We start from the raw sequence: 55,830 nt of genomic DNA on the forward strand, positions 1-55,830 counted from the left end.
CGACACCGACCGTGAGACGCGCAACGAACTCGCCATGCTGCTGGCCGCCTTCGACACGGACGACCCCGACGAACTCGTCCGCCGCGGCGTCCACCTCCTCTTCCAGTCCGCCGTCGAGACCGGCAACCTCGACTTCCACCTCCGCAGCGAGTACGACGTCACCTACGACGAGTACCTCTCGGGCATGACCTTCGAGGAGATGGCCGGCGGCGCCGACCTGCCCCAGACCGGCACCGGCGACCCCGACGACCGCCGCTATCAATTCTAAGGGCCCCATCTTTTTCCGCCTCGGGTGTCCTCGGGCCTTCGGCCCTGCGGGCACCTCTCGGCGCAAAAACATGGGTGAAAAAGGCCGGAGCCTCGCTCTGCTCGGCTCCGGTGAACCGCGCTCGCTTCGCTCGCGCGGATGCTCAGTACAGTCCACAAACTGAACAATCGCGGTGGCGCGCGCCGTCGAGCGTCTCGTCGCGAGACGGCGTCGCGCGAGGGATGACTGAGCGAGCGGAGCGAGCGAAGGAATCGGTTGGGGAGGCGTGAGGCTGGTTGCTGAGCGGTCCTTGGTGGACTGAAAGGGCGAGGCGGGCTCGCGTTTATGTAGTCGCCTGAGCGGGCACTATCCGACCGAAGGGAGGATATCCCGCTCAGCGGCCGCGAGCGCGCCGAGGGCTTTCGTCGCTTGCTTTCTCTTGCGGTCTGTTTAGGCCGACTTCTCTTCACGAAATTGGAATCTGCAACCTCTGCTCGAGAAGCACGGATACTGAACGGAATTCATCGGATCGTAATGGGGTGTCATCCCGCCCTACTCCGTCAAGAGGCGTCCCCGATAGCGTCGGTCAGCAGGTCCACGCCCAGCCCGATCTCCCGCTCGGTCACGTCCATCGGCGGGAGGATGCGGAGCGTCTTGTGACCGCAACCGAGCGTCAGGAGCCCGCGCTGGAGCGCCGCCGCCTGCACGTCGTCGCGTCGCTCCTTCGAATCGAACTCGACGGCGAGCAGGAGGCCCTTGCCGCGCACGTCGACGACGGAGTCGAGGTCGGCGTCGCGCATCGATTCCTGAAACTGCCGACCGCGGACGACGGCGTTGTCCATCAGGTCGTAGTCGTCGATCACGTCGAGGGTGAGCGCGCCCTGCAGGGCGGAGACGATGTCGCCGGCGCCCCACGTCGAGGAGAGCCGACTCGTCTGCTCGGGGAACACCTCCTCGCGGGAGATGGTCGCGCCGACGCGCAGGCCCTTCGCGCTCGCGATCACGTCCGGTTCGATGGGGTAGTGGTCCGAGGCCCAGAACTCGCCGGAGCGACCGACGCCGGACTGTATCTCGTCGGCGACGAGCGTCAGGTCGTGCTCGTCGCACAGGTCGGCGATCTCCTCGACGAACGCGTCGCTGGGGAAGCGATACCCGCCCTCGCCCTGCACGGGTTCGATGATCAGGTACGCCACGTCGTCGGGGTTCACGGCGCCGCGCTGGGGATGCAGGAGTTTCCGCAACTGCGAGGTGCCGCCGGCGAAGAAGCCACAGGAGCAGGTGTCGGGGTCGCAGGTCCGGTCGTCGCAGAAGGGCACGTCGTGGACCTTCGGGATCTCGGGGAACTCCCGGCGGTAGACGGACTTCGAGCGGTTGAGCGAGAGCGCGCCGAGCGTCCGGCCGTGGAAGGCGCCCTGGAAGGTGATCCCGTAGTCGCCGCCGGTGTGGTCGTAGGAGATCTTGATGGCGTTCTCGACGGCCTCGGCGCCGCTGTTCGAGAGGAACACGGTGTCCATGTCGTAGTGGGCGCTCCGGTCGGTGAGGCGGTCCATCAGGTCGGCGGGGGTCGGGAACGGGTGGTCGCCGAGGTCGCCGCTGGCGACGTAGAAGTCCTGCCCGGCCATCTTCGTCGGGTCGACGAGGTCGAACCCCTCCATGCGCTCCAGCAGTTTGGGGTTGTTGTAGCCCAGCGGCGAGGCGGCGACGTGGCTGGTGAAGTCCATGAGGACGTTGCCGTCGACGTCGGTGCAGAACGGACCCTCGGCCGGTTCCGTGTAGTCCCAGACGAAGTCGTAGACGTAGGTGCTCGGGGCGGCCGACTCGTGGTGGTACTCGACCCACTCGCGCGCTCGCTCTCCGGGGAGCGACGACACGTCGGGTTCCGCCGTGTCCCTGTCCATGCCGATAGTGAGGGCCAGTCGCCAGTTAAGTCATGTGACCGTCTGCCGGCGGTCACCGGTGGGTAGCGGCGGCTCTGTCGACGCTACATCGTCACGACCGCGGTCACCACGCCGGCGGCGACGAGCAGGACGGTGCTGACCGTCGCCGTCTTGACCGCGAACTCGCGGTCCGGGCCGGCGAACGTCAGACCGGCCTTGACGACGATGCTCGACGCCGTCGCGAGCAGGATGGCGAGGACGGCCGCCTCTCCCGAGAGCCCGCCGCCGCGATAGAGGATCACCGCCGACGTGGTCGCGCCGGCACTGGACACCAGTCCCGTGAGCGCGGCGGTGACGTAGAACCCGAGGCGGCCGAACTGCGCGGCGGCGAGCCCGCCGGCGACGACCACGATCAGGAAGAGACCGCCGAAGCCGAGGACGTTCCGCATGGAGAACGGGCTCTCCAGGTCCATGTCGAGGTTCTCGGTCCAGTCGGCCGTGTACGCGGCGATCGCGACGCTCCCGAGGATCACTGCGCCCAGCGGGACGACCGCACCCAGCAGGAGTCCGGTCTCGAACGTGAACAGGAGGGCGATGACGAGGTTGCGTGCGGCCATCGCGGCGTCGGCGAGGAGGATGGCGGCGACGGCGTAGGAGCTCACGGCCGGACGCTGCTTGACGTGGTCCAGCATGGCGCCGACGACCGCCGTCGAGGACGCCAGTCCACCGAAGAATCCCGTGACGGCGATGCCGCGGCTCCCGTAGGTCTGGACGATGGCGTAGTTGACGATACCGATCCCCGCGACGGTGACGACCATCAGCCAGATGACGCGCGGTTCCACCGCGACGACCAGGTTCCCGGCGCCGACGTCGAAACTCCCGGCGGGGAGGAGCGGGTAGATGACGAACGCGAGGATGGCGAACTCGGCTGCCGACCGGAGTTCGGTGCGGGTCATCCCCCAGGCGAACGAGTGGAGTTCGCGCTTGAGGACGAGCAAGAGCGCGGAGAAGACGGTGACGGTCACCGCTTCCAGCACGAGCCCGGAGGCGACGAGCGTCCCGACCCCGTAGGCCATCAGCATCGACATCGAGGTGGTCAGCGACAGCCCCTCCTCCTCTTCCTCCTCGGCGAGGAGCCCTCTGACGGCCAGCAGGGCGCCCTGCACGATGACGAGCACGCCGCCGAGGACGACGAGGGGGGCCGACCCGAGCACGGTGAACGCCGCGCCGAGGATGCTGATGAGCGAGAACGTCCGCACGCCCGCGGACTTGTGTGACCACTCGCGTTCCAGTCCGAGGAACAGCCCCAGAACGCCCGCGAGCGTTATCTGAAGCACCTCGGTGTCCAGCGGGATCGACGCGAACTGCGCGACGCTCGACACTCTTCGAGATTACCGCTTCAGACGTAAAAACAGTCTCCCGCTATCCCGTGATTCGACTGGCCATTTTATACGGCCGCCGACACATAGGCGGGACGATGGTGGAGTTCGAGTTCGATCCGAACTGGGGCCGAATCGGCTGGGCGTCGCTCGGGGCGGTGCTCGGGCTCGCCCTGCTGTGGGTGTTCCACTCGTTCGTCGGGACGTTCGTGTTCGCGCTGTTCATCTACTACTCGACGCGCCGGGTCCACGGACACATCCGCGACCGGGTCGGCCAGCGGTCCGTCTCGGCGGCGCTCGCGCTGTTCGCGCTCGCGCTCCCGGCCGTCCTGCTCCTGCTGTACGCGACGGCCATCGGCATCCAGGAACTCCAGGAGTTCGCCGGCACGACGGACCTGAACGAGTACATCGAGATCGCGGGGCCGTACCTGAACGTCTCCGAGGCCGTCGAGAACCCCCGCGGCGTCTTCGAGGGCGCTGGCGGCGTGAGCCTCGTCCAGTCGGCGCTGACCCGTGGAACGAGCTATCTCGGGTTCATCGCCACCGGACTGCTCCACCTGTTCATCATGTTCGCGGTCGCGTTCTACCTGCTGCGCGACGACCACAAACTCGCCGCCTGGGTCTCGAACTACGACGACGGGGGGAGCGTGTTCGAGGAGTTCGGCCGCGAGGTCGACGACAGCCTCGAACTGATCTTCGCCGGCAACATCCTCAACGCGATCGTCACCGCGACGGTCGGCGCGATCACCTACAGCGTCCTGAACGTCTTCGCACCCCCAGAGGTGGCGATCCCCTACGCCGCACTCGTCGGGCTTCTCACGGGTATCGCGAGCCTGATCCCGGTCGTCGGCATGAAACTCGTGTACGTCCCGGTGACGTTCTACCTCGCCGCGACGGCGTTCTCGGAGGGGACCGGCTGGGGATTCGTCGTCGCCTTCGCCGTGATCTCGTTCGTCATCGTCGACGCGATCCCCGACCTCATGGTCCGCCCCTACGTGACCGGGGGCTCGCTCCACACCGGGAGCGTCATGTTCGCGTACATCCTCGGTCCGCTGCTGTTCGGCTGGTACGGTCTGTTCCTCGGGCCCATCATCCTCGTCTTCGTCACCCACTTCGCGAAAGTCGTCGTCCCGGAACTGCTCGGTGAGGACGCCGAGACCACCGACGGACCGGACGGGGACCGTCCGTCAGCGAGCGACGAGTCGGAGACTGTCGAGTCGACGACGCGGAGCGAACCGGGCGAGGTGCCCGGAGAAAGTGAGGACAGCGTGACCGAAGGCGGGGCAACCAGCACCGACACCCGGCCGGCAGACGCGGCGGGCGAGGACGCCGACGGAACGCCGTCCGACGACTCCGGACCGGCCTAGAGGTCGACGTACTGTTCTTCCCACTCGCGACGCGCCTCGATCTCGCGGCGCCCGCGACGGGTGAGACTGTAGAAGTTGGTCCGACGGTCGCGTTGCCCCTTCTCGACGAGCCCCTTGTCGACGAGCGTGTCGAGGTTGGGGTAGAGCCGACCGTGGTGGATCTCCTTCTCGTAGTACTCCTCGAGTTCTTCCTTGATAGCGAGTCCGTGTGGTTCCTCCTTTCCCGCGATGACGTACAGCAGGTCACGCTGGAATCCTGTCAGGTCGTACATCGGTAATATCCACCTGAAAGTTACTGTCGGATATGCATAAATATATCGACTGATGATCTCTCTGGGGCCCACAATATCGGGGTTACTCGGCTGTTACTCCGTAACTAATAGGTAATTCGACTGATGTGAAATCGGTAGCTGTCGTATTCGTTGATTTTCAGGTATCACACTCGAAACGTTCTCTCGCGGGGACACGCCGGCGACTCGACGCTGATCGGCGACACTTATCCTCCCAGGGGCCCTACACCCGGTATGCCCGAAAAAGTGCTCTTCGAGGACGAGCGTCAGTTGCCCCGCACCGACGTCGCGGCGTACCTCAGGACCATCGCCGAGCGACTGGAGACCGGAGACTCGCTCACGCTCGAGTCCGGGTCCGACTCCTTCACCGTCGAAGTCCCGAACGACGTGGAGTTCGAGGTCAAAGTCGAGCGCGAAGGCCCGGCCGACGGCGACGGCGAGCTCGGGCTCGAACTCGAACTCGAGTGGGACGAGAACGCCGACGACGGCTCGCTCTCGATCCAGTAACGCCGCCACCGCTCCTCCAGTGCTGTGTTCGACGGGCAGCGACGTCTCTCACGGTGGTAAGCATGGACTACTCTGATCGAACGGAGAACGGCGTCGCTCGTCGGTCGGTCACGAAAGGAATGGAAAGCGAACGCGTGGGTGAAAATCCCACGCGAACGCTTGCCGCCCTGAATTGGTCCCCGCTGACGCTTCGGCCCTCCAAGCGAAGCGTCGCCTGTATCTCTTGCCGGGAATAACTTAAAAGTACCGACCCAGGTGCGAAATCGGCGTCTCTCGACCACGGTGGCGGCGACCGGCCGCCAGTCGAGGGGCTCCCGTGAGCCGTTCAGTGAGGGGCCGACCGGGCGCATTTTAGTCGCTCGGGTGTAACTCGGAGATATGAAGATCCGCGGCGAGCGCGAGTGCCAGGCGTGTGGAACCCGCTGGTCGTACTACGAGACGGGGAGCGTGGTCTGTCCGGACTGCGGGAGTCTGCGGAGCGTCGGACTCGACGACCCGACCGAACACACGGCGAACCCCGCGAACCTCGACCTGACTGAGATACGCGCGCTGGTCGACGACGAACCCGTCGCGGACGTGGCCGAGGCGGCCGCCGAGCGCTGTCGGGAGTTCGTCCGCAAGAGCGGGTTCGTCAGCGGGGGCGCCCTCCAGGTGCTCGACGACACCTATCTCGCAGCCATCGAACTCCGGTACGCGGGCGAGGAGGTCGCGCGCTCGATGCGAGTCAGCGACGACGAGGAGTACTACGTCCTCGAACTCCTGCGCGGCGCCGACCGGGGCGAGCGCCCCCAGGCCGACGACGTGCCCGAGTCGCTGCGGTCTGCCCGCGGGCTCGCGTACGCGGAGGCCGTCGACGCCTACCGCGCGGACGTGCGCCGCTACCTCGACGACAACCCCGACGAGACCGCCCGCTCGCTCCTCGCGACGCTCCGCGATCACCAGAAGCGCATCGAAGCGCTCGACGGCGACGTCTCCGCGCGGACCGCCGGGGAACTCGTCTACGTCGCCCGCGCCATCGGTCGCGCGCTGATCGACGACGACGAGACCGCCCTGGCCGAGGCCCAGCGCCGACTCGACGACTTCGAGGTCGCTCTGTAGAACGGCTCCGCGCCGGCCGGTCTCGACTACTCCGACAGCGCGCTCTCGACGCCGGACTGCAGCGCGGCGGCGTTGACGGTGTTGTACAGCAACATCGCGCGGGTCATCGGCCCGACGCCGCCGGGGACGGGCGTGATGGCCGACGCCTTCGCCTCGACGCTGTCGAAGTCCACGTCGCCGACCAGTTCGTAGCCCTTCTCGTTGTCCGCGTCGACCTGGTTGATGCCCACGTCGACGACGACCGCCCCCTCGCCGACCATCGAGGCGTCGATCATCTCGGGGACGCCGGCGGCCGCGACGAGGATGTCAGCGCTCCGGGTCTTCTCGGCGAGGTTCTCGGTCCGGGAGTGACACACCGTCGTCGTCGCGTTGCCGCCGTCGGCCTTCTGGATCAGGAGGTTTGCCATCGGCTTGCCGACGAGGCGCGAGCGGCCGACGACGACCGCGTCCTTGCCCTCGGTCTCGACGTCGGTGGCGGCGAGCAGGCGCTGGATGCCGTGGGGGGTACAGGGCTTGTACCGGGCGTCGCCGGCGACGAGGCGGCCGATGTTCTCCGGGTGGAGCCCGTCCACGTCCTTCTCGGGGTCGATGCTCCGCAGCACCCGGCGGTCGTCGACCTGGTCCGGGACTGGCATCTGCACGAGGATGCCGTTCACGTCGTCGTCCGCGTTCAACTCGTCGATAGTGTCGTAGAGCTCCTCGGCGGGCGCGTCGGAGTCCAGTTCGACGTCGACTGTGTCGATGCCGACCTCCTCGCAGTCGTTCTGTTTCATCGAGACGTACGTCTCGCTGGCCGGGTCGTCGCTCATCAGCACCGTCGCCAGCGTCGGCGTGACGCCCTCGGTCTCGAGGTCGTCCACCGCGTCGCTGACTTCGTTCCGTACGTCCTCGGCCACCGCGTTGCCGTCGATGATCTCGGTCATACTCGAACGGGCGAGCGGCGGGCGTATCAACCTCCCGGAAACAGGGGCGCGACAGTCGACACAGTCGACACAGTCGAGCGGCCGGCGGCCGCTCGACCCACCGCCGACGGTCGCTCAGGGGAGATATCGCCCGTCGCAGTCGTCACACACCTCTATGTCGTACTCGTCGCGGAGCGGTCCGATCGAATCGCAGAGTTCGCACTCGCCGTACAGCGTGTCGAGGTAGTTCGAGGGCTGTCGTGGGGCGTCGCTCGGTCGATGCCGAAACGACGCGCTGTCCGTTGTGGATCGGGAGCCAGTCACCGTGGCTGAACGGAAGTCCTGCACACTGAAGTGGGTTTTCGCCGGTACCGAGGGAACCGGTGAATTCCGGGTTTCAGCCGCTCACACAGCGTCGTTCGGCAGCTCGGTCGCTCGCCGGACTCGAAGCGGGAGGCCGCGAACGGGCGACGAGGAATAACAGCACACTTGCCCCCGGAGGGCGAGACCCGAGTATGCAGATCAACGACCGCCACCGGACGACAGAGGGCCGGGAGCGGGTGACGCTCGTCCCAGAGAGTCTGGACGACATGTGGCACCTCACCTACATCATCGAGCCCGGTGACCTGGTGTCGGGGGACACGACGCGGCGGATCCAGCGCAACGACGACGACATGCGCGACACCGGCGGCGAGCGCGAGCACATGTGGGTCGAGATCGAGGTCGAGGACGTGGAGTTCGCGAAGTTCGCCAACCGCCTCAGGGTCGGCGGCACCATCGTCGACTGCTCCCGCGAGGACCAGCTCGACTTCCACCACACGATCAACGTCGAGTCCTTCGAGGAACTCGAGGTCGAGAAGGTGTGGAAACCGGACCAGGAGGACCGACTCGAGGAAGCCGTCGAGGCCACGGAGAACCCCGACGTCGCCATCGCCACCGTCGAGGAGGGCGAGGCCCACGTCCACACCGTCGCCCAGTACGGCACGGAGGAACGGGCGAGTCTCACGGGGTCGAGCGGCAAGGAGCAGTCCACGCTCACCGGTTCGATGGGGAGAAGCGGCGGCGGGAGTTCGCGCGAGGATCTGTTCGAGGAACTCGCCGAGGTGCTCGCCCGGATGGAGGTCGACGCCGTCATCCTGGCGGGACCGGGCTTCACGAAACAGCAGGCGCTCGACTACATCGAGGAGAACGAACCGGAACTGGCCGACCTGATCACGACGGTCGACACGGCCGGCGTCGGCGACCGCGGCGTCCACGAGGTGCTCAAACGCGGCGCCGTCGACGAGGTGCAGACCCAGACCCGCATCTCGGCCGAGGCGGACCTCGTCGACGAGTTGACCGAGCGCATCGCGAAGGGGTCGGAAGTCGCGTACGGTCCCGACCAGGTCGCCGAGGCCGCCGAATACGGCGCGATCGAGACGCTGATGGTCCTCGACGAGCGACTGCGCGAAGAGCGCGGCGACGAGGGCGAGTGGGAGATCGACGTCGACGACATCATCGAGACGACCGAACAGAAAGGCGGCGAGGTGACGGTGTTCTCCGGCGAGTTCGACCCCGGCCAGCAGTTGCGCAACCTCGGCGGCATCGCCGCGTTGCTCCGGTATCGCATCGATTGAGGAGGGCGACCCGGTCGCGGCCGATCGACCACGTCGCACCTCTCAGGGTTGATAACGGCGGCGAAAGGGTTTACGTGGTTCTTCATGAACGATTGGTAACTACACGCGCTCATGGGATTCGAACAACGCCAGGACTTCGCGCGGCAGGTCGCGGACCTCAACAAGTACGGACAGGCGTTGAACCAGTGTGAGACGGTCGACGAGGTGGTGTCGCTCACGCTGGAAGCGATCACGATCCTGTTCGAACTGACGGACGTGACCGTGATCGAGGTCCGCGAGTCGGACCTCTACGTCGTCGGCAGCACGAACCCGGAACTCTCCGCGGGTGCGACGCCGAGCGACGCGGCACGGCGCGCACACGAGACGGGCGAGTCCGTCACCGTGACCGGCGACGACGCGGGGATCGACGCCGACTCGGAGACGACGGCGACGCTGGCCGTCCCGGAGGGCATCGTCGACGAGACGGTCTGCGTGATCGTCGTCCGGTCGAGTTCGGCCGCAGAGTTCGGAGACGAGGTCGTCAAGCCGATGGAGATCCTCGCGACCCACGCCGCGACGGCGATCAGCAACATCCGCTCGCGCGAGCGACTCGAACGCGCTCGACAGGACCTGGAGACGCGCAAGGAGCTGATCGAGATGTACGACCGCCTCCTGCGCCACGACATCGGCAACGACCTGCAGGTCATCGCCGGGTTCGCAGACGCCGTCGAACAGGAGATCGAGGACGAGGAAGCCAGCGAGTACGTCGCCAAGATACAGCGCGCCTCGCGCAACTCCGCCGACCTCGTCGAACGAGTCGGCGACCTCGTCTCGACGCTCGAACGGCAGCGCGAACCGGAACCGCGGGAGCTGTCGCCCCTCCTCGAACGCACCGTCGCGGACGCGACCGACCAGTACGAGGCCCTCTCCGTCGAGTTCGACGCCGCCGAGTTCGACCATCGCGTCTACGCCGGCGACCTCCTCGACTCCGTGTTCACGAACGTCCTCACGAACGCCGCGGTCCACAACGACGGCGAGGTGACCGTCCGTCTGTACGCCGACACCGCCTCGCCCGACCGCCTCGTCGTCGGGATAGCAGACGACGGCTCCGGCGTCGCGCCCGACTTCCGGGAGGAGATCTTCGAGATGGGCGCCAAGGGCGACGACAGCGACGGCACCGGCTTCGGACTCGGGTTCGTCCGCGCGCTCACGGAGTCCTACGGCGGGAGCGTCGCAGTCGGCGAGAGCGACGCCGGCGGCGCGGACTTCCACGTTACGCTCGAACGGGTCTGACTCGCTGGAACCGACGTTTATGCCGCGGGCGACCCACGATCCGATAGAGGACCCATGGACCACGTCACCGGCGACTGGGCGCGCGAGCGGACGGAACAGTTCCTCGACGAACAGACCATCCCCGTCAGGCTCGCGACGCACACGCCGGGGGGCGGTCTCTGGATGCTCTCGCTGTGGTACCGCTACCGCGACGGCCGACTGGAGTGTGCCACCAGCGCGAGCGCGAAAGTCGTCGACTACCTCCGAGACGACCCCGAGATCGCCTTCGAGATATCGACCAACGACGTGCCCTATCGCGGCGTCCGCGGGTCGGGCACCGCCACCGTCGAACCCGACGAGGAGAAGGCGGTCCTGCGCGCCCTCGTCGAGCGCTACCTCGACGACACCGACTCCGGGCTGGCGAAAGCGCTCCTCTCGCCCGACCGCGACGAGGTCCGGATCGGTATCGACGTCGAGCGGGCCTACACCTGGGACTTCTCCGACCGGATGTGAGTCGGCGACCGGAGGGTCGGCCATCGGAGCGTCTGCCATCGGAGCGTCGACCATCGGAGAGTCGTCGCCGAACGGACAGCCCACGAGCGCGTCGTCGGTACCGTGATACACGTCTGACTGTCCGAACCCCTGCCGCCGCTCACGCGACGTAGCGCGTCCGGAGGTACGTGTAGAGGTCGTCGACGAGACCGGGGCCGTCGGTCCAGAACCCGTGATACGAGCCGGGGGTTCGCTCCGCGGCGAGGAGGGCGCATTTGTACAGCTCCCCGTCGGCCCCGCCGTCGAAGACGAAAAACCAGTACTGACCGATTTCGGCGCTCTCCGGCGAGACGACTCCTATCGAGTCGTCGAGGTCGAGGTCGGCGGTGTCGCGGTCGGGGTCGGCAGCGTCGTCGAGAAACACCGTGATCGACAGGTCGGTCTCCCGGGCCAGTCGGTTGTAGAGCGGCGTCTGTGCGGCGAGTGCTTCGGCGCGCTGGAAGCCGACGTACACGGTTCCGGTTCCGACTCGCCAGGCGCGCTCCTCGAACTCGCGGACGATCGCGACCAGCTGGCGTCGCTCGAACGACGTGAACACGGTCCTGTCGAGCACGTCCAGGATCTCGCCGAGGTCGACCTCGGAGTCGGCCAGTACCTGGGGCGGGTGGGTCTCGGGCGAGAGTATCTGTTCGAGCTGGTCGGTACCGAGCGCGCCCAGAAACGTGCCCTCGGCGTCCCGGACGACGACGAAATCGTCGCCCTCCCGGTCAGAGAACTGTCGCCGTGTGACGTCGACGTTCCGCGTCGAGAACTGCGATTCGAGGGCCGTGGCGACGGCGGCGTCGTCGGTGTGGACTTCGAGCGTCTTCCGGCGGGCCTCGACGCTGTCGACGAAGTCGGAGAGCGTCTCCATCTCTGGGCTCGTGTCTCAGTCCACCTGTTCCAGCAGTGCGGAGACGGCAGGTGAAATCGTGGTATCCGTGACGGTGCAGTCGTCGGGGTCGTAGTCGACGAGTCCACAGGCGGCGAGTAGCGGGAGCGTCTTGTGGTGGAGTACGGCCCGGTTCGAATCGCGCTCGCTCGGCCCGACGACCGACCCCGTCGCTGCCGCCTCGGAGCCAGCCACGACGTCCGCGAGTCGCGACAGCGGAGCGGTCGAGTCTTCCGAGAGGTGCCGGAGGACCACACGAGCACGCGGGTCCGCGAGCGCCCGGATCCGCGCCTCGGAGAGGCGGTCCAGCGTCTCGGCCTCGATCCGGCCCGTGTCGGTCACGGCGGATTGTGGATCATCGACCATGTACGATCCTGGTCTGCCCGGCTTAAGTACCTGACCGGCCACCAGCTAGTTCTGCGGGTTCCGACAGTGGCCTGCGGTCGCCCGGTCGATACTACCCGGATTCGCGGAATCGGCGCGGTAAAACTGGATCCTCTGTGAAACGCTCACAGGGTAGACCGGATCCGGGACCCTCGTGACCGAATCACTCGATATCGAGGGAGAGTCCGTCCGACGCGAACCGAACGTCCCCGTCGTACCGGTCGCCGATCGACTCCAGCATCCCCTCGTGTTCGCCGTCCGTGTGGGGGTAGAGGTGGGTCAGGTACACTCGGCCGACCTCGCCGTCGGCGGCCGCGAGCACGCGTCCCAGTTCGCCGGGCGTCGGGTGGTTGTCGACGTCGACGGAGTCCGGGAAGGAGCAGTCGTGAGCCAGGACGGCGGCGCCGTCGGCGAACTCGACCAGTTCGGGGAACGCCTCGGTGTCGCCGCTGAACACGAACGAGGGCGCGTCGCCGTCGGTCCCGTCGACCCCCGACTCCGCGAAGCGGTAGGCCAGACAGTACATCGAGTGTCGGACCTCGAGCGCAGAGACGTCGAAGCCCGCGAGCGAGAACGACTCCGCGCCGACCTCCCTGAAGGAGAGGTCTACGCGGTCCTGCATGTAGTCGTGCACCGCCAGCAGGTCCGTGACTAGCTCCTCCGTTCCCTCCGGGCCGGCGATGGTCAGTTCGATCGCGCCCGAGAGCCAGCGAGCCTTCAGGAGCGGCATCAGGTCCGAGACGTGGTCGAGGTGGTGGTGGGTCAGGAGGACGGCGTCGAGCCCCTCGTAGCCGACGTTCGTCCGCTGGAGGCCGTGGAGGACGCCGCTGCCGCAGTCGACGAGGAGGTCTTCGTCGGCCGACTCCAGCAGGATACCGGTCTGGAACCGCTCGCCGGTCGGCATCGCGCTCCCGGTGCCGAGGAATGTGACGCGCATATCACCTCCTTCGATCCCCGGAGGAAAAGGCTTCTTCGCCGCTGGCGACAGGAGTCCCCTACTTCCCGCCGTCACGGACCTCGTCCAGCGTCGACCGGATCTCCTCGCGCTCGTCGGGGTCGGGGAGTTCGAGCGGCGGACGGAGTTCGGGGTCGTCGAGCAGCCCCAGATGGGCGAGCATCACTTTCGTCGTCCCGGCGAACCCGTAGTTCGAGCCACAGCGGAACAGCGGGTCGATGCTGTGGCGCTGGCTGTCGCGAGCGCGGTCGTGGTCGCCCTCTCGGACTGCCTCGACCGCGTCGTTCAGCGCACCGGGGATCACGTGCGACAGCGAGTTGACGCCGGCGTCCATGCCCATGTAGAGACCGGGGACGAGCTGTCCGTCGAAGCCTTGCAACATCTCGAACTCGTCGGGGACGCGGTCGAGAACTTCGGTCACGTGGGTCATGTCGCCGCTGGTGTCCTTGAGTCCGACGACGGCGTCGCGGTCGGCGAGCGCTTCGACCGTCTCCGGGGCGATCTCCTCGTCGACGACCGAGGGGATGTTGTAGAGGTAGATCGGGATCGGACTGTCCGCGACGACGCGCTCGAAGAACGCCTGGTTGCTCGACGGGTCGGACGGGGCGACGTAGTACGGCGAGACGGTCAGCGCGGCGTCGGCGCCGGCGTCGGCCACGTCGGCGATCCGGTCGCGCACGGTCTCGACGGCGGTGCCCGCGGCGCCGGCCACGACGGGCGCGTCCGCCGGTGCGGCGTCGACCGTGGTCTCGACCACCGCCCGGCGTTCGTCCTGTGTCAGACTGGCGAATTCGCCGGTGGTTCCACAGGGGACGAAGCCGTCCACGCCGCGTTCGGCGAGGTGTACGACGACGGTGGCGAGGGCGTCGTGGTCCACGGCGCCGTCGTCGAAGGGCGTTACCAGCGGACAGAGGACTCGCGTCGAGTTCGAGAGCACGCGTTCGGTTGGGTCGCCAGCCACTTGGACCTGTCCGCGCGACAAGATATTTGCCGCCGAGCGGCGGACGTGAACACGTGGGATCTCGCATCGATCCCGGCTCTCCGAAGTCGTCGGTCTGCTGTTCCCGACGGTCGCGCTGGGCTCCGTCGTCGTGCTCGGCGTCCTGCTGGTTCTGAACGACAACGCGTTCGAGCGGTGAACTGCGCCCTCTCGCAACCGTTTTCTGACAACGGGTCGAACCGTGTCGTATGCCAGGGCGTGCAACCGATTCCCCGCTCGGTCGCGTATTCGGCGCCGCGGGCGCCGCGATCGCCGTCGCCCTCCTGATCCTCGACCGGACGACCGATCTCGCAGTCCCGTACGGCTACGACGGGGACGCGTTCGTCCTCGGTGCGGTCGTCGCGCTGATCGCCGTCGTCGCCGTCGGCTGGCGGTACCGCGATCGCCTGACCGGCTGAGGGTCGTCCGGCGACGCCCGACCCGGTAGGCGACCCGTGACCCGGCCGACCACTTTCACCCCACGGTCCAAACCCACTTGACGGCGCGGCCCTAACCGAACGGCAAGACCGAATGGGAGGACGCGAGTTGCTCGACGCGGCAGACGTGGGGGTCGATTCCGCCGCGGTCGATATCGACGACGGTGACGTGCTCTACCTGTTAGAGCCACCGGTCCGCGAGTGGTGGGTCGAGGAGTTCGGCGCGTTCGTCTCCGAGAACGGCGGCTTCTTCACGCCGCCGCAGAAGGAGGCCGTCCCGCTCATCCACGAGGGCGAGAACGCGCTGATCGCGGCGCCGACTGGCTCTGGGAAGACGCTGGCGAGCTTTACGTCCATCATCAACGAACTCTTCCGCCGCGACCGCGCCGACGGGCTGGAGAACTCCGTCTACTGCCTGTACGTCTCCCCACTGAAGTCGCTCGCCAACGACATCCACCGCAACCTGGAGGTGCCGCTGGACGGCATCACGGAGAAACTGGACGAACGGGGCGAGGACGTGTCGATCCGTCACGCCATCCGCCACGGTGACACGAGCGACGCCGACCGGCAGAAGATGCTGAAAGAGACGCCCCACATCCTCAACACCACGCCGGAGACGCTGGCTATCCTCCTCAACTCGCCGAAGTTCCGCGAGAAGCTCCGCACGGTGGAGTACGTCGTCGTCGACGAGATCCACAGCCTCGCCGAGAACAAGCGCGGGACGCACCTCTCGGTGTCGCTGGAGCGACTGGAGTCGCTGGCTCACGGGTCACCGACCCGGATCGGCTGTTCGGCGACGGTCGAACCGCTCGACGCGATGGCCGAGTTCCTGGTGGGCCAGGAAGCGCCGGGCGGCGCCCCCCGCGACTACGAGATAGTCGACGCCCGCTTCGCCCGCGAGTTCGACATGGAGCTCACGTGTCCGACCGACGACCTCGTGAACACGCCGCCGGACGTGGTTAACGACCGCTTCTATCGCGACCTGCACGACCTGATACAGGACCACACGAACACACTCGTCTTCACGAACACCCGGTCGGGCGCCGAACGCGTCCTCCACAATCTCCGGGAGCGAAACGAGGAGTACGACGAGGGCAACTCCGGCTGTCACCACGGCAGTCTCTCGAAGGACCGTCGCCAGGCGATCGAGCGACAGCTCAAATCTGGCGACCTCGACGTGGTGACCACCTCGACGAGCCTGGAACTGGGCATCGACATGCCCCACATCGACCTGGTGGTGCAGGTCGGCTCGCCCAAGTCCGTCGCCGCGCTGCTCCAGCGAGTGGGCCGCGCGGGCCACCAGCTCGGCGAGACTGTCACCGGTCGGGTCGTCGCGCTCGACCGCGACGAACTCGTCGAGTGCGCGGTGATGCTCAAGAAGGCCCAGGAGGGGTTCGTCGACCGCGTGTTCGTCCCGGAGAACGCGCAGGACGTGGCCGCCCAGCACGTCTACGGGATGGCCATCGCCGAGATCCGACCGGAGGCCGAGATACGCGGGATCCTCGAACGCGCCTACCCGTATCGGAACTACGCCGACGAGGAGTGGGAGTCACTGATGCGGTATCTCACCGCCGACTACGACGGGATGGAGGACAAGAACGTGTACGCGAAGGTGTGGCGCGACACGAACGACGCCCCCGACGGCGAGCACCACTACGAGGAGTACCCCGTCGGCGAGCACCTGATGGGCAAGCGCGGCCGGCTCGCGCGCGTCATCTACATGACCAACATCGGGACGATCCCCGACTCGTTCACCTGCGACGTGTACACCCGCACGGGCGACGACTGGGCCGGCCAACTGGACGAGTCGTACCTCGACACCCTCGAATCGGGTGACGTGTTCGTGCTCGGCGGCGACCGCTTCGAGTACCGCTACCGGCGCGGGTCGAAGGTGTACGTCGATCCGACGAACTCGCGCCCGACCGTCCCGTCGTGGTTCTCCGAGCGCCTGCCGCTGTCCTACGACCTGGGTCGGGAGATCCTGACCTTCCAGCGGGAGCTCCTCGACAGACTCGACCGCGGCGGCGCCGGCGCTGTCCGCCACTGGCTCCGGGAGTACCCGCTCGACGAGAACAGCGTCAGGGCCGTGGCGCGGATGTTCGAGGAGCAGGTGAAGTATTCGGGCTTCGAGAGCGTCAGCACCGACGAGCGACTCGTCGTCGAGGAGGAACTCGACCGCGAGGAGTACGAACGGCGCTACTACGTCCACTCGAACTACGGGCGGCGGTTCAACGACGGCTTCTCCCGCCTACTGGCCTACCGGATCGCGCAGGCGGCCAACGCGAACGTGCAGGTCGCCGTCGCCGACAACGGCTTCTCCCTCTCGATGCCGCTGAACCGGAAAGTGGACGTGACGGGCATCGTCGACGACCTCGGGCCGGCGGACGTGCGCCCGGACCTGCGGGCGAGCCTCGACGGCACGGACCTGCTCCAGCGGTACTTCCGGATCAACGCGACGCGGGCGCTGATGATCCTCAAACGCTACAAGGGCTACGAGAAGTCCGCGAGCGAGCAGCAGGTCAACTCCGAGATGCTGCTCGGCTTCGCGGAGGACCTGGATGGGTTCGCCGTCATCGAGGAGACGTACCGCGAGATACTCGAAGACAAACTCAACGTCGACGCCATCGAGGACGTGCTCGGTGCGATACGGGACGGCGCCGTCGCGGTCGAACACTACCGCGTCGACTCGCCGTCGCCGCGCGCGTTCGGTCTCGCGACGCTGATGGCGTCGGACGTGGTGCTCGCGGAGGACGAGAGCGAGGTACTCCAGCGCTTCCACGAGCGCGTCGTCGCCGAGATAGAGGGATCGTCCGGGGTCGGCAGCGAGTCCGACTAGCACTGGGCGGGCGAGGGGCCGCGCCGACCGCGTCCGTCTCACATCGAGGTGACGGTGACCTCGATCACGTCGGCGGTGTCGGGGTAGGAGTGCATGTCGTCGACGTCGTTGATGCGGCGGATCGTCGCCATCTCCTCCGGGCCGGTGTCGGGGCCGTCCTGTCTGGGGGCCTGGTCCGCGCCGACGCCGGGCTCCTGGTTCTCCTCGGTGCCGGCGTCCCAGAGGACGAGTTCGTCGGTCACGTCGCCGTCGACGGGCTCGCCGTCCTCGTACAGCGAGACGCCGCTGGGTTCGGGCGCGTAGAACAGGTCGTTGGACTGGACGAACATCGTGGCGAGCGTCAGACTGTGGTCGTGTCCGGCCTCGACTTCGAACGAGTAGCTCTCGCCGGGCGTCAGCGGGGCGGCCTCGCTCCCACCGTCCGGCGTCGCGACGGCACCGGCGGTGTCCACGCCGTCCGCCATCTCGACCTCGGACGCGAACGCGTCGGGCGACCCGTCCTCGGCGAGTGATTCGAGGCCGTCGCTGGCGCCCCCTCCCGCAGCGAACGCCGTCACGTCGTCCGTGTGGACGGCGTAGGCCGTCGGCGAGAGCGGCACCGCCAGGTCGTCGCCCTCCGAGGTGGTGAGCGTCCCGGGCTCGGAGACGTTGGTGACCGTCACCTCGAAGGTGTGCACGGACGTCATCCCGTCGTCGGTCTCGTCCATGCCGTCGTCCATCGAGTCCGTCTCCTCTCCCGTTCCGTCGTCCATCCCGCCGTCCGTCTCGTCCATGCCGTCACCGCCCATGTCGTCGGTTTCGTCCATCCCGTCGGCCATCGAATCGGTCTCGGACATACCGTCGTCCGTATCGCCGCTCATCGCGTCCGTCTCGGTCGTCCCGTCGTTCATGCCCGCGTCGTCCATCTCGTCGGTCTCTTCGCCCCCGCCGTCTCCGCCGTCGTTCAGACAGCCAGCGACGGCTGCGACGGCGATGCTGGCGGCGGTCCCGCGGAGAAAGGCGCGTCGGTCTCTGTCGTCTGTCATGGTGACGTCCGAGGCGGCGCCCGGAGCCCTGTTAAGCGATTTTCGAACTCCCCTCCGAGGGCCGGCAAACTCCGTTCGAACCGCGTTCGAGGTCCGTTCGAACTCCGTTCAAAATTCGACCTCACCCCGCCCCGCTCAGACCAGTAACGTGTCGAGCGCGTCGGGGACGACGAGCACCTCGCTCCCCGGTTCGACGGCCTCCGCGACCGATTCTCGGGCGTGCATCAGACACTCCTCGACCACCTCGGGGTGCTCGCTGTTCGTGACGAACACGTCGTGGTCGCGGAGGACGCGGGCGACGACGAACGCCCGCTGGGCGCCGGGGTCGTACCCCTCGCGCATCGCCTCGTAGAGCGCGTCGGCGCTCTCGGCCGTCGAGAGCCACTCGTAGAAGCGCTGCTCGCCGGTTCCGTCACCGGCACCCTCCGGGAGCGCCGCCGGAATCACGATTCGACCGCCGTCCCGGAGCGGGTTGTGCGCGCCGAGCGCGACGTAGGTCGCCGCCCGCGTCGTCTGGTAGAGGTTGGCGTCCTTCGGCGCGCCGACGCCCGCGACGACCGCGTCGTAGCCGTCTTCGACCGGTGTCGCGAGGGCGTCCCGGGCGGTGTCGGCGAGGTCGCGAACCACCGCCCGGGGGTCGCCCGCCGCCGCGCCGAGGATGCCGCTGGGCCCGTGGGTGACGTTGAGCGAGTACTCGACGCCGACGAGGTCGCCCGCCTCGTCGAGGAACTCGCGGAACGGGTTGTCGTCGACCCGCCCGAGGCGGACGCCCTCCCGGCCCAGCAGCGCCGGGCCGTGGGAGTAGCCGATCTGCGACTCGCCGCCCGCGCCGATAACGACCGTCTTCGCGCCCCCGGAGAAGCCGGCGTACTGGTGAGGCTCGACCATCCCCGTCGCGAGGACGGTGTCCACCTTCGCGAGCGTCTCGTTGATCTCGATCGGCGTTCCCTCGACCGTCCCGACCTCGACGGTCGCGTCGGGATCGTGATTCACGGCCAGATCCGCGTGTTCGCCGAGCGCGCGCTCTATCTCGTCGTCGCTCATCGGCCGGTGGAGGCCGAGGCCGAGGATCACGGTCACCTGTTCGCGGACGACGCCTGCCGACCGCAGTTCGTCGAGCAGCACGTCGAGCAACACGTCGTCGGGCGTCGCGCGGGTCACGTCGGTGACGACGATTCCGACGGTGTCGTCGGGGTCGACGCGGCGGGCGAGTCGCGGGCCGTGCGGGTCGGCGACGGCCGCTTTGGCCGCGGCGCGCACGTCGACTGGCTCGCCGCCCGGCGGTCGACAGACGGTCACCTCGCACTCCGGGAGCGAGACGGAGACGGTCCCGTCGCCCAGCGGGAGGTCGACTGACATGGAACGGGATTGGGCGCGCCGGCCCGAGAGCCTACCGGTCGCCGGCGTTCGACGGCTGTCGACGAGGGGACGGACGGTCAGTCGGACGCGCTCACGCTGTCGAACTCGGGGACTCGGCCGACCAGCGACGGGAGCGCGATGATCCCGAACGCGAGCGCGACGTTCACCACGGCGGCGGCGAGCAGCACGGTCTCGACCGCTTCGGCGGCTATCAGCGCGACGCCGACGAACGCGACGCCGGCGACGTTGACGATGGTCCGCTCCACTCGCGACCGGAACCGGTCCGAACTCGAATGCCAGAGCGCCGCGGCGAAGCCGCCCAGACTCCCGCCCAGCGCGAGCGCGGCGTCCCCCGTGTCGGTCGTCACGAGCACCGCGGGGACCGAGAGGACCACCGCGAGTCCGAAGACGACCGCCGGCCCCCGTTCCAGTGCGACGGCGAGCACGCCCAGCATCACGAGTCCGACGGCGTACCCCGCGAGGATGTCCCCGAGGTAGTGAACGCCGAGGACGACCCGCGAGAGGCCGATGGCCGCGACCAGCGCGCCCACGCCGACGACGGCTCTGGCGTCGCGGACCCGGTCGAACGCGATCAACGCGCCGCCGTAGACGGTCGTCGCCGCGATGGCGTGCCCGCTCGGGAACCCGACGGGACTGGGCTCGACCGGGTAGCGCTGGACGGCGGCCGGCGGCCGCGGCAGGTCGAACCAGTACTTCAGGGCGAGCGTCACCGCTACCGCGACGAACGCCACGCTGATGACCGCGAGCAACTCGCGCCGCCGTCGGTGGTCGTTCCAGTAGGCCAGCGACAACCCGATCATCAGGAACTTCGCGCTCCCGAGCGCGGTTATCACCCAGAACACCGGGACCAGCTCGGCCGGGACGACCTCCCGGAACACCTCGCTCGCCTCGACCAGCCGGATCATATCGTAGCACCACCGCTGCATCGGCTTATATTTTCGCACACCACTACGAGGCGAAGCCCGACGAACCTAGTCATAAACGCTCGCCACGGAGTGAAAGTGAAACGGTCCACAACTAGATATAAATCTCCGCCACACGGTGAAAGTGGAGCGACGACTCACTAGTGAAAAGTGATAGCCACGGGGTGAAAGTGGAACGACGCGGACGACGGCCGCTACCGTCGCGTCGGGCGATTCGCCTCAGCGGGCCCATTCGACCATGCGGCCGTAGGTGTCGTCGGTGGCCAGCGCCTCGGCGTCGCCGACGAGGACGAGGGCCTTCTTCGCCCGCGTCAGGGCGACGTTGACGCGGCGGTAGTCCTCGAAGATGGGGCTGTCGAGCGACCCGGTCGCGACGAAGGAGATGACGATGACCTCCTTGCTGGAGCCCTGGAATCGGTCGACGGTGTCGACGGTCACGCCCTCGGGGACGTGCTTGCCGATCTCGGCGACCTGTGCCCTGAACGGGGCGATGACGCCGATGTCGGCGGCGTCGACGCCCGCGTCGCGGTAGGCCTGCACGGTCTCGGCGACCGTGGCCGCCTCCGTCGGATTCGTGTTCCCGTCGGCGTGGCCGTCCGGGTCGACGAACGAGACCCTGTCGCGGAGGTGGTCCGGCAGGACGTCCACGTCGACGTCCGGGAGCTGTCGGAGGTGCTGCCCGGCCACCTCGCCCGTTGCGGGTCTGAGCTGGCCGTCGTAGAACTCGCGGGAGGCGAACGCCTGGATGTGCTGGGCCATGCGGTACTGGCGGTCGAGCATCACCGACGCGTCGGGATAGCGCTCGATGAGTCGCTGGAACAGCGACCGCGAGAGCGCCGCCCCCGGTTCCGGCGTGTCGTCGGGACCGCCGCCCGTGTCGGGCTCCGGCTCGTCGGCCTGGACGACCGGCGGGAGTTGCTGGTGGTCGCCGACGAGGACGAACCGCTCGGCGAGGTTCGTCGCCGCGAGCGTCCCGGGCTCGGTCAGCTGCCCCGCCTCGTCGACCACTGCCACGTCGAAGTCCTGTTCGCGCATGATGCGCGAGCCGCAGGTGGCCGTGGTGGCCGCGACGACCTGTGCGTCACGCAGTTCCGCGACTCGCTCGTCCGGGTCGCCGGCGCGTTCGAGCCGATACGGTCGCATGTCCTCGCGGACGCCGCTCTCGGTGCCGACGCGGACGAACTCCTCGAAGCCCTGGTCGACCAGCGCCTCGAGCGCGTTGTCGACCGCGCGGTTGGTGAACGCCGAGAGCAGGACGCGCTCGCCGCGCTCGACGAGCGCTTGCACGACGTGTGCCAATGTATACGTCTTCCCGGTGCCCGGCGGGCCGTGGATCAGCGCGCAGTCCTCACAGCCGACCGACAGCGTCACGGCCTCGTTCTGGGCGTCGTTGTTCGGGACGAACGTCTCCTCGACGGCTTCGAACTCGGGCTCTCGGCGGCCGAACAGCACGTCCTTCTCCGCTTGCGACTGCGTGAGGATGGCGTCGTGGAGCGCCGTGAGCATCCGGTCGGTCGATATCTCCGAGGGGTAGACGTCGACGCGGCGCAGTTCGACCGGTTCGTCCGCGGTGACGACGACCTCCTCGCCGAGCCGTTCGACGCGGGCGAGTTCCGCCTCGCCGCGGATCGGGTCGCCGTCGCTCGCGAGCACCAGGTCGCCCTCGCGGATCTTCGAGACGGCGCCGGTCCCGCGTGCGCGCATCTCCCAGTCGCCGTCGTCGAGTTCGCGCTGTCCCGTGGGTTCGAGGCCGACGAGAGCGCGGTCGTCGTCGGCCCGTTCCTCGGGCGTCTGCTCCCAGAGCTTCGCGTACTCGCGGTGCACGGCGCGGCGCTCGCGCTCGATGGACTGGTACACTCGGTCGAAGTACTCGCGCTCCTCGTCGGGGACCGGCGACCCGACCACGCCGGCCTTGGACTCTTGGCCCAGTCTGCCGGAGACGGCCATGCACGTGTCCTGCTCGAAGCAGTACTCGCACTTCGCGTCGGCCTCGTAGCCGGTCGGCACGCTCGCGTCGTACTCCATCGCGGCGAGCGCGTTGCGCGTCCGCAGGACGAACTTCAGGAACCCGGACCCGATGGAGAACTCCTTGGCCGGGGAGAGGTCGCCGCTCTCCTCGGTGCGCTCGACGGCCGCGTTCTTGGTGTAGAGGAGGGTCCCGGTGTCCGGTGGCTCGCCCCGGCGCTCGCCGAGGATGAGCGCGTAGCAGGTCGCCTGCACCTTGTCGTGGAACCGCGGTTCGCGCCTGGTGTTCTTCCCCGTCTTCAGTTCGACGGGCATCCCGCGCCGGACGGCGTCGGCCCGCCCCTTCAGCCCGTACGTCTCGCTGACGAGCGTCATCTCCGAGCGCCACTCGTCTTCGTCGGTGAGGGTCCCCTGCTGGAGCCACCCCTCGATGGCCGAGGCGTTCTGTCGCACTTCCTCGCGGACCTCGTCGGCGCTCCGACCGAGCATGCCGAGTTCGAGGCCGGCCTCTTCGACCCGTTCGTCGATGGACTCCTCGAGATCGCGGCCCCGGAGGAGGTCGCCGAACACCTCGTGGACGATGGTCCCCTTGACGACCGGGTAGGCGTTGGGCACGCCGCCGATCTTGTTGAGGTAGTACATCCGCGGGCACTGCACCCACGAGCGCACGTCCGTCACGTCGACGAGGAAGTCCGGTTCGACGACGACCATCGAGTCGCCGGTCGTCGAGAACTGCGTCTCGCCGCGGTACTCCCGCTCTTCGGGCTCGGTCACGGCGAGTTCCATCCCGGGCTCGAGATACGTCGCCGTCTCCGTCCACTTCCCCCAGAGGGTGACGGTGGTCGGTTCGCCCCCGCCCCGGTCGGGCCGGAGGCTGACCTCGACGAGTTCGCTCTCGCCGTACTCCGTCGAGACGGTCTTCGGCTCGCTCACGTCGACGGCGACGCCGCGCAGTGTCACGCTCAGTGTTCGGGCGTGGGGCGGGAAAAACGCTGTCGATCGTCAGGGGACCGTCACGCGCTCCCGACACGGCCGGTCCGGTCGGCCCGGTCCGTGGTCGGTCAGCCCCAGCTCGCGGGGTCGTCCGGGTCGAGTTCGGTCTCCCGTGTCGTGACGCCGCTCCGGCCGCCGCTCCCGCCCGGGTCCGGCGCCTCTGGGGAGACGGCGGGCACGTCGACCGCCGAGAGCGCGTCGGAGACGATGGCTTCCGGGTCGACGCCTTCCACGGTCGCCTCGGTCGTGAGCACGAGTCGGTGCGCCATCGTCGCGCGAGCGAGCCGTTTCACGTCGTCCGGCGTCGCGTAGTCGCGGCCGGCGACGACCGCGCCCGCCCGGACCGCCTCGAAGACCCGCTGGACCCCCCGCGGCGACACGCCGATGTCGGCCCGGTCGTCCTCGCGGGTCTCCCGCGCGATGTCGATGATGTAGCGTCGGACCTTGTCGTCGACGCGCACCTCCTCGGCGAGATTCTGCAGGGACAGCACCGTCATCGGCCCGACGACGGGGTCGACGCTCGGTGCGAGCGACCGCCGCTCCGCCCGGCGGTCGAGCAGCCCCATCTCGCCGTCGACGTCCGGGTACCCCATCGACGTCTTCACGCTGAACCTGTCGCGCTGGGCTTCGGGGAGCCGGAACGTCCCCTCCTGTTCGACGGGGTTCTGCGTCGCGATCACGACGAACGGTTCCGGCAGGTCGTGGGTCGTCCCGTCGACGCTGACCTGCCGTTCCTCCATCGCCTCCAGCAACGCGGCCTGGGTCTTCGGCGGTGCCCGGTTGATCTCGTCGGCGAGGACGACGTTCGTGAAGACGGGTCCCTCCGCGAACTCGAACTCGCGCTCGTGTTCGTTGTAGACGTTCGACCCGGTCACGTCGGCGGGGAGCAGGTCGGGGGTGAACTGCACGCGCGTGAAGCCGAGGCCCAGCGACTCGGCGAGGACGCGCGCGAGCACCGTCTTGCCGGTCCCGGGCACGTCCTCGACGAGCACGTGTCCGCGGGCTATGACGGCCGCGAGCGTCTCGAACAGCACCGGTCGCTCGACGACGACGGCCTCCTCGACGCACTCGACCACGTCGAGACACACCTCCGTCGCCTCCTCGACGGTCAACTCTCCCGTATCGGCCATGCGCGGTTCGTGTAACGCCATCAATATGAATCTGTACGTTCGCGAGGAGGTCCGCGACACCGACACGCCTACCCGCGGATCAGCGCACCGAGCAGGAGCGCGCCGATAACGGCGGCGGTCATCGCGGCGGTGTGGCCGATCCCGCTGGTCGTCGCTCTGGCAGCCAGAAGCGCCGTCGCGCCGAGCACGGTGACGACACCGATCCCGACGGCGAAGACGGCGTGGGTCAGTTCGATCCGCCTCGTCTCGGGGCGATGGCCCAGTTCGGCGGTCACACCCAGTCCGAACGAGCCGACGTCCCAGACGGCGAGCGCGCCCGCCACGCAGCCGAACACGAGCGGCGCCGGGAGGCCGACCGAGTCGGCGCCGATACCCGTGACGACGAGGCCGGCGGCCGCGAGGGCCGGACCGCCCGCCCCTTCGGGTACCAGCCCCGCGCGGAGGGCCACGAGCGCAGCCCCGAACACGACGAAGACGACCAGCGGAGCCACCAGCACGCCCCCGACCACGAGTACCGAGTCGAACAGCGCTGACTCGTTCGCCTCCGGGACGACGGCGAGGCAGAGGACGGCGACGTATCCGCCGCCTGCGATCCCGGCCGCCGCGGTGCGAGTCCTGGTCTCGTCGAACTGTCGAGTCGTCTGTCTGACCCCGGCGGCGACGACTGTCACGAGGAGCGCCAGCCCACCGACTGCCAGCAGGGCGCCGAGTACGGACGCCGACGAGAGCGCGTCGACGGCGGCGACTACACCGGGGACCTGCCGGAGGGACAGCGAGGGAGTCGCGAGGACCGCCAGCGAGAGGACCGCGGTCCCGGCGGCGACCGCCGCCGACAGGCTGAGGGCGCGTTTCGCGCGTCCGAGGCGGGCTCGTACCGGTCTCCGGCGGTCGCGCGGGGTCAGCTGTACCACCGGCAGCGCAGGGAGCACCAGCCTGACGACGCCGAGAACGACGGCGAAGGCGGCAAGCAGGCCGACTGCAGTGGCCGACGGCGTCTGTGCGTCGAGGACGAGGGTGGCGAGCGTCCAGCACAGGTACAGCGCTCCGACGACGACCCCGCCGCCCAGCGCCCAGACGAGCCCGAACACGTAGGAGAGCACTCCCTGTGCGAGCGCAGACTCGACGACGGCGGCGTCGGCGACGTCCGCCCAGGCGCTCGCAATTCCGAGGAAGGCGAGCGCGAACCCGGCGGCCAGCGGACTCCTGTCGCCGGGGACCGTCGCCACGAGCACGCCGAGGAGGACCGCCCCGGGGAGGAAACAGAGGTGACCTACGACCTTCTGGCCGAGCCCATCGCGGTCGAGCATGGCGACACCCGCCGCCGTCGTGCCGACGACGAGCGCGATCCCGCCGAGAACGCTCGCTCTGCCGGTGAGAACGGCGGTCGCGAGCGCCAACCCGACGACCGTCACCGCGGCGACGCCGAGGGACGTCTCCCGGGCCCGCCCCTCGTCGCCGACGGCCGACGGTCTGTCGAGCCGAGGGCCGAACGGCATCAGCGACCACCTCCGCTGGGACTCGCTCTGGCCGACTGGCGCGCCTCGATCTCGAGGGCGTACTCCAGCGCGAGCGCGAGCGCCGTCCCGCGGCGCCAGTCGATCGTGTGCGCACCGGACGACTGACACCGGACGAGCCGCGTCCGCCGACGAACTGCCTCTAGCTGTCCGCCGACCGTCGTCCCGGTGACCACGTCGGGGGAGAGGACGACCCGCGCTCGCTCCAGGGCCCCCCACGACGTGACCGCGTCGACCGGTTCGTCGTCGAGCAGGGGTGAGACGAGGACGAGTTGCGAGTTGGCGCCGGCCACCTCGGCCACCTTCCGGAACTGGAGGGCCGGGTCGACGTCGCTCGGCACGTCCACGTCGACGGCGTGTTCGATCCGGGCTTTCAGTCGGGAGCGGTGGTTCGACCCGGCCCGCGGCGGGATCCAGTCGAGTCCGGCCGGGCCGGTCGTGTCCCGGCCGATCACGGCCAGTCCCACGTCGTGACCGATCCGCATCAGCGCCGTCGCGGTCCGAACGGCGGCGTACGCCGAGCGCTCGACCGCGGTGGGCCGGCCGGGACCGGCGGCAACCCGACACCGCTCGCGGACGTCGAGGACGACTACGACCGACGCAGAGACCCAGCGCTCGTAGTTGACGGTCGCGAGTTCGCCCCGCTGGGCGTAGCCGCGCCAGTCGATCCTGTCCGCGGCGTCACCGTGTCGGTACTCCCGCGTGGAGTGAAACTGCACGCCGCGACCGGGCCGGTCGCTCGTGAGCTGTCCGACGAAGTCGTCGCCGTGGTCGCCCAGCGGCGGCGCCCCGGAGTCGAGGCGACAGGCCAACCGGTCGTCCCCGTCGGTCGCGAGGTCCATCGTCGCGACCATCCCCGCGCCGCTCGGGCGAAGACGGGCACGCGGCTGTTCGAAGTCGTAGTCGCCGCGGCGGGCGACCACGGTGTACTCGATCGCACAGGTCTCGCCGGGGTCGAGCGCCACGCCGGCGCGCGGCGACCCGTCGACGACCTGTAGCTCGTCGGGGACGCTATCGACGATCCGGAGGTCCGTCAGCGTCCGGTCGCCCTCGTTGGTCGCGGCGAGCGAGACCGTCACCGGTTGCCCGGGGGCGACCGGCGTCGGGTCGACGGTCCGACGCACCGAGAGCGCCGACGGCGAATCGACCGTCGAGAGCATACCGTGCGTGACGTAGACGAGCGGGATGGCCGCGGCCAGCAACAGCGTCGCGCTCCGGTTCCAGAGACCCGCCACAGCGAGCACGGCCGTCGCCGCGACGGCCCCGCGCCACCGCGCCCGTCGTCTACGCATCCGCCCACACCCCGTCGAAGAGGTCGTCCTCGGAGTCCTCGCCGTCGCTGTCGTCCCCGCCGTCGGCGGATTCGTCGCCGGTTCGGCCCGTGGTGCCGGTGTACCCCTCGCCGTCGCGGCCGGGGGCGGGCGCGGCGCTGGCGGGCTGGAGCGTCCCGTCGACCGTCCGCTGGAGACTGCCGATCGCCGGTTCGAGCGTCGGGGCAGTCCGGGGCGCCCGCTGGCCGGGGACCGGCGGCAGTCGCTCGTCGGCCATCGCTTCGATGGCGGCGACGGTTCGAGCGGTCTCTCTGCGGACGGTTCGTTCGGGGAACAGCCAGGTGGGGACCCGTTCGCGCACCGACGAGCGCGGTCGCTGGACGCGCTCGTCGACGACCGCCGCGGCGACGGGGTCGTCGGTCCACGACCCGTTCGCGAGCGCGTCTTCCACCGCGTCGGGCTCCGTCCCGCTCGCGACGAGCACCCGTTCGACGACCGCCGCGAGCGCCGGTCGGACGACGATGAACCCGTCTTCGACGGTCTCCGCCCCGCGTGCTCGGTCGCAGGCCTCGTCGAGGAGCGCCGCGAGTTCGTCGCCAGTCACGTCGGCCGGTTCGGTCGTCTCCTCCGGCCGCCCCGCGACGAGCGCGCCCTCCTCCGTCCACGGCGGCGGTTCGACCGTCTCCCGGTCCGGTGCCGGTCCGTAGAGCTTCGCGAGCGCGAGGGCGACGCCGGCGAGCGCGACGAGAACCGCGCCCTCGCCCGCCCCGGTGGCGGTCACGGGCGTCAGCACGACTGCGAGCGCGAGCGCCGCGCCGATGGCGAGGACGCCGAACGTGATCACGAGCACCAGGAGGACCGGATTCACGGCTTCCCACCCCACTCCCGCTCGATCGTGTCGAACGCGTCCCGCGCCTCGTCGGCCCGCTCGGTCGACGCGCGGCCGCCGTACTCGACTTCCCTGAACGCCTCGGTCAGGACGCGCACCGGCCGCTCGGGGTAGCCGCGTTCGATCGCCGTCTCGGACACCTCCGCCGGCGTCGACTGGCGCCAGCTGTTCGGCCGGACCCAGCGTGCGAACCGCCGCCAGACTGCCCGGATCGTGCGTTCTTTCGGCCCCTCGTCCTCGCTGTTGGACCGCTCTTCGGCGGGTTCGCTCCTGTTTCGGGACACCGTCCGCCCGCTCGCGCTCCCGCTCGATTCGCTCGACTCGCTCGCGACGGCGATCCACTGCATCCAGACGTAGCCGCCGCCGGCTAGCACGACGAGCGAGACGACGAACCCGAGCGCGCCGTAGCGGTCGGTGACCCAGCCGACTGCGGCGAACACTGCGACGATCGCCGCGCCCCGACGGAGCGAGAGTCCCTCGACGATGGCGGACACTGTCCGGCTCACACGTTCCCGGAGTCGATCCCACGACCGGCCGAGGAACCCCCGCATCCGGCCCGGGACCGCTGCGACCCTCGCGACCAGCCATCGGGCGGGGACGGCGAGCCAGTCGAGCACGGTGACACACAGGTCGGCGACTCGCAGCGGCGTCCGTCCGAGGGACGCGGTGAGTGCGCGGAGGCGTTCGGCGAGCGAGGCGCCCTCTTCCCCCACTGCGTCACGGTTCCGAACGGCGCCCGCGACGAGGACGACCGCTCCGACTTCGGCCGCGCCGACTCGTTCGCCGACGACGAGACCGCAGAAGACGGCGGCGAGGGCGATCCACCACGTCGCCACGCGCCGCCCCGCCCCCCGACCGCGAGCGCGTGTCGCAGCGGCGACGGCGACGACACCGACGACGAGCAGGAGCGCCCCGACCGCTATCGTCTGTGCGTACGCGGTCCACAGCGGGACGGTCGCCGTCCGCCCGTCGGTCTGGACCGTGACGGTGCCGCGGGGGTCGGCCGGGAGCGCCATCCCGACGCGTCCCCGTTCGTCGGTCGAACCCAGACGTACCCCGTCGAGGGAGACGCTGGCGTTCGAGACCCGCTGGTCGCCGACGGACGCGGTGACGACCGCGGGTTCGCCCGGGAACGGCAGTCCCTCCTGCGGGACCACCTCCGTCTGGAGGCGCCACACCTCGATGGTGGTCGCGCCGGCGAACTCTCCGCGCTCGACGGTGATCGTCAGTCGCTCCCGGTCGATATCGCTCGGTATCGTGAGTTCGTACTGCCCACCGGACGTGGTCCGCCCGACGCGCTCGTCGTCGACGCTGACCGTCGCCCGGCGCATCTCGACGCCGTCGACCGCAGCGGTGACCGTCACAGTCTCGCCGGGTCTGGGCTCGCCGTCGACGGCGACTTCGACCGACCCGCGGACCTCGTAGGACGCGGTCTCGTTGTCGTCGGCTCCGTTCTGTGCGGACCGTTCGGACGAGAGTTCACCGCGATCGACGCTGAAGCGACCGATATCGGCGTCCAGCGACGAGACGAGCGGGTCCGGTTCGACGGACTCGCCGGGACGGGTCTCGCCGTCGTCGGACCGCAGTCGAACGAACCGGCAGTCGGCATCGGGGACCCGGACGGTCACGTCCATCTCGCGAGTGTACGGCGCGCGTCCCGAGACCCGACCGTCCTCGTCGGTCCGACCGACGGAGCGGTCTCCGAACCAGACGGGCACGTCGGGAACGGGTTCGAGGTCGTTCCAGACCCGGACTCGCACGGTCGCCCCCGGGACCGCCCTGTCCTCGAGGACGACGATACACCCCAGTTCGTCCGGTTCCGGCGCGTCCAGAACCGGAACTCCGTCGCCCTCGTCGTCTCCCTCCCGGTCGCCGCTCTCGTCGCTCTCGTCGCTTTCGCCGCCGTTCCCGTCGCCCTCCTCGCCCGCCGTTTCGCTCTCGTCGCCTCCGTCGTCGCGTCCGTCTTCGTCACTCCCGTCGTCGCTGACGTCGGTCTCGCCCCCGGTGTTCTCGTCCCCGGCACCGGAGTCGACGCTGTCACCGCTTCCGCCGCCACTTCCCACTGCGACGTCGCCGGCGTTCTGGACGCCGTCACCGACCCCACCACCGGGACCGCCCCCTGCGCCGTCGGACGTCGCGGGCGCGACGAACGCGGCGACGACCAGTCCGAGGAGGCAGAGCGCGACGAGCGCCATCTGGCTCCGGTTCGCAGCAGGCGCTCTCTCTGCTCCCGCCCCCGTTCCGTCTGTCTCTGGCACTGTGTTCCCCCTCGTGCGACCCCGGCATCGGTTCGGACACCGGGCAGTTGTCATCCTGTCACGCGCCATGGACTATCAAATGATGGGTTCGGACTCCGTCCCCACGGCAGAGAGCGAGCGGAACGAGACCCGATCGGTCGGGGAGGAGCGGCCGACGGGGCGCGGGATCCGCCGGAACCGATGGGTTCATTCCCCGCCCCGACCAAGCCGCGACCGACATGCGCGTCCGCGACTGGGAAGACATCCTGGAAGACGTCGTGGAGAGCGACGCCGACCCCGGCGGCTGGCGCGCGGTCGGCGGCGACCGCGCGAACGGTATCGGGGAGGACCTCTACTTCGGACACCCCGGAGTCGGGGTGTTCCAGGTCAAGACGTACGCGAAGAACCCCTACGAGGTCCAGGGGGTCGGCGCCGAGGTAGCCCGGAAGATCGACGACGACCTCGACCCGCTGTTCCCCGAAGAGCCGGGCGACGGCGGGATGTTCGGCGTCCAGCAGCCGATGGAGGACGAGGAGGAGGCCGAGGACGCGGCCTCGCGTCTCGAAGGCGTCGTGCAGGCCCACGCCGACGCGCCGACGACGCCCGACGCCCTCTTCGAGGACGTGATGGACGCCCTCGAATCCCCGGCCTACGGTCCGATGGAGTACGACCAGTACGGCCGGCCCGAGTCCGTCGAGGACCTGGCGGACACGTTCGAGGAGGCCGAGGAACTGCTCGACTCCGAACTGGACGACCTCGTGGACGAGACCGTCGACCGGGGCTTCCAGTGACGGGCGCTACCGACCGGGTCCGGGAGTACTACGGCGCCCTCCGGGCCGGCGAGCCGCTCGCCCCCTTCTTCGCACCGGTCGACGACCTCGTCAAGTTCGGGGTATCCGAGCGGCTCGTCGGCTACGAGGCGGTCGCCGACGGCCTCCGCGACCAGACGGAGACGACCACCGACTGGGCCGTGGAGAGCCACGACCTGCGAGTCACCGAGCGCGAGCGACACGCCTGGTTCTCCGACCGCGTCTCGCTCTCGTGGACCGACACCGACCGGCGGATCCGCTTCGAGTTCGAGACGCGCTGGAGCGGGACGCTGGAACTGCGCGACGAGGACGAAGTGGCGGACCCCGAGTCCGACGACGGCGCAGGCACGTGGCAGTTCGTCGGCATGCACGTCAGCGCAGCGAGGGAGATCTGATGCCCGGGGGTGGGCGTCGGTGGTAGATCCGATCTCCGCGGCCGAGCGCTCGACGTTCAACCGCCGGCTCAAAGCCGGTGTGACCGGGCTGGTCGGCGCGTCGGCGGGGCTGATCGCGCTCCAGATCGACGCGACGCTCCCCCAGACCGCCGGAGCGGTCGCGCTGGGGCTCGTGATCGGCTATCTGATGGCCCGGTTCGTCGTCCCGTCCGGGCCGTCGCCCGCCGACCGCCAGCGCGCCCGGAGAGCCCGAGAGAACCCCTTCGAGGACGACGAGGACGGGACGGACGGTGGAACCGACCGTCCGGGCGACGACGGCAACGGCGACGACGACAGTGACCGCACGCGCTCGCGTTCGAGCGACCGGGGCCGTCGCTGACGGATCGAGGCCGATCGAAAATCGTTCTCCGACTACTCGCCGACGCGAGCGAGCCACAGCGCGGGGTCTTCGAGTTCGGCGTCGCTGGGGAGGTTGTTCGGGTCGTCCCAGACGACCGACGCGCCCTCGATGCCGCGCTCGTCGGCGACGGCGTCGAAGAACGCTTTCCCGCGCTCGTACTGGCGGCGCTTCATCCCGAGGCCGAGCAGTCGGCGGATCACGCGGGCGACGGGGCCGCGACCGCGGCGACGTGCCTCTACCTTCTCGCGGAGGTCGGCGTACTCGTCGTCGAACGCGCGGTCCATGATCAGTTCGGCGTACCCCTCGACGGCGGTCATCGTCGTGTCGAGTTCCTTGAGCGCGTCGCGGTCCAGGTGACCGTCGCCGAGCGCCTCGACCGCGCCTTCCATCGTGGTCTCGAGGTGGTCCGAGAGCCACGGGGCCGCGCCGAACTCCGCGGCGTGTGCGATCTCGTGGAAGGCGATCCAGCGACGGAAGCGCTCGAAGTCGACGTCGAGGTCGTTTGCGACCTTCTCGATGTTCGGGTGGACGAAGTAGAGGGCGTGGTCGTCGCCCTCCGCGAGGAGGAGCGGGTCGTACTGGCCGAGGACGTTGTTCCCGAGGAACGCGAGCGCGACGCTCATCGTCCCGGTGTTGACGACGCGGCTGGCGCCGGGGAACATCGTCACCTGCTCCTCGAGCGGGCGCATGACGCGCCGGAAGGTGGCGACGTTGGCGTCGATCCAGTGGTGGCGGTTCTGGATCTCGACCGCTTCCGGGAGGTCGAACTCGATAGCGGCGACCGAGCGGACGCGGTCCCGGGCGTCGCGCACGTCGTCGGCGTAGCCGGTCTGCTCGGCCTCCGTGAGCGCGATCGACCCCGGGTCTGTCGAAGCCTTCGCGGCGTCGGCCACGGCGGTCCAGTCGACCGGCCCGTCGCCCGAGGCCGTCGTGACCGCCCGGACGCTCTCGTAAAGTCCCATACCGGAGTCAAGTGACCCGGCGGGAAATGCCTTCTCCCCACCGTTGAGCGGGCCGGGGAGCGGGCCGCGAGCGGCCCGTCACTCCCCCGATCACTCCTCGACGACCGGTTCGCCCGAGCCGCCGAGGATCCGCCGCAGGACGACGGTGAGCAGGATGAGGCCCACGAACGCGAAGACGATACCGAACGGTCCGGGCCGGCCGCTGTCGGTCGCATCCGCCTCGTCGCTCTCGTCGCCGCCGAAGGAGAATGCGCTGGTGGCCTCGTCGGCCGGTCCTCCCTCGCCGCTGTTCGGGGCGTTGGCGGTGAACTGTGCGTCGTCCAGGTGCACCTCGAAAATCGTAAGATCGACCATATGTCCTCTTCGGCGACAGGCCGGAAAGGGGTTTCGGCGGGACCCGTGACCCCTTCGCGAGATCGGAACCGGCGCTGTCCGCCGACACCCTGCCCATTCTTCCCCGTGGGAGGCGACGGCGACGGTATGGCACCGGAGATCACGAAGATAGAGAGCATCGAGTTCGCCTACGAGATCCCGGACGTGGGCACCGACCACCACGGGTTCAACCTCGTCTACGAACCCGGGAGCGTGACCGAGCGGAAACTGTTCGCGGTCACCGTGCACACCGACGAGGGGATCACCGGCGAGTACGTCGGCGGGAACTCCCCCGGCGCCGCCCAGATCAACACCTTCGCCGACTACCTCGTCGGGAAGAACCCGCTGGAGCGGGAGAAACACTGGTCGGAGATCAAACGCGCCCTCCGCAAGTACGATCGCATGGGCATCGGTCCGATCGACATCGCGCTCTGGGACTTCGCGGGCAAGTACTACGACGCGCCGATCCACGAACTGCTCGGCACGTACCGCGAGCGCATCCCCGCGTACGCGTCGACCTACCACGGCGACGAGAACGGCGGGCTCGAAACGCCCGAGGACTTCGCCGACTTCGCCGAGGAGTGCCTGGAGATGGGGTACGACGCGTTCAAGATCCACGGCTGGGGCGGGAGCGACGGCTCCCGCGACCTCGACCGCGAGGTCGACGCGGTACACGCCGTCGGCGAGCGCGTCGGCGACGAGATGGACCTGATGCACGACCCCGCCTGCGAACTGGAGACGCTCGCCGACGCGCTCAAACTCGGCCGCGCGCTCGACGAGGAGGGGTTCTACTGGTACGAGGACCCCTACCGCGACGGCGGCATCTCCCAGCACGCCCACCGGAAGCTCCGCCAGCAGCTCGACACGCCCATCCTCCAGACCGAGCACGTCCGCGGGCTCGAACCGTTCACGGACTTCATCGACGCCGAGTCGACGGACTTCGTTCGCGCCGACCCCGAGTACGACGGCGGGATCACCGGCGCGATGAAGCGCGCCCGCGTCGCCGAGGGCCACGGTCTCGACGTGGAGTTCCACGCGCCCGGCCCCGCACAGCGCCACTGCATCGCCGCGACCCGCAACAGCAACTACTACGAACTCGCGCTGGTCCACCCCGACTGCCCGAACACCCAGCCGCCGGTGTACGAGGGCGACTACTCGGACATGATCGACACCATCGACGACGACGGCACCGTCGGCTTGCCGGAGGGGCCGGGCCTCGGCGTCGACTACGACTGGGACTTCATCGAGGCGAACGCGACCGGAAGCGTCCACACGTACGAGTAGCGCCCTCAGAACCCGGTGTCTTCGTCCCGCGGCCGCGTTATCTCGACCGGGAACGAGCACTCGGCGGTCCGGTCGAACATCGCGACGGAGACGTTCACCCGCTCGGGCAGGCTGTGGCGGAGCGCCCGGCTTGTGGGACCGGTCAGCGGGGCGTCGCGGACCACGATCCGGTCGAAGCCGCCCGTCCATCTGACGCCGCTGTCGCCGGTCGTGAACCGTCGGTCGAGCGACGATTTCAGCCGGTCCGTGGCGGCGTCTTTCCCGTACCAGCAGGCGAACTCGTCGAACGGCTCGAACACCTGTTCGCTCCCGCTCGCCGACGTCCAGAACCGGACGGTGTCGTTCTCCGGGAAGTAGTGAGCGGGACCGAACTCCTCCGGGTCCGGTTCGTGGTCGACGTGGACGGTGTCGCCGACCGACTGGACCGTCGTCGGCCAGAAGCCGATCAGGACGAACACGACGACGAGTATCGGGACCGCGACGACGAGCAGCCTGCCGGTCCTCCCGAGCACGCGCCGCTGTTCCGACGGAATCGACAAAATGCTTTGGCCGCGGCTACGAGTGGCTTCGAGCGGGCGCTCGGGACGCGCTGACCTGCCGGCCGTCGGGGAACCTCCAAGACCCCCCCGCTTCATGCGGTAGGTATGGCGACATATCGCGCGGGCATCATCGGTGCCGGTGGCATCGCCGGCCTGGGTATCCTCGGGATGCACGACGAGGAGGACATCGGACGGAAGAAGTTCACTGCGAGCCACGCCGGCGGGTACGAGGCGACCGACGAGATCGAACTCGTCGCCGTCGCGGACGTGGACGAGGAGAAACTCGACCGTTTCGGCGAGGCGTGGGACCTCCCGCCGGACCGCAGATACGTGGGTCACGAGGCCATGCTGGAGTCCGAGGACCTCGACGCGGTGTCGGTGTGTACGCCCTCGTATCTCCACCACGGCCACGTCGTCGACGCCGCTCGCTCCGCGGCCGACCCGGACGTGATCTGGTGCGAGAAGCCCATCGCCGCGTCGGTGACCGACGCCGAGGAGATGGTCGCGGTGTGCGACGAGACGGACACCGAGCTTCTGGTGAACCACTCCTTCCGGTTCACCGAGAAACAGCGACGGCTCCGCGAACTCGTCCGCGACGAGGGAATCCTCGGCGACGTCCACTCGATCAGCACCCAGTTCCGCATGGAGCTACTGCGCAACTCGACGCACCTGCTGGACATGCTCGTCGACTTCCTCGACGCCCGTGCGGAGCGGGTGTCCGGGTACATCACCGGCGAGAACGAGGCCGTGGATTCGCTCGATGCGGGCGAGCACGTGGACGACGCGGGCGGTGGCGGGTTCGTCGTCATGGACGACGGGACGTTCGTGACCGTCGACTGCACCGTCCCGCGGGCGGACTCCTCGATGACGCTCCAGTTCGTCGGGAACGAGGGCAAACTCTACCTCAACAACGACGACGGCGAGTGGCGCTACTGGCGCCTCGAAGACGGTGACCACGTCGAAGAGGACCTCGCCGAGTACGGTATCGAGGGCGCCTGGACGTGGGAGGACGACTACGAGCGCGCGTTCCCGAACGCCGCCCGGCACATCGAAGCTCTCCTGGACGGCACAGCCGAGAACCGCTCGACCGGTCGCGAAGCGACGCGCTCGCTGGAGATCATCGTCGGGTTCTACGTCTCGCACTACACCGGCGGACAGGTGTCCGTCCCGTTCGACCGCCCCCTCAGAGACGTCGAGATCACCTCCTGGTGAGGTGCGAGGAGGATGCTGATCGACACGCACACGCACGCGTGGGGCGCCGACACGGCGGAACTCCCGTGGACCGAGTCGCTCCTCCCGCCTGGTTGGGACGGGCCGTACACCCACGAGGCCCTCGTGGCGGACATGGACCGAGTCGGCGTCGACGAGGCGGTCGTCGTGTCGACGCCGCTGTACGGCCGCGGGCCGCGCGCGAACGAGTATACGATGCGGAGCATCGAGGCCCACCCCGACCGGCTCTACGGCGTCGGCCACACGCACTACTTCGCGCCGGGCGAGGGGCGAACGCCCGCCGATCCGGAGGCGCTCCGGGAGCGAGTCCGGCAGGTCGTCGGCCACGAGCGGATGCTCGGCGTCCGGTTCTACGCGGCGCTCGCGTACGACGAGACGCCGACCGAACTCGACCGAACCGGCGACTGGATCACCGACGACGCGCTCTCTCCGGTGTTCGAGGAACTCGCCGCACGGGACGCCTGCCTGTACGTCTTTCCGAAGGCCGAACAGCTCGGATACGTCGCCGACGTGGCCGACGAGTACCCGGATCTATCGGTCGTCGTCGACCACGCGGGCTATCCCGACGCGCGGACCGACCCCGAGGAAGCGCCGTGGACGGCGTTCGAGGCGGTCGCCGACCGTTCGAACACCTACGTCAAGGTGAGTTCGCTTCCGCGGTCGGCCGCCGAAGCGGGGTCGAACGGCGGCCACTCCGGGGGCTCGCCCGGCGGGGAGTTCCCGTATCCGAACCTCCACGGGTACGTCCGGGCGCTCCTGGAGTGGTTCGGGCCGGAGCGGCTCCTGCTCGGATCGGACTACCCGTGGATGGACGAGTGGGCCGACTACGAGTCGTGTCTGCGGTGGGTCGACCACGTCGACTGGCTGTCGTCGCGGGACGCGGCGTGGCTCAGGTACCGGGCGTTCGATCGACTGCACGGCGTCTCGCGGTAGCCTGGTTCAGGAACCTCCCGATCAGCGAATGTGTCCTGTACGCGCCGAACGGAGTGGACCTCACCTACGTTCTCAGGTTCGTAACCTGCATCGCGTCTTCGAGGGCGTCCGTCTGGAAGTCGGCGTCCGCTACGACGAGTTCGTCGCCCGTAGATCGGGCGGTTGCGGCGACGAGCAAGTCCACTGTTGCCAACCGTTCGCCATCGTCTATCAGTTCGTCCTGTAACCTCGCCGCCTCGATCGCGATAGATTCGTTGAGTTCGATAGCCTGGACTCCCGCAAAATCCTGACGGACACCGCCGATGTCGGTGTTATCACTCCCCAGTCGACCATTGAGTACCTCGAACACGCATACTGTGGAGGTAAGCCACGGCTCCCGCCCCTCGATATACTCGCGAACGGTGCTATCGTCCCGGAGATACTGGATAATCGTCGACGTGTCGAGGAACGTCATTCGTCGGGCCGCTCCCTGCCGTCACGGAGCCGCTCCATCGCCTCTTCTGCCTCCTCGTCTGTCCATACACCGGGCGTCATGGGTTTCTCCTCGCTCGTGATTCGTCTGAGAAACTCGTCCCATGTCTCGTCGTCGCGTTTCAGACCATCGAGGCGGTCCTTCGTCTCCGAATCCACCGGGATCGAGGTTCGACTCATATGAATTTATGATGAATTCATCGCGGAAAAGGGTTTGCCGGGCGAGCATCGGATCCTTACCGCGGCTGATCCGATCGATCCTTCGACGCCGACACGAACGCTGTCTGTGTCGATTCGGCACCCGCACGTTTCAAGGCGATTCGGGAGTAGGTGGCCCCATGGACGACACGCGCCGCGAATTTCTGGACGACCTGCTCTCGACCGCGAGCCCCTCGGGCTACGAGGTGCCGGGTCAGCGGATCTGGATCGACTACGTCGAAGCGTTCGCCGACGACGTACAGACCGACGAGTACGGCAACGCCGTCGCCGTCCACGAGGGGAGCGACGACTGCGACGTATCGGTCGCGTTCGCGGGCCACGGCGACGAGATCGGATTCATCGTCCGCGATGTCACCGACGACGGCTTCCTCTCGATCGGGCGGGTCGGCGGCTCCGACAAGACCGTCGTGCCGGGACAGCACGTGACGGTTCACACCGACGACGGTCCGATCGACGGCGTCGTCGGACAGACGGCGATCCACATCCGGGATTCCGACGACGACGAGGCGCCGGACATCGCCAGACAGCACGTCGACATCGGCGTCGAGGAGGGCGAAACGGCCGAGGAACTCGTCGAGGTGGGCGACCCCGTGACCTTCACCCAGCGGGTGCGAGAGCTCGAAGACGGGCGCCTGACCGCGCGGGGGATGGACAACCGCGTGGGGATCTGGGCGGCGGCAGAGGGGCTGCGTCGGGCCGTCGAGGCCGGCGCCGACGCGACGGTGTACGCCGTCAGCACCGTCCAGGAGGAGGTCGGACTGCAGGGCGCCCGGATGGTCGGGTTCGACCTGGACCCCGACGCCGTGGTCGCCTGCGACGTGACTCACGCGACGGACTCGCCGGGCGTGCCGGGGGAGAAATCCACCGGCGTCGAACTCGGCGAGGGGCCGGTCGTGGCGCGGGGGAGCGCGAACCACCCGGCGCTCGTGGCGGCGGTCCGTGACGTGGCCGCCGAGGCGGACCTGGACGTACAGCTACAGGCGACCGGGAGCCGGACGGGGACGGACGCAGACGCGTTCTACACGGCGCGAGGCGGGACGCCGACGCTCAGTCTCGGGCTCCCCAACCGGTACATGCACACGCCGGTCGAGGTGATCGACGCGGCGGACCTGGACGAGATGGCGGACCTGCTGGGCGCGCTGGGCGAGCGCGCCGAGGCGTTCGCGCCGTTCGGTGTAGACCTCTGAGTGCGGGCGGAGTCGCGGGACCGGACCGCCGTCCGGGGCGGACACGCCGATTGGGCAAGCGGTACGTTTATGCACACGACGACAGGCAGTCTGGGTATGAGTGGACGACCGCTGGACGTGCTGGAGGCGTCGCTCGGCGAGGAGGTCACGGTCCGACTCAAGGGCGGCGAGGAGTACGTCGGCGACCTCTCGGGCTACGACCAGCACATGAATCTGGTCCTCGAAGGCGACCAAGACACAACGATTATACGCGGCGACAACGTCGTCTCGATCAACCCATGACTGGCGCAGGAACCCCGAGTCAGGGGAAGAAAAACACCACGACACACGTCAAGTGTCGCCGGTGTGGCGAGAAGTCGTACCACGCAAAGAACAAAGTCTGTGCATCCTGCGGGTTCGGTAAGTCGGCCAAGCGACGAGATTACGCCTGGCAGGACAAAGCGGGCGAGTAGTAAATGCACGAGAAGTGCGGCGTTGTCGGCATCTCCACCGCGGGCCGTGACGTCGCCCGCCCTCTCTACTATTCGCTCTACGCTCTCCAGCACCGCGGCCAGGAGTCCGCTGGTATCGTCACCCACGACGGGTTCCAGCAGTACGAACACGTCGAGATGGGCCTCGTCGGCGACGCCTTCGACGAGGACGATCTGGACTCGCTGAACGGGTCGAACGGTATCGGTCACGTCCGGTACCCGACCTCCGGCAGCGTCAACAACTGCTGTGCCCAGCCGTTCTCCGTCTCGTTCAAGAGCGGGTCGCTCGGACTCGCCCACAACGGCAACCTCATCAACACCGACGAGCTCCGCGAGGAGCTCGCGGCGCTGGGTCACGCGTTCACCTCCGACGGCGACACGGAGGTCATCGCTCACGACCTGGCGCGCAACCTCCTCGAGGAGGACCTCGTCAGGGCGGTCAAGCGAACGATGAGCCGCATCCACGGCTCGTACTCGCTGACGATCACCCACGACGAGACCGTGCTGGGCGTGCGGGACCCGCAGGGCAACCGACCGCTCTGTATCGGCGAACTCGAGGACGGCTACGTGCTCGCCTCCGAGAGCGCCGCCATCGACACGCTCGACGGCGAACTCGTCCGGGACGTCAAACCCGGCGAACTCGTCGTCCTCCACGACGACGGGAGCGGGTTCGACACGTACCAGCTCGTCGAGACGGAACAGACCGCACACTGCTTCTTCGAGCACGTCTACTTCGCGCGACCGGACTCGGTCATCGACGACGAACTCGTCTACGAGGTGCGTCGCGACCTCGGCCGCGCGCTCTGGGAGGAGTCCGGTATCGAGACCGACGTGGTCATGCCCGTCCCCGACTCGGGCCGGTCGTTCGCCTCCGGGTACGCCGACGCGGCGCCCGAGGGCGTCGAGTTCGCGGAGGGACTGATGAAGAACCGGTACGTCGGGCGGACGTTCATCATGCCCACGCAGGACGAGCGCGAACGCGCCGTCCGGCTGAAGCTCAACCCGATCAAGAGCACCGTCGAGGGCAAGACCGTGACCGTCATCGACGACTCCATCGTCCGCGGGACGACCTCCTCGCAGCTCGTGGAACTACTCTACGAGGCCGGCGCCGAGGAGGTCCACGTCCGGATCGGCGCGCCGCCGATCGTCGCGCCCTGTTACATGGGCATCGACATGGCGAGCCGTGAGGAGCTCATCGCGGCGGACCGGTCGGTCGAGGAGATCCGGGAGGAGATCCAGGCCGACTCGCTCTCCTACCTCTCGATCGAGGCCATCGCGGAGTCGCTCCACAAGAGCGAGACGGACCTCTGTCTGGGCTGTGTGACCGGCGAGTACCCCTACGACATCGAAGGGGAACAGACCGACCGCGACGTCCAGCGGCCCGTCGTCGGCCACTCCTCGGCCGACGACTGATTCGGCCCCTTCGCTCTTCGTTCGAACTGCTCCCTAGAAGTAGCTGAGCACGTCGATCCCGACGTCGAAGTGGTCGAGTACGACGTACCCCACGTAGATACCGACGATGCCGAGCACGCCGGCCGCGTTCGGCGGCGCTGGGATCGGGACGTTCAGAAATCGGAAGACCGCGCCGGTCAGAAAGCCGGTCACCAGTGCGAGGAGCACGGTCGAAACGGATACCATACCCCGCCGTAGAGGCGGTTGCCACTCACGTGTTTCGACACGTCGCCGCGACGACGGCCTCACGGCGTCGTCACTGGTCGGGTGACGCACGTAGGAAAGGTGGGGTGGGTGGGTGTGGGGGTGGGGTGGGTGTGGCACCGTGCTGGTGCCGCATTTTGTCACATGAGGTGGGATGATATGAAAGTTGGGGTCAAGAAATCAGATTTGATACTCCAATACGACTTCGGCCCGACATCTGGAAGGGGTACCGCTACATGGCGAATACGTCCTCTCTATGGCGCCCGTCGATATCCTCGACTAGTTCTCATCTCTGTGAATCAGGGCGAAATCTACTTGCATCGGGTGACGAATCGTTCGACAATGAGGGCGATCAGACCGCACGGCGACGGAGGCGTGTCGACGCCGGGGGCGGGCGGATGACGGCGGAGCCGACGGTGCTGATCGTCGACGACAGTCGGCCGATCGCGGACACCTACGCGCAGTTCCTCGCGGACGATTACGATGTCGAGGCGGTGTACAGCGGCGAGGCGGCGCTCGAAGCGCTCGGTCCCGGTGTCGAGGTCGTGTTGCTCGACCGGCGGATGCCGGGGCTGGCGGGCGACAACGTGCTTACACGCGTTCAGGAGCGCGCGCTCGACTGTCGCGTGGTCATGGTCACCGCCGTCGCCCCGACGGCCGACGTCGTGGACCTCCCGTTCGACGAGTACCTCGTCAAGCCGGTCGGGCGGGCGGAACTCGTCGCCGTCGTCGACGAGATGGTTCGGCGAGCGACCTACGACGACGCCCTCCGGCGGTTCCTCGCGCTCGCCTCGAAGAAGGCGACGCTCGAAGCGAGGGTCGGGGACGCCACGCTCGCCGAGAACGACGCCTACGTCCGCATCGAGCGGCGACTGGCCGAGCAGCGCGAGGAACTCGGCATCGAGACGGAGGCGCTGGAGCGCGTGGTCGGCGGAGACTCGCCCGACATCGTGGAGACGGACGGCCGAGAGACGGTGGAACTCGACCGACCCGACTCACAGTGACGGACACGCTGGCTTCGGCGGGTACTCCGGTACGCTTACGGAGTGTGCTCCGTTGCGAGTTGGTAATGGAGGGGACCCTCTGGCACGTGCTCACGGGCACGCGCGGGGGCCGAAACCGCATCCGGGTCCTCCAGGCGATCGACGACAGGCCGCGCAACGCGCACCAGCTGGCCGACGACCTCGACTACAAGACGGTCAGGCACCACTTCGACGTGTTGCTGGACAACGACATCGTCGACAAGAGCGGCGACGTGGTCGCCGACTACGACGTGGCGCTGCGCGGTGGCGCCGTCTACACGGCGTTCGCCCAGGGGTATCTCACGCCGGACGACGAACCGGCCGACGAGGCCTTCGATCTCAACGTCGTCCGGGACGCGAGCTACTGACCCGGTCCCCGACCACTTCGGCCCGCCGCCGCCCCCGGTTCCGGCAGGCCGCTCTTCGGAACCGTAGATATGGCCGCCCGTATCCTTCGGATGCACAACGAAAATCGCATTCAATCAGTGGTGTGTAGATAGCGACACGATGGACGCTCGAAGACGCGGGTGGTCGGTCCGGCGATGAACCGAAACGACCGGTCGATCACCGCGTTCGTCATGGCCGGCCACGGACTGGTTCACACGTACGAACTGGCGGTGCCGATACTGCTGACCGTCTGGCTCGTCGAGTTCCCCGTCACGTCGGCGACGCTCGGCACCGTCGTCGCCGTCGGGTACGGCCTGTTCGGCGTGGGCGCCCTCCCCGCGGGCCTCCTCGTCGACCGCTTCGGCTCCCGCGTACTCGTCGTCGCGTGCATGCTCGGGATGGGGCTCTCCTTCCTCCTGTTGAGCGTGCTCCCGGGCGTCGCGGGCGTCGCAGTCGCACTCGCTCTCTGGGGCATCGCCGCCAGCGTCTACCACCCCGCCGGTCTGACGCTGATCAGCAAGGGCGTCGAAGCGCGCGGTGCCGCGTTCGCCTACCACGGGATGGCCGCCAACGCCGGCAACGTCGCCGGCCCCTTCCTGACCGCGCTCCTGCTGGTCGTCGTCGACTGGCGCGTGGCGGTCGCGGCTCTCGCGGTCCCGGCGCTCGCGGCGAGTCTCGTCGGGCTGCGCGTGGAGTTCGACGAGACCGCGGCGATGGCGGCCACCGACGGAGGCTCCGCGAACGGCGTGACCGGCGGTTCCTCGGGACGCGACGAGCGCCGGCAAACAGACGGTGGCGAGACGCCGGAGGCGAACGTCGAGTCGCTCTCGGAGTTCCTCTCGGCCTCTCGTGGGCTGTGTACCGTCGGATTCCTTACGGTGTTAGCCCTCGTGATGTTCAACGGTCTGTACTACCGCGGCATGTTGACCTTCCTCCCCGGACTGCTGAGCGACTTCCTCGAACCGCTGGTCGGCGCGGCGGGCGGGGCCGGACTCGGTCCGGTCGCCGACGGAGCGGTCGCCGGGGAGTTCGGCCTCTCCCGGTATCTGTACACCGGGTTGCTCGCCGTCGGCATCGGCGGCCAGTACGTCGGCGGGCGACTCACCGACGCCGTCGCGCCCGAGAAGGGACTGGCCGCGGTACTCACGTCGCTCGTCGTGATCGCCGTCCTGTTCGTCCCCGCGTCGCGCTCGCTTCCGGCTTTGATCGCGGTCAGCGTCGCGCTCGGCTTCGCGCTGTTCGGGATGCAACCGCTCACCCAGGCGGCCATCGCGAAGTACTCCCCGCCCGAACACCGGGGGCTCTCCTTCGGCTACACGTATCTCGCCATCTTCGGCATCGGCGCGCTCGGCGCCTCGGTCACGGGGGCGGCGCTCACGTACGGCTCGACCCAGGTGCTCTTTCTCCTGCTCGCCGGGTTCGCGGCCGCCGCGCTCGCGCTCGCCCTCTCGCTCGTCGTCCGCGGTCGGTGAGCGCAGCGTCCGCGGACCGAACGGTCTCCGCTCACCGGTTCCATCGTCGCCACGCTCGCTGCGTTCGCGTGACTCCCGAGGGACTGCACCTGCACGTCCGTCCCCGACGGAGAGGGATAGCCGTCGCTCGCTACGTCGCTTCGGTAGGAAATTTGCGTGGGTGCAGTCCCAAGGGAATGCACCTGCACTTCCGTCCGCGGTGAGCGGACTGGTAGTGCGTGGGACCGGATTTGAACCGGCGGACCCCTACGGGACAGCGCCCTCAACGCTGCGCCGTTGGCCTGGCTTGGCTACCCACGCACCGGGTGTCTGTCTGCCTGCGATTATTGGTTGCCTTGGCCCCGATAAAAGCCCTTTCGTTTACGTCCGACGACTCCGGTCGTCTGTCAGGTCATACGGACGAGAGAAAACGGGTCATTCAAATAGGGCCTACCCACTACCCCCCATATGGCGAAGTACTCGACCGGTGGCGCCGGCTCCAGCGCCAGCGACAGTTGCGAACTCTGCGGCGCGGAGAACGTCGACCTCCAGACCGCGAACGTCGCGGGCGCGACGCTCAGCGTCTGTTCCGACTGCGCCCAGCACGACGAGACACAGTCGAGCGGGTCGGGCGGCGACAGCGGTCGCGACGGCGACCGCAACCGGAAGAAACGGGCCGCCCAGAACACCGCCCGCATGCAGGACGCGACCCGGACGGACACCTCTCACTGGGAGGACGGCGCGGACTACGACGACGACCAGCTCCCCTACCTCGTGAACGACTACGGCGACGTGCTCGTCGAAGCCCGACAGGACGCCGGCCTCCAGACCGCCGAACTCGCCGACGCCATCGACGCCGAGGAGTCCGACGTGCTCGCGGTCGAACAGGGCCGCGCCACGCAAGCCAACGTCGGCGGCTCGCTGATCGGCGCCCTCGAAGCGGAACTCGACGTCGAACTCGTCGACTCGAACTGAACGGTCCCACCGGTCCCCGTCGGTGTTTTCAGAACGAGAAACCACTCGAAGAACATTTAGTGGTGTCGTGTAAACAGGCGTGACAGATAGGGGTGAGGTAATGTTCGACCAGTCCGGCGGGGAGACAGGGGTTCTCGGGGTGTCGACACCGGTCGGTGTGACGATCATGGTCGTCATCGTCGTCCTGCTCGCGACGCTGGTGACCGTCCTGACGACCGACATCGCGCGCTCGACGCAGGAGGGGTCACAGGTTCACGGCGTCGGGACGTTCGACATCGAATTCGAGGAGGGCGGCGCCGACAGTCTCAAGGTCGCCCCCAAATCGCTCAGAAACGAAGATTCCACGTACATTCTGGAAGTCAACGACAACCGCGTCTACCGGTGGGACGGTCACGAACGGCTCGATTTCAGCTGTCTGTACCCCGGCGACCACATCGAGATCCTCTCGAAAGAGGGCGATACGACGTACCCGGTCACGGACCATCGGATGGAGCGTGCGCTCGCGTGCGACCGGATCAGACCGCTCCCGGAGAAGTTCGAGTACGCCTACATCGACAACGCGACCGACAGCCAGAAGGTCCGCGTCCAGCCGGACTTCACGTTCGGTATCGAGATCGACCCCGACGGGACGGGGCCGGATCGGACGATGGGCAACTCGGTCGCGAAGAAGGACATCGGGACGATTCCGGTGACCAACCACTGGCACTACATCAGACGGTACGATAGATCGATCGAGGGGTTCTCACCGCCGGTCTGGGTCATCGTGATGACCGACAACGTCCACTGGAACAGCGTCGGTGGCGGTCTGAACTGGACCGACGACCCGTCGGACGAACCCGGAAAGGACGCCTACACACGGAGCGGGAGCGATATCATCCTCGACCCGAGCGGGAGCGAGCCGACCAACGACATCTACATGGTGTTCAAACCCGGCTGTTCCGGCAGCAAGCTCAAGATAATCGACGTGTCTGCGGGGTACACGAACCGGATATACATCAACGGCAAAGTGGCCGTTCCGGACACGTACCCCTACAATACGGGGGCCAAATCCACACCAGTCACGCTGAGCGCGCCCGCGGTCAACTGCCCGTCGAGTCCCTGACCCCCGAGTCCCTGACCGCCGGGACGGTCGGGCAATTTTTGCCGTCGCTCGCCGAAGACAGCCGCATGGAGCTTTCGGCCACGCAGGAAGCGATCCGCGAGACGGTCCGCGAGTTCGCGGACGAGGAGATCCGGCCGGTCGCCGCCGAGGCCGACCGTGACGGCGCCTTCCCGGAGCAGGTATGGGACGGCCTCGCCGAGTTGGACCTGACCGGGCTGACCGTCCCCGAGGAGTACGGCGGGTTCGACGCCGACCGGCTGACCTACGCGGTCGTCAACGAGGAGGTCGCCGCCGGGTCGCTCGCGGTCGCGACCGCCCTGTCGGTCCACTGCCTCGCCACGTCCTGTCTCGCCGAGTTCGGGGAGGCGTCCGTCCGCGAGGAGTGGCTCCCGGAGATGGTCGACGGCCGGCCCGTCGGCGCGTTCGCGCTCTCGGAACCCGACGCTGGGTCGAACCCGGCCGAGATGTCCACGACCGCGCGCGAGACCGACGACGGGGACGAGTACGTCATCGACGGGAAGAAACAGTGGATCACGAACGGCGAGCGCGCGGGCGTCGCGGTCGTCTTCGCGAAGACCGACCCCGACGACCCCGGGTCGGTGACGCAGTTCCTCGTCCCGACCGACGCGGACGGCCTCGAGGTCGGGAAGAAAGAGGAGAAACTCGGCCTGCGGGCCAGCGATACGACCAGTCTCGTGTTCGACGAGGTGCGTGTGCCGGCGCGCTACCGGCTCACCGAACCGGGGCGGGGACTCGCTGCGGCCTTCGCTATCCTGACGGGCGGCCGGATCGGGATCGCCGCCCAGTCCGTCGGGCTGGCACGGGCCGCACTGGACGAGGCCGTGGCCTACGCAGGCGAACGCGAGCAGTTCGACCGGCCGATCGGCGACATCCAGTCGATCCGGCACAAGCTCGCGGACATGTGGACGGACGTGCGGGCGGCGCGGGCGCTGACGTGGCAGGCCGCGATGGCGCAGGACCGCGGCGAGGACGCGCGGACCGCGGCGAGCGTCGCGAAGTACTTCGCCAGCGAGGCGGCGGTCGACGTGACCAACGAGGCCGTCCAGATCCACGGCGGCTACGGCTACACGACCGACTTCCCGGTCGAGCGGTTGTACCGCGACGCGAAGGTGACGACCATCTACGAGGGGACCAGCCAGATCCAGAAGAACATCATCGCCCGCGACCTGCTCGGCGAGTAGCTGTTCGACCCGCCGCCCCGCCGTCGGTCGATCGCTGTCGAAGCGCATTTGCGGACCAGGCGCCTATCGCCGCTCGTGACGGAGTACGACGCGATCGTTTACGACCTGGACGGCACGCTCGTCCGACTCGACGTGGACTGGGCGGACGTGGCCGAGCGCTGTGCGGCGATCCTCCGCGCCCGGGGCCACGACGTGTCCGACGCGAACATCTGGGACATGCGGGAGCTCGCGGCGGCTGACGGCCTGCTGGACAGGGTCGACGGCGCCATCGCCGAGTTCGAACGCGAAGGCGCCCGGAGCGCGGGCCGACTGGCGCTCGCCGAGGACCTCCCGCACTCGGTGCCCGTCGGCGTCTGTTCGCTGAACTGCGAGGCGTCGTGTCGGATCGCCCTCGAACTCCACGGGCTCGACGGACACGTCGACGCGGTCGTCGGCCGTGACTCTCACGAGACGGTCAAGCCCGACCCCGGCCCGCTGTTGCACGCCGTCGAGTTGCTCGGGGCCGACCCGGCGCGGTCGCTGTTCGTCGGCGACTCCGAGTCCGACAGAGAAGCGGCCCGCGCCGCCGGACTCGACTTCCAGTGGGTGGAGGACAGGGTCTGACCCGCGAGCACGCCTCGAGACGGCCGCTCAGTCGGTGTGGTGGCGCTCGTAGACGAACACGGAGAGTGCGGTGAGTATCCAGACGACGGCACCGACGCGGACGGCGAACAGCGCGCGATCGGTCCAGCTGGTCAACTCGACGGCGAGCGAGAGGGCCGCGACGAGGGGCGCTCCCGCGAGGATCGTGACCACGAACGTGATCTGCATCACTCGCCCGTAGTCGACGCCCTCCGGGTCTGTCTCCTCGACGCGCGCTGGCACGTGCGACGTTTCCGACGACAGCACCTTGAGTGCCCTGTTTTCCGCTGACCTCCGAACCTCCCTCGATCGTATTTAGCGCTCCACCCCGTCGAGAAACGCTCGCACCGTCCGATTGAAGGCGATCGGTCGCTCGGCCATCGCGAGGTGAGCGGCGTCGTCGATCTCGGCGTACTCACAGCCGGGGACGCGTTCGGCCAGATACTCGTGGTACGCGGGCGGCGTCAGCGAGTCGTGTTCGCCGACGACGGCGAGAGCGGGGGTGTCGATCTCGTCCAGTCGGTCGCGGACGTCGAACGTGTGGCACGTCAGGAAGTCGCGGCGCGTGACCGCTTGCCCCGCGGAGCGCATCTCGGACTTCGAGCGTTCGAGCGTCCGTTCGTCGGCGTCGTGGAAGAGTCGGTCGTCGCCGTGGAGGAACTCGACGGCGCGCTCGAAGTCGTCGGTCAGCCACTCCCGGAGGTCGTCGAGCACACTGAGTTTCGCGCCGGTTCCCGCAAGCACCAGCGCCGAGGGCTCGAACTCGGTGTCGAGCGCGACGTGCTGGACGACGGCACCGCCCAGCGAGTTGCCGGCGAGCACGGTCGCGTTCGTCTCGCGAGCGACGGCGATCACGTCTCTCGCGTACGCGTCGAGCGTCTCGGGACCGGGTTCGGTGTCGACGTCGTCCGAATCGCCGTGGCCGCTCAGGTCCACCGCCGCGGCGGGCCGAGCGGGTCCATCGGCACCGTACTGAGCGGCCCACACGCGATGTGTCGCACCGCTCCCGTGGACGTAGAGGACTCGCTCGTCGTCGCCCGCGTCGCCGGCGGAGACCGTGCCGGTGGCGCCCGCCAGCCGATAGGCCGTCTCGCGGCCGTGGTGTCGAACGGTCTGCATACGTCTCCGTTCGGTTCACTCCCCCAAAGACCTCCGCCCCACGCTGGGCGGGGGAGAGGTTTGGAGCGGGCGAGTGGCATTGAGCGAGCGAGAGGTGGGCGGAAATCAATCCCCACACGCGCGCATCTATTTGAACGCTGTCAGTGTGAACCGCAATTCTACCGTTTCCCGCAAATATGGGTACGTCCCCCGGTAAAGTTGCGATAGCTTTATATACTTATCGCGCTAACTACGAGTTAGTATGACCGGAACCCAACAGCTGTCCGACGACGTCGGGCTGCGGCGCTACGAGTACGACGACGAGACGGTGCTGGCGGCGGACCTCGGTCCGAGCCGGGACGCGTCCGTGGACGTGCTCGACGATGCGGTCATCGTCGTCGTGGACGACGAGCAGTACGATCTGGAGCTTGCGGGGGACGCGCAAGCGTTTATCCGCAACGGCGTCCTCACTATCGAGGTGGACGCATGAGACTCACTGTCAAGCCCCTCAAACAGAAAGACGCGGGCCGTGGACTGGCCGCCATCGACCGCGCGGCGATGTCCGAGCTCGACCTCGAGAACGGAGACTACATCGTCATCGAGGGCAGGGACTCCCGCGCGGTCGCGCGAGTCTGGCCCGGCTACCCCGAGGACGAGGGCCGCGGCGTCATCCGTATCGACGGGCGGCTCCGGCAGGAGGCCGACGTCGGCATCGACGACAACGTCGACGTCGAGAAGGCCGACGTGAAGCCCGCGACGCGAGTCAGCGTCGCGCTCCCGCAGAACCTCCGCGTTCGCGGGAACGTCGGCCCGATGATCCGGAACAACCTCAGCGGACAGGCCATCACCGAGGGCCAGACCGTGCCCGTCAGCTTCGGGCTCGGCCCGCTCTCCTCGATGAGCGGCCAGAAGATCCCGCTGAAGGTCGCCGAGACCGACCCGTCTGGGACCGTGGTCGTCACGGACTCGACGGAGGTCGACGTGGCCGAGAAGCCCGCCGAGCAGATCCAGGAGGGTGCGGCCGGCGCCGCCGACGGCACCGCCCCGGACATCACCTACGAGGACATCGGCGGCCTGGACGACGAACTCGAACAGGTCCGCGAGATGATCGAACTGCCGATGCGTCACCCGGAGCTGTTCGAGACGCTCGGCATCGAACCGCCGAAGGGCGTCCTGCTCCACGGCCCGCCCGGCACCGGGAAGACGCTCATGGCGAAAGCGGTCGCCAACGAGATCGACGCGTACTTCACCGACATCTCCGGCCCGGAGATCATGTCGAAGTACTACGGTGAGTCCGAGGAACAACTCCGCGAGGTGTTCGACGAGGCCGAGGAGAACTCCCCGGCGATCGTCTTCATCGACGAGATCGACTCGATCGCGCCCAAGCGCGGCGAGACCCAGGGTGACGTGGAACGGCGCGTCGTCGCACAGCTGCTCAGCCTGATGGACGGGCTCGAGGAGCGCGGACAGGTCATCGTCATCGGCGCGACCAACCGCGTCGACGCCATCGACCCGGCCCTGCGCCGCGGTGGCCGCTTCGACCGGGAGATCGAGATCGGCGTCCCGGACAAGAACGGCCGCAAGGAGATCCTGCAGGTCCACACCCGCGGGATGCCCCTGGTCGAGGACATCGACCTCGACCAGTACGCCGAGAGCACGCACGGCTTCGTCGGCGCGGACCTCGAGTCGCTGGCCAAGGAGTCGGCGATGAACGCGCTGCGCCGCATCCGGCCGGAGCTCGACCTCGAGTCCGACCAGATCGACGCGGAGGTGCTCGAACACCTGGAAGTCACCGAACAGGACTTCAAGCAGGCGCTGAAGGGGATCGAACCCTCGGCCCTGCGTGAGGTGTTCGTCGAGGTGCCCGACGTGACCTGGGACCAGGTCGGCGGGCTCGAAGAGACGAAAGAGCGCCTCCGCGAGACGATCCAGTGGCCGCTGGACTACCCCGAGGTGTTCGAGGCCATGGACATGGACGCCGCGAAGGGCGTCCTCATGTACGGCCCGCCGGGCACGGGGAAGACCCTGCTCGCGAAGGCCATCGCCAACGAGGCCCAGTCGAACTTCATCTCGATCAAGGGCCCCGAACTGCTGAACAAGTTCGTGGGCGAGTCCGAGAAGGGCGTCCGCGAGGTGTTCGAGAAGGCCCGGTCGAACGCACCAACGGTGGTGTTCTTCGACGAGATCGACTCCATCGCGGGCGAACGCGGCGGCCAGTCCACCGACTCCGGCGTCGGTGAACGCGTCGTCTCCCAGCTCCTGACGGAACTGGACGGGCTCGAGGAACTGGAGGACGTCGTGGTCATCGCGACCACGAACCGACCGGACCTCATCGACTCCGCCCTGCTCCGGCCGGGCAGACTCGACAGGCACGTCCACGTGCCCGTCCCGGACGAGGAGGGTCGCCGGAAGATCCTCGAAGTCCACACGCGGGACAAGCCGCTGGCGGACGACGTGGACCTGGACGAACTCGCGGAGCGCACGGACGGCTACGTCGGCGCGGACATCGAGGCCGTCACGCGCGAGGCCTCCATGGCCGCGACCCGCGAGTTCATCGCGAGCGTCAGTCCCGAGGAGATCGGCGACTCGGTCCGCAACGTGAAGGTCACGATGGACCACTTCGAGCACGCGCTCGACGAGGTCAGGGCCAGCGTCGACGAGGAGGTCAAGGAGCGCTACGAGGAGATCGAGGAGCGCTTCGGCCCCGGCGAGACCGAAATCGAGGAGAAGGAAGTCGGCCGCACCTTCCACTGACGCGCCCGCTCCCCGTTCGGCACGTTTTTTGCGCGTTTTCCGTTCCGGAGCCGTAGCGACGCTTTTCCTGTCCCTGATTCTATCGGACGACATCGAGCCGTCGCCCGGCGCCACAGATATTAATATGTAATTATATACCCTAAATACTTAATATTATATAGTCATCCGCCCATCTTCGAGTATGCCGCACAACCTCGACCTGAAAGCGGATCCGGACGCGCCGTCGACCTACGAGTGTCTCGTCTGCGGAACGATCGTCGAAGCGGAGTCCCACCCCGGGAACTGCACAGAGTGCGACGGCGAGTTCCAGAATCGCGCGATGTCTCTCGAGTGAGCGGTCACACATCCCATGTCTTCAGACACGTCCGACCAGTCGACAGCCGATAGTCTCGAACCCGCACCGGACGCCTCAGAGTCCGCGCTGTCGACGGCGCGCCGCCAGCTCGACAGGGCGGTCGCGCTCGTCGACGTCGACCCCAACGTCGTAGAGCGGTTCACCTATCCCGACGGGGTCCACGAGGTGACGGTCCCGATCGAACGCGACGACGGGACCGTCGAGGTGTTCCGCGGCTATCGAGCCCAGCACGACAGCGTCCGCGGTCCGTACAAGGGCGGGATCCGATTTCACCCCGAAGTGTCGCGCGAGGAGTGCATCGGCCTCGCCATGTGGATGACCTGGAAGTGCGCGGTGATGGACATCCCGTTCGGTGGTGCGAAAGGCGGCGTCGTCGTCGATCCGAAGGAACTCAGCGACGACGAACGAGAGCGTCTCACCAGACGGTTCACCGACGAGATCCGGAACGTCATCGGACCGACGACGGACATCCCCGCGCCGGACATGGGCACCGACGCCGAGACGATGTCGTGGATGATGGACGCCTACAGCATGCAGGAGGCCGAAACGATCCCGGGGGTCGTCACCGGAAAACCGCCGGTGATCGGCGGGAGCGAGGGGCGTTCCGAGGCTCCGGGCCGGAGCGTCGCTATCGTCACGCGCGAAGTCGCCGACTACTACGGGTCGCCGCTCTCGGAGAGCACCGTGGCCGTCCAGGGGTTCGGGAGCGTGGGCGCGAACGCCGCCCGACTGCTCGACGACTGGGGTGCCACCGTGGTCGCGGTCAGCGACGTCAACGGCGCGGCGTACGACCCCGGCGGACTCGACACGCGCGCCATCCCGTCCCACGAGGAAGAGCCCGAGGCCGTCACGAGGCACGCGGACCGGACCATCGAGAACGACGAACTGCTCGCGCTCGACGTCGACGTCCTCGTCCCCGCGGCCGTCGGCAACGCGATCACCGAAGCGAACGTGGGGGACGTTCGAGCCGACGTGATCGTCGAGGGCGCGAACGGCCCGGTCTCCTTCGGCGCCGACGAGATACTCGCGGAGCGCGACGTCCCGGTGATCCCCGACATCCTCGCCAACGCCGGGGGCGTCACCGTGAGTTACTTCGAATGGCTGCAGGATATCAACCGCCGGGCGTGGTCCGAGGAGCGCGTCAACGAGGAACTCGAGACGGAGATGCTCTCGGCCTGGGACGCCGTTCGAACCGAGTACGAGGACCGGGACGTGAGCTGGCGGGACGCCGCCTACGCCGTCGCGCTCGGCCGACTGGCGAAGGCTCACGAGGCTCGCGGCCTGTGGCCGTGACCCGGGTCGGTTCCGCCACCGGCCGACTCTCCGACGGATAGATCTGACGACAACGGACACTCTCTCGGTCGGGGTCCGCTCCGAAGCGCAACGCCATTGACGGTCGAGTCCCGAGAGACGAGCGATGAACGTCAGGGAGCACGTCCCCGCGGTGTCGGGTATCCTCTCGGTCGTCGCGCTCGCGCTCGTGTTCGCCGCGGCGCTGCAGGCGATCCCGCCGGCGCTGTTGCCGCGAGCGCCCGACAGCGTGCTCCACGCTATCCCGCACGTCAACGCCGTCGTGAGCGCGGCGGCGATCGGTACCATCGTCGTCGGCTGGCGCGCGATCCGGCGCGGCGACGTGGCCCGACACCGCGCGGCGATGCTGTCGACGACCGGCCTGTTCGCCCTCTTCCTCGTCGCGTACCTGTATCGCGTCGCACTTGAGGGGCCGACGGACTTCTCCGGGCCGCCGCTGGTGGAGGGCGTGATCTACCCCGCGATTCTGGGGGTCCACGTCCTCCTCGCAATCGTCTGCGTCCCGCTGGTCATCTACGTTCTCGTGCTCGCGCTGACCCACTCGGTGCCCGAGTTGCGCGAGACGCGCCACCCGACCGTCGGCCGGATCGCAGCGGCGCTGTGGCTGGTCTCCTTTTCGCTCGGTATCGTGGTCTACCTCGTGCTGTACGTGCTGTTCTGAGGCGGTGGCCGCTGCGACCCGCGCCACCGGGCCCGGTCACCTCGGCGACTCGGCGCTTCGGACCGGCCCCGTCAGGGCCTCGGGACCCTCGTCGAGTACCGCCAGGAGCCAGTCGACGGTCCGGTCGCGCGACGACGAGGAGAAACACTCGTGGCCGCCGTCGAAGAGGACCGTCCGCTCCGCGGGGGCGTGCTCGCCGATCGCACCGACGCCGACGACGCTGTCGGCGAGCGAGCAGAAGACGACGCTGTCGTCGCGGAAGGGCGGCAGTCGCGCCTGCGCGTCCGCGACCGTCCGCAGGAACGCCGGCGCGATGCGGTCCGGTCCCTCGGCGCGCTGGCGCTCGGTCGCGAGGTCGCCCAGTGCGCCCTCCTCGAACGGGACCGGGACGACGGGCCGGTCGGTCGGGAGCGAGCGGACGAGCCGTTCGAGGAGGCCCTCGCCGGCCATCCCCCACCAGGGGCTCAGGTAGACTCGCGGCGCCGACGAATCGAGGTGAGCCGCGACCAGGCCGCCGGTGCTGTGCGAGAGTGTCCGGTCGGGCTCGGTCGCGTCGTGGCGCGCCTGCGTCGGCCGGACGTACTCGGCGTCGAAGCCGCTGCCGTGGTCGGGTATCTGCCCCACGTCGACCGTGTAGCCGGCGTCGACCAGTTCGTCGACCAGCCAGCGCACGTTCTCGTGGTGCGTACGGTTTCCCCATCCGAGGACGAAGAGGACGCGCTCGTCGCCGTCACCGAACTCCGTGAACTCCATGCGGAACGGATGGGGAGCGGTCGCACAAAAGTTCGGGGCCGTGCGGCCTCAGTCCTGGGCGTCCTCGGGCCGGAACGCCAGTTCCCCCGCCTCGACGAGCGCCTCGAAGGCGTTGTCCTCGGCCGCCAGCGGGAAGTCGACGCGGCCGCGCTTGCGGGCCGACTCGTAGGCCCCGAAGATGATCTCGGCGGTCTTCAGGCCGTTTCTCGCGCCGAGTTCGGACTCGCGGCCCTCGTGGAGCGCCGAAACGATCTCGTCGGCCGCGCGGTCGATGTACTCGCTGCCGTACTCGCGACCCTCGGCGTTGGCGCCGTGGAGGTCCTCGCCGTCGACGTC

General features: G+C 68.5%; 58 protein-coding genes and 1 tRNA gene (2 of these 59 only partly in view). 31 read left to right on the top strand and 28 right to left on the bottom strand.

The window, feature by feature from the left end; translation table 11 throughout:
• Positions 1-268, top strand: the 3' portion of a protein-coding gene (locus tag D1409_RS22130; RefSeq protein WP_123539144.1) for a hypothetical protein. It extends 68 nt beyond the left edge of the window; 268 of the gene's 336 nt are visible here — the last part of the coding sequence; the start codon falls outside the window, past its left edge; the stop codon is at positions 266-268.
• Between the two features lie 539 nt (positions 269-807).
• On the opposite strand, the gene D1409_RS22135 is transcribed toward D1409_RS22130, so the two are convergent.
• Together D1409_RS22135 and D1409_RS22140 are read right to left on the bottom strand one after the other, a co-directional pair.
• Entirely contained in the window at positions 808-2,145 is a 1,338-nt protein-coding gene (locus tag D1409_RS22135; protein ID WP_123539145.1) for an aminotransferase class III-fold pyridoxal phosphate-dependent enzyme, read from the bottom strand.
• A gap of 83 nt (positions 2,146-2,228) precedes the next feature.
• On the bottom strand, positions 2,229-3,506 hold the full coding sequence (locus D1409_RS22140) for an MgtC/SapB family protein (protein ID WP_123539146.1): 1,278 nt from the start codon (positions 3,504-3,506) through the stop codon (positions 2,229-2,231).
• Between the two features lie 95 nt (positions 3,507-3,601).
• Between D1409_RS22140 and D1409_RS22145 the strand changes: the two genes are divergently transcribed.
• The gene (locus D1409_RS22145) at positions 3,602-4,870 is read left to right on the top strand and encodes an AI-2E family transporter (RefSeq protein WP_235853684.1); all 1,269 of its coding nucleotides are present in this window, start codon (positions 3,602-3,604) and stop codon (positions 4,868-4,870) included.
• Here D1409_RS22145 and D1409_RS22150 read toward each other — a convergent pair.
• On the bottom strand, positions 4,867-5,142 hold the full coding sequence (locus D1409_RS22150) for a PadR family transcriptional regulator (protein WP_123539147.1): 276 nt from the start codon (positions 5,140-5,142) through the stop codon (positions 4,867-4,869). The genes D1409_RS22145 and D1409_RS22150 overlap by 4 nt on opposite strands.
• A 252-nt stretch (positions 5,143-5,394) precedes the next feature.
• Between D1409_RS22150 and D1409_RS22155 the strand changes: the two genes are divergently transcribed.
• Positions 5,395-5,667 (top strand): amphi-Trp domain-containing protein, encoded by a 273-nt coding sequence (locus D1409_RS22155; RefSeq protein WP_123539148.1) that lies wholly within the window; start codon positions 5,395-5,397, stop codon positions 5,665-5,667.
• 378 nt (positions 5,668-6,045) lie between these two features.
• Positions 6,046-6,765 (top strand): DUF7117 family protein, encoded by a 720-nt coding sequence (locus tag D1409_RS22160; protein WP_123539149.1) that lies wholly within the window; start codon positions 6,046-6,048, stop codon positions 6,763-6,765.
• Between the two features lie 26 nt (positions 6,766-6,791).
• On the opposite strand, the gene folD is transcribed toward D1409_RS22160, so the two are convergent.
• Positions 6,792-7,688, bottom strand: a complete 897-nt coding sequence (folD, locus tag D1409_RS22165) for a bifunctional methylenetetrahydrofolate dehydrogenase/methenyltetrahydrofolate cyclohydrolase FolD (RefSeq protein WP_123539150.1) — start codon at positions 7,686-7,688, stop codon at positions 6,792-6,794.
• Between the two features lie 494 nt (positions 7,689-8,182).
• Between folD and D1409_RS22175 the strand changes: the two genes are divergently transcribed.
• The 3 genes from D1409_RS22175 to D1409_RS22185 all read left to right on the top strand — a co-directional run bounded on the left by D1409_RS22175 (position 8,183) and on the right by D1409_RS22185 (position 11,047).
• Complete coding sequence (locus D1409_RS22175; RefSeq protein WP_123539152.1) at positions 8,183-9,283, top strand: mRNA surveillance protein pelota; 1,101 nt, start codon at positions 8,183-8,185, stop codon at positions 9,281-9,283.
• A gap of 111 nt (positions 9,284-9,394) precedes the next feature.
• Positions 9,395-10,555: a sensor histidine kinase gene (locus D1409_RS22180; protein ID WP_123539153.1), complete on the top strand. Its 1,161-nt coding sequence runs from the start codon at positions 9,395-9,397 to the stop codon at positions 10,553-10,555.
• A 54-nt stretch (positions 10,556-10,609) separates the two neighbouring features.
• Entirely contained in the window at positions 10,610-11,047 is a 438-nt protein-coding gene (locus D1409_RS22185) for a pyridoxamine 5'-phosphate oxidase family protein (protein ID WP_123539154.1), read from the top strand.
• Positions 11,048-11,186: 139 nt separating this feature from the next.
• Here the strand turns inward: D1409_RS22185 and D1409_RS22190 are convergent, their stop codons facing one another.
• The 4 genes from D1409_RS22190 to D1409_RS22205 form a co-directional block, all read right to left on the bottom strand.
• Complete coding sequence (locus D1409_RS22190; RefSeq protein WP_123539155.1) at positions 11,187-11,939, bottom strand: DICT sensory domain-containing protein; 753 nt, start codon at positions 11,937-11,939, stop codon at positions 11,187-11,189.
• A 15-nt stretch (positions 11,940-11,954) separates the two neighbouring features.
• A complete protein-coding gene (locus D1409_RS22195) occupies positions 11,955-12,323 on the bottom strand; it encodes a DUF7344 domain-containing protein (RefSeq protein ID WP_164471851.1) in 369 nt (122 codons plus the stop codon).
• A 181-nt stretch (positions 12,324-12,504) separates the two neighbouring features.
• Positions 12,505-13,278 (bottom strand): MBL fold metallo-hydrolase, encoded by a 774-nt coding sequence (locus tag D1409_RS22200; RefSeq protein ID WP_123539157.1) that lies wholly within the window; start codon positions 13,276-13,278, stop codon positions 12,505-12,507.
• Between the two features lie 58 nt (positions 13,279-13,336).
• Entirely contained in the window at positions 13,337-14,257 is a 921-nt protein-coding gene (locus D1409_RS22205) for a dihydrodipicolinate synthase family protein (RefSeq protein ID WP_235853685.1), read from the bottom strand.
• Between the two features lie 227 nt (positions 14,258-14,484).
• On the opposite strand from D1409_RS22205, the gene D1409_RS22210 reads away from it, so the two are divergent.
• Positions 14,485-14,694 carry a hypothetical protein gene (locus tag D1409_RS22210; protein WP_123539158.1) on the top strand — a complete coding sequence of 70 codons (210 nt, stop codon included), beginning with the start codon at positions 14,485-14,487 and terminating at the stop codon, positions 14,692-14,694.
• A 112-nt stretch (positions 14,695-14,806) separates the two neighbouring features.
• Positions 14,807-17,548, top strand: coding sequence for an ATP-dependent helicase (locus D1409_RS22215; protein WP_123539159.1), 2,742 nt, complete (start codon positions 14,807-14,809; stop codon positions 17,546-17,548).
• A gap of 38 nt (positions 17,549-17,586) precedes the next feature.
• Here D1409_RS22215 and D1409_RS22220 read toward each other — a convergent pair whose 3' ends face one another.
• From D1409_RS22220 to D1409_RS22260, 9 genes are all read right to left on the bottom strand, one after another.
• The gene (locus tag D1409_RS22220) at positions 17,587-18,573 is read right to left on the bottom strand and encodes a spondin domain-containing protein (protein ID WP_123539160.1); all 987 of its coding nucleotides are present in this window, start codon (positions 18,571-18,573) and stop codon (positions 17,587-17,589) included.
• Between the two features lie 135 nt (positions 18,574-18,708).
• Positions 18,709-19,932 carry a lactate racemase domain-containing protein gene (locus tag D1409_RS22225; RefSeq protein WP_123539161.1) on the bottom strand — a complete coding sequence of 408 codons (1,224 nt, stop codon included), beginning with the start codon at positions 19,930-19,932 and terminating at the stop codon, positions 18,709-18,711.
• Positions 19,933-20,009: 77 nt separating this feature from the next.
• Positions 20,010-20,858, bottom strand: a complete 849-nt coding sequence (locus D1409_RS22230) for a phosphatase PAP2 family protein (protein ID WP_164471852.1) — start codon at positions 20,856-20,858, stop codon at positions 20,010-20,012.
• Between the two features lie 237 nt (positions 20,859-21,095).
• Complete coding sequence (locus tag D1409_RS22235; protein WP_123539163.1) at positions 21,096-23,801, bottom strand: AAA domain-containing protein; 2,706 nt, start codon at positions 23,799-23,801, stop codon at positions 21,096-21,098.
• A gap of 101 nt (positions 23,802-23,902) precedes the next feature.
• Positions 23,903-24,964 carry an AAA family ATPase gene (locus D1409_RS22240; RefSeq protein WP_235853687.1) on the bottom strand — a complete coding sequence of 354 codons (1,062 nt, stop codon included), beginning with the start codon at positions 24,962-24,964 and terminating at the stop codon, positions 23,903-23,905.
• Positions 24,965-25,032: 68 nt separating this feature from the next.
• A complete protein-coding gene (locus D1409_RS22245; protein WP_123539164.1) occupies positions 25,033-26,460 on the bottom strand; it encodes a glycosyl transferase in 1,428 nt (475 codons plus the stop codon).
• Positions 26,460-27,770: a DUF58 domain-containing protein gene (locus tag D1409_RS22250; protein WP_123539165.1), complete on the bottom strand. Its 1,311-nt coding sequence runs from the start codon at positions 27,768-27,770 to the stop codon at positions 26,460-26,462. Before D1409_RS22250 ends, D1409_RS22245 begins: the two co-directional genes overlap by 1 nt.
• Positions 27,763-28,617 (bottom strand): DUF7269 family protein, encoded by an 855-nt coding sequence (locus D1409_RS22255; RefSeq protein ID WP_123539166.1) that lies wholly within the window; start codon positions 28,615-28,617, stop codon positions 27,763-27,765. Before D1409_RS22255 ends, D1409_RS22250 begins: the two co-directional genes overlap by 8 nt.
• Complete coding sequence (locus D1409_RS22260) at positions 28,614-30,896, bottom strand: hypothetical protein (RefSeq protein WP_164471853.1); 2,283 nt, start codon at positions 30,894-30,896, stop codon at positions 28,614-28,616. The genes D1409_RS22255 and D1409_RS22260 overlap by 4 nt, the downstream gene beginning before the upstream one ends.
• A 218-nt stretch (positions 30,897-31,114) precedes the next feature.
• On the opposite strand from D1409_RS22260, the gene D1409_RS22265 reads away from it, so the two are divergent.
• The 3 genes from D1409_RS22265 to D1409_RS22275 are packed head-to-tail and all read left to right on the top strand — an operon-like array spanning position 31,115 to position 32,458.
• Positions 31,115-31,666 (top strand): hypothetical protein, encoded by a 552-nt coding sequence (locus D1409_RS22265; protein WP_123539168.1) that lies wholly within the window; start codon positions 31,115-31,117, stop codon positions 31,664-31,666.
• Positions 31,663-32,079 carry a nuclear transport factor 2 family protein gene (locus D1409_RS22270; protein WP_123539169.1) on the top strand — a complete coding sequence of 139 codons (417 nt, stop codon included), beginning with the start codon at positions 31,663-31,665 and terminating at the stop codon, positions 32,077-32,079. Before D1409_RS22265 ends, D1409_RS22270 begins: the two co-directional genes overlap by 4 nt.
• Before the next feature lie 19 nt (positions 32,080-32,098).
• Complete coding sequence (locus D1409_RS22275) at positions 32,099-32,458, top strand: hypothetical protein (RefSeq protein WP_123539170.1); 360 nt, start codon at positions 32,099-32,101, stop codon at positions 32,456-32,458.
• Between the two features lie 32 nt (positions 32,459-32,490).
• On the opposite strand, the gene D1409_RS22280 is transcribed toward D1409_RS22275, so the two are convergent.
• Both D1409_RS22280 and D1409_RS22285 read right to left on the bottom strand, forming a co-directional pair.
• Positions 32,491-33,441 carry a zinc-dependent metalloprotease gene (locus D1409_RS22280; RefSeq protein ID WP_123539171.1) on the bottom strand — a complete coding sequence of 317 codons (951 nt, stop codon included), beginning with the start codon at positions 33,439-33,441 and terminating at the stop codon, positions 32,491-32,493.
• A gap of 90 nt (positions 33,442-33,531) precedes the next feature.
• Positions 33,532-33,795 carry a hypothetical protein gene (locus tag D1409_RS22285; protein ID WP_123539172.1) on the bottom strand — a complete coding sequence of 88 codons (264 nt, stop codon included), beginning with the start codon at positions 33,793-33,795 and terminating at the stop codon, positions 33,532-33,534.
• A 126-nt stretch (positions 33,796-33,921) separates the two neighbouring features.
• Between D1409_RS22285 and D1409_RS22290 the strand changes: the two genes are divergently transcribed.
• Positions 33,922-35,097: an enolase C-terminal domain-like protein gene (locus D1409_RS22290; protein WP_123539212.1), complete on the top strand. Its 1,176-nt coding sequence runs from the start codon at positions 33,922-33,924 to the stop codon at positions 35,095-35,097.
• Positions 35,098-35,102: 5 nt separating this feature from the next.
• Here the strand turns inward: D1409_RS22290 and D1409_RS22295 are convergent, their stop codons facing one another.
• The gene (locus tag D1409_RS22295) at positions 35,103-35,609 is read right to left on the bottom strand and encodes a hypothetical protein (RefSeq protein ID WP_123539173.1); all 507 of its coding nucleotides are present in this window, start codon (positions 35,607-35,609) and stop codon (positions 35,103-35,105) included.
• Between the two features lie 132 nt (positions 35,610-35,741).
• On the opposite strand from D1409_RS22295, the gene D1409_RS22300 reads away from it, so the two are divergent.
• On the top strand, positions 35,742-36,848 hold the full coding sequence (locus D1409_RS22300) for a Gfo/Idh/MocA family protein (RefSeq protein ID WP_123539174.1): 1,107 nt from the start codon (positions 35,742-35,744) through the stop codon (positions 36,846-36,848).
• Positions 36,849-36,860: 12 nt separating this feature from the next.
• Positions 36,861-37,799, top strand: coding sequence for an amidohydrolase family protein (locus tag D1409_RS22305; RefSeq protein ID WP_123539175.1), 939 nt, complete (start codon positions 36,861-36,863; stop codon positions 37,797-37,799).
• Positions 37,800-37,863: 64 nt separating this feature from the next.
• Here the strand turns inward: D1409_RS22305 and D1409_RS22310 are convergent, their stop codons facing one another.
• Positions 37,864-38,253, bottom strand: coding sequence for a PIN domain-containing protein (locus D1409_RS22310; RefSeq protein WP_123539176.1), 390 nt, complete (start codon positions 38,251-38,253; stop codon positions 37,864-37,866).
• Positions 38,250-38,450: a DUF7557 family protein gene (locus D1409_RS22315; protein ID WP_123539177.1), complete on the bottom strand. Its 201-nt coding sequence runs from the start codon at positions 38,448-38,450 to the stop codon at positions 38,250-38,252. The genes D1409_RS22310 and D1409_RS22315 overlap by 4 nt, the downstream gene beginning before the upstream one ends.
• A gap of 158 nt (positions 38,451-38,608) precedes the next feature.
• Between D1409_RS22315 and D1409_RS22320 the strand changes: the two genes are divergently transcribed.
• The 4 genes from D1409_RS22320 to purF all read left to right on the top strand — a co-directional run bounded on the left by D1409_RS22320 (position 38,609) and on the right by purF (position 41,559).
• Positions 38,609-39,676 carry a M20/M25/M40 family metallo-hydrolase gene (locus tag D1409_RS22320; RefSeq protein WP_123539178.1) on the top strand — a complete coding sequence of 356 codons (1,068 nt, stop codon included), beginning with the start codon at positions 38,609-38,611 and terminating at the stop codon, positions 39,674-39,676.
• Between the two features lie 96 nt (positions 39,677-39,772).
• The gene (locus tag D1409_RS22325) at positions 39,773-39,958 is read left to right on the top strand and encodes an LSM domain-containing protein (protein ID WP_123539179.1); all 186 of its coding nucleotides are present in this window, start codon (positions 39,773-39,775) and stop codon (positions 39,956-39,958) included.
• Entirely contained in the window at positions 39,955-40,128 is a 174-nt protein-coding gene (locus tag D1409_RS22330) for a 50S ribosomal protein L37e (protein ID WP_123539180.1), read from the top strand. The genes D1409_RS22325 and D1409_RS22330 overlap by 4 nt, the downstream gene beginning before the upstream one ends.
• Before the next feature lie 3 nt (positions 40,129-40,131).
• The gene (gene purF, locus D1409_RS22335) at positions 40,132-41,559 is read left to right on the top strand and encodes an amidophosphoribosyltransferase (RefSeq protein ID WP_123539181.1); all 1,428 of its coding nucleotides are present in this window, start codon (positions 40,132-40,134) and stop codon (positions 41,557-41,559) included.
• A 33-nt stretch (positions 41,560-41,592) separates the two neighbouring features.
• Here the strand turns inward: purF and D1409_RS22340 are convergent, their stop codons facing one another.
• Complete coding sequence (locus tag D1409_RS22340) at positions 41,593-41,784, bottom strand: XapX domain-containing protein (RefSeq protein ID WP_123539182.1); 192 nt, start codon at positions 41,782-41,784, stop codon at positions 41,593-41,595.
• Positions 41,785-42,200: 416 nt separating this feature from the next.
• Between D1409_RS22340 and D1409_RS22345 the strand changes: the two genes are divergently transcribed.
• From D1409_RS22345 to D1409_RS22355, 3 genes are all read left to right on the top strand, one after another.
• A complete protein-coding gene (locus D1409_RS22345; protein WP_123539183.1) occupies positions 42,201-42,806 on the top strand; it encodes a response regulator transcription factor in 606 nt (201 codons plus the stop codon).
• 65 nt (positions 42,807-42,871) lie between these two features.
• Complete coding sequence (locus D1409_RS25475; RefSeq protein WP_123539184.1) at positions 42,872-43,192, top strand: winged helix-turn-helix domain-containing protein; 321 nt, start codon at positions 42,872-42,874, stop codon at positions 43,190-43,192.
• 174 nt (positions 43,193-43,366) lie between these two features.
• Complete coding sequence (locus D1409_RS22355; RefSeq protein ID WP_123539213.1) at positions 43,367-44,683, top strand: MFS transporter; 1,317 nt, start codon at positions 43,367-43,369, stop codon at positions 44,681-44,683.
• 215 nt (positions 44,684-44,898) lie between these two features.
• On the opposite strand, the gene D1409_RS22360 is transcribed toward D1409_RS22355, so the two are convergent.
• Positions 44,899-44,983: transfer RNA gene (locus tag D1409_RS22360), tRNA-Leu, on the bottom strand.
• Positions 44,984-45,130: 147 nt separating this feature from the next.
• Between D1409_RS22360 and D1409_RS22365 the strand changes: the two genes are divergently transcribed.
• The 4 genes from D1409_RS22365 to D1409_RS22380 all read left to right on the top strand — a co-directional run bounded on the left by D1409_RS22365 (position 45,131) and on the right by D1409_RS22380 (position 48,544).
• On the top strand, positions 45,131-45,637 hold the full coding sequence (locus D1409_RS22365) for a helix-turn-helix domain-containing protein (RefSeq protein ID WP_123539185.1): 507 nt from the start codon (positions 45,131-45,133) through the stop codon (positions 45,635-45,637).
• A gap of 100 nt (positions 45,638-45,737) precedes the next feature.
• Positions 45,738-46,739 (top strand): hypothetical protein, encoded by a 1,002-nt coding sequence (locus D1409_RS22370; protein ID WP_123539186.1) that lies wholly within the window; start codon positions 45,738-45,740, stop codon positions 46,737-46,739.
• A gap of 65 nt (positions 46,740-46,804) precedes the next feature.
• Positions 46,805-47,941 (top strand): acyl-CoA dehydrogenase family protein, encoded by a 1,137-nt coding sequence (locus D1409_RS22375; RefSeq protein ID WP_123539187.1) that lies wholly within the window; start codon positions 46,805-46,807, stop codon positions 47,939-47,941.
• Between the two features lie 75 nt (positions 47,942-48,016).
• Positions 48,017-48,544 (top strand): HAD family hydrolase, encoded by a 528-nt coding sequence (locus D1409_RS22380; protein WP_123539188.1) that lies wholly within the window; start codon positions 48,017-48,019, stop codon positions 48,542-48,544.
• Between the two features lie 27 nt (positions 48,545-48,571).
• Here D1409_RS22380 and D1409_RS22385 read toward each other — a convergent pair whose 3' ends face one another.
• Together D1409_RS22385 and D1409_RS22390 are read right to left on the bottom strand one after the other, a co-directional pair.
• The gene (locus D1409_RS22385) at positions 48,572-48,805 is read right to left on the bottom strand and encodes a DUF5822 domain-containing protein (RefSeq protein ID WP_123539214.1); all 234 of its coding nucleotides are present in this window, start codon (positions 48,803-48,805) and stop codon (positions 48,572-48,574) included.
• 72 nt (positions 48,806-48,877) lie between these two features.
• Positions 48,878-49,681 (bottom strand): alpha/beta fold hydrolase, encoded by an 804-nt coding sequence (locus D1409_RS22390; RefSeq protein WP_123539189.1) that lies wholly within the window; start codon positions 49,679-49,681, stop codon positions 48,878-48,880.
• A gap of 241 nt (positions 49,682-49,922) precedes the next feature.
• On the opposite strand from D1409_RS22390, the gene D1409_RS22395 reads away from it, so the two are divergent.
• From D1409_RS22395 to D1409_RS22415, 5 genes are all read left to right on the top strand, one after another.
• Entirely contained in the window at positions 49,923-50,150 is a 228-nt protein-coding gene (locus D1409_RS22395) for a DUF7127 family protein (protein ID WP_123539190.1), read from the top strand.
• On the top strand, positions 50,147-52,414 hold the full coding sequence (locus D1409_RS22400; RefSeq protein WP_123539191.1) for a CDC48 family AAA ATPase: 2,268 nt from the start codon (positions 50,147-50,149) through the stop codon (positions 52,412-52,414). The genes D1409_RS22395 and D1409_RS22400 overlap by 4 nt, the downstream gene beginning before the upstream one ends.
• A gap of 181 nt (positions 52,415-52,595) precedes the next feature.
• Complete coding sequence (locus D1409_RS22405; RefSeq protein ID WP_123539192.1) at positions 52,596-52,748, top strand: rubrerythrin-like domain-containing protein; 153 nt, start codon at positions 52,596-52,598, stop codon at positions 52,746-52,748.
• A gap of 15 nt (positions 52,749-52,763) precedes the next feature.
• Positions 52,764-54,062, top strand: coding sequence for a glutamate dehydrogenase GdhB (gdhB, locus tag D1409_RS22410; RefSeq protein ID WP_123539193.1), 1,299 nt, complete (start codon positions 52,764-52,766; stop codon positions 54,060-54,062).
• A gap of 124 nt (positions 54,063-54,186) precedes the next feature.
• Positions 54,187-54,741, top strand: a complete 555-nt coding sequence (locus D1409_RS22415) for a DUF420 domain-containing protein (RefSeq protein WP_123539194.1) — start codon at positions 54,187-54,189, stop codon at positions 54,739-54,741.
• A 36-nt stretch (positions 54,742-54,777) separates the two neighbouring features.
• Here the strand turns inward: D1409_RS22415 and D1409_RS22420 are convergent, their stop codons facing one another.
• Both D1409_RS22420 and D1409_RS22425 read right to left on the bottom strand, forming a co-directional pair.
• Positions 54,778-55,494 (bottom strand): alpha/beta hydrolase, encoded by a 717-nt coding sequence (locus tag D1409_RS22420; RefSeq protein WP_123539195.1) that lies wholly within the window; start codon positions 55,492-55,494, stop codon positions 54,778-54,780.
• A 48-nt stretch (positions 55,495-55,542) separates the two neighbouring features.
• On the bottom strand, positions 55,543-55,830 hold the 3' end of the coding sequence (locus tag D1409_RS22425) for a Gfo/Idh/MocA family protein (RefSeq protein WP_123539196.1). It continues 813 nt past the right edge of the window; only the last 288 of its 1,101 coding nucleotides appear in the window; its start codon lies off the right edge, out of view — the gene reads right to left on this strand; it ends in the stop codon at positions 55,543-55,545.

Source organism: Halosimplex salinum (assembly GCF_003730195.1).
GTDB lineage: Archaea > Halobacteriota > Halobacteria > Halobacteriales > Haloarculaceae > Halosimplex > Halosimplex salinum.

Coding starts and splice junctions, on each gene's coding strand:
- D1409_RS22135 (WP_123539145.1), bottom strand. CDS start 2,145: ATGGACAGGGACACGGCGGAACCCGACGTGTCGTCGCTCCCCGGAGAG.
- D1409_RS22145 (WP_235853684.1), top strand. CDS start 3,602: ATGGTGGAGTTCGAGTTCGATCCGAACTGGGGCCGAATCGGCTGGGCG.
- D1409_RS22150 (WP_123539147.1), bottom strand. CDS start 5,142: ATGTACGACCTGACAGGATTCCAGCGTGACCTGCTGTACGTCATCGCG.
- D1409_RS22155 (WP_123539148.1), top strand. CDS start 5,395: ATGCCCGAAAAAGTGCTCTTCGAGGACGAGCGTCAGTTGCCCCGCACC.
- D1409_RS22160 (WP_123539149.1), top strand. CDS start 6,046: ATGAAGATCCGCGGCGAGCGCGAGTGCCAGGCGTGTGGAACCCGCTGG.
- folD (WP_123539150.1), bottom strand. CDS start 7,688: ATGACCGAGATCATCGACGGCAACGCGGTGGCCGAGGACGTACGGAAC.
- D1409_RS22175 (WP_123539152.1), top strand. CDS start 8,183: ATGCAGATCAACGACCGCCACCGGACGACAGAGGGCCGGGAGCGGGTG.
- D1409_RS22180 (WP_123539153.1), top strand. CDS start 9,395: ATGGGATTCGAACAACGCCAGGACTTCGCGCGGCAGGTCGCGGACCTC.
- D1409_RS22185 (WP_123539154.1), top strand. CDS start 10,610: ATGGACCACGTCACCGGCGACTGGGCGCGCGAGCGGACGGAACAGTTC.
- D1409_RS22190 (WP_123539155.1), bottom strand. CDS start 11,939: ATGGAGACGCTCTCCGACTTCGTCGACAGCGTCGAGGCCCGCCGGAAG.
- D1409_RS22195 (WP_164471851.1), bottom strand. CDS start 12,323: ATGGTCGATGATCCACAATCCGCCGTGACCGACACGGGCCGGATCGAG.
- D1409_RS22200 (WP_123539157.1), bottom strand. CDS start 13,278: ATGCGCGTCACATTCCTCGGCACCGGGAGCGCGATGCCGACCGGCGAG.
- D1409_RS22210 (WP_123539158.1), top strand. CDS start 14,485: ATGCCAGGGCGTGCAACCGATTCCCCGCTCGGTCGCGTATTCGGCGCC.
- D1409_RS22215 (WP_123539159.1), top strand. CDS start 14,807: ATGGGAGGACGCGAGTTGCTCGACGCGGCAGACGTGGGGGTCGATTCC.
- D1409_RS22220 (WP_123539160.1), bottom strand. CDS start 18,573: ATGACAGACGACAGAGACCGACGCGCCTTTCTCCGCGGGACCGCCGCC.
- D1409_RS22225 (WP_123539161.1), bottom strand. CDS start 19,932: ATGTCAGTCGACCTCCCGCTGGGCGACGGGACCGTCTCCGTCTCGCTC.
- D1409_RS22230 (WP_164471852.1), bottom strand. CDS start 20,858: ATGATCCGGCTGGTCGAGGCGAGCGAGGTGTTCCGGGAGGTCGTCCCG.
- D1409_RS22240 (WP_235853687.1), bottom strand. CDS start 24,964: ATGGCCGATACGGGAGAGTTGACCGTCGAGGAGGCGACGGAGGTGTGT.
- D1409_RS22245 (WP_123539164.1), bottom strand. CDS start 26,460: ATGCCGTTCGGCCCTCGGCTCGACAGACCGTCGGCCGTCGGCGACGAG.
- D1409_RS22250 (WP_123539165.1), bottom strand. CDS start 27,770: ATGCGTAGACGACGGGCGCGGTGGCGCGGGGCCGTCGCGGCGACGGCC.
- D1409_RS22265 (WP_123539168.1), top strand. CDS start 31,115: ATGCGCGTCCGCGACTGGGAAGACATCCTGGAAGACGTCGTGGAGAGC.
- D1409_RS22280 (WP_123539171.1), bottom strand. CDS start 33,441: ATGGGACTTTACGAGAGCGTCCGGGCGGTCACGACGGCCTCGGGCGAC.
- D1409_RS22285 (WP_123539172.1), bottom strand. CDS start 33,795: ATGGTCGATCTTACGATTTTCGAGGTGCACCTGGACGACGCACAGTTC.
- D1409_RS22290 (WP_123539212.1), top strand. CDS start 33,922: ATGGCACCGGAGATCACGAAGATAGAGAGCATCGAGTTCGCCTACGAG.
- D1409_RS22300 (WP_123539174.1), top strand. CDS start 35,742: ATGGCGACATATCGCGCGGGCATCATCGGTGCCGGTGGCATCGCCGGC.
- D1409_RS22305 (WP_123539175.1), top strand. CDS start 36,861: ATGCTGATCGACACGCACACGCACGCGTGGGGCGCCGACACGGCGGAA.
- D1409_RS22310 (WP_123539176.1), bottom strand. CDS start 38,253: ATGACGTTCCTCGACACGTCGACGATTATCCAGTATCTCCGGGACGAT.
- D1409_RS22315 (WP_123539177.1), bottom strand. CDS start 38,450: ATGAGTCGAACCTCGATCCCGGTGGATTCGGAGACGAAGGACCGCCTC.
- D1409_RS22320 (WP_123539178.1), top strand. CDS start 38,609: ATGGACGACACGCGCCGCGAATTTCTGGACGACCTGCTCTCGACCGCG.
- D1409_RS22325 (WP_123539179.1), top strand. CDS start 39,773: ATGAGTGGACGACCGCTGGACGTGCTGGAGGCGTCGCTCGGCGAGGAG.
- D1409_RS22330 (WP_123539180.1), top strand. CDS start 39,955: ATGACTGGCGCAGGAACCCCGAGTCAGGGGAAGAAAAACACCACGACA.
- purF (WP_123539181.1), top strand. CDS start 40,132: ATGCACGAGAAGTGCGGCGTTGTCGGCATCTCCACCGCGGGCCGTGAC.
- D1409_RS22340 (WP_123539182.1), bottom strand. CDS start 41,784: ATGGTATCCGTTTCGACCGTGCTCCTCGCACTGGTGACCGGCTTTCTG.
- D1409_RS22345 (WP_123539183.1), top strand. CDS start 42,201: ATGACGGCGGAGCCGACGGTGCTGATCGTCGACGACAGTCGGCCGATC.
- D1409_RS25475 (WP_123539184.1), top strand. CDS start 42,872: ATGGAGGGGACCCTCTGGCACGTGCTCACGGGCACGCGCGGGGGCCGA.
- D1409_RS22355 (WP_123539213.1), top strand. CDS start 43,367: ATGAACCGAAACGACCGGTCGATCACCGCGTTCGTCATGGCCGGCCAC.
- D1409_RS22365 (WP_123539185.1), top strand. CDS start 45,131: ATGGCGAAGTACTCGACCGGTGGCGCCGGCTCCAGCGCCAGCGACAGT.
- D1409_RS22370 (WP_123539186.1), top strand. CDS start 45,738: ATGTTCGACCAGTCCGGCGGGGAGACAGGGGTTCTCGGGGTGTCGACA.
- D1409_RS22375 (WP_123539187.1), top strand. CDS start 46,805: ATGGAGCTTTCGGCCACGCAGGAAGCGATCCGCGAGACGGTCCGCGAG.
- D1409_RS22390 (WP_123539189.1), bottom strand. CDS start 49,681: ATGCAGACCGTTCGACACCACGGCCGCGAGACGGCCTATCGGCTGGCG.
- D1409_RS22395 (WP_123539190.1), top strand. CDS start 49,923: ATGACCGGAACCCAACAGCTGTCCGACGACGTCGGGCTGCGGCGCTAC.
- D1409_RS22400 (WP_123539191.1), top strand. CDS start 50,147: ATGAGACTCACTGTCAAGCCCCTCAAACAGAAAGACGCGGGCCGTGGA.
- D1409_RS22405 (WP_123539192.1), top strand. CDS start 52,596: ATGCCGCACAACCTCGACCTGAAAGCGGATCCGGACGCGCCGTCGACC.
- gdhB (WP_123539193.1), top strand. CDS start 52,764: ATGTCTTCAGACACGTCCGACCAGTCGACAGCCGATAGTCTCGAACCC.
- D1409_RS22415 (WP_123539194.1), top strand. CDS start 54,187: ATGAACGTCAGGGAGCACGTCCCCGCGGTGTCGGGTATCCTCTCGGTC.
- D1409_RS22420 (WP_123539195.1), bottom strand. CDS start 55,494: ATGGAGTTCACGGAGTTCGGTGACGGCGACGAGCGCGTCCTCTTCGTC.